At 64.2% G+C, this 57,671-nt stretch carries 37 protein-coding genes and 1 tRNA gene (2 of these 38 running past the window's edge); 11 read left to right on the forward strand and 27 right to left on the reverse strand.

Going from position 1 to position 57,671, the window contains the following annotated elements; all coding sequences use genetic code 11:
• The 5 genes from argE to Q4F19_RS06530 all read left to right on the forward strand — a co-directional run.
• Positions 1-772, forward strand: partial view of an acetylornithine deacetylase gene (gene argE, locus Q4F19_RS06510; RefSeq protein WP_303540855.1) — the 3' portion only. 413 nt of this gene lie to the left of the window's left edge; the window shows 772 of its 1,185 coding nt (coding positions 414-1,185); its start codon lies beyond the left edge, outside the window; the stop codon is at positions 770-772.
• A gap of 62 nt (positions 773-834) precedes the next feature.
• Positions 835-1,950 (forward strand): DUF47 family protein, encoded by a 1,116-nt coding sequence (locus Q4F19_RS06515; protein WP_303541039.1) that lies wholly within the window; start codon positions 835-837, stop codon positions 1,948-1,950.
• Between the two features lie 13 nt (positions 1,951-1,963).
• Positions 1,964-2,965 carry an inorganic phosphate transporter gene (locus tag Q4F19_RS06520; RefSeq protein WP_303540857.1) on the forward strand — a complete coding sequence of 334 codons (1,002 nt, stop codon included), beginning with the start codon at positions 1,964-1,966 and terminating at the stop codon, positions 2,963-2,965.
• 174 nt (positions 2,966-3,139) lie between these two features.
• The gene (recJ, locus tag Q4F19_RS06525; RefSeq protein ID WP_303540859.1) at positions 3,140-4,888 is read left to right on the forward strand and encodes a single-stranded-DNA-specific exonuclease RecJ; all 1,749 of its coding nucleotides are present in this window, start codon (positions 3,140-3,142) and stop codon (positions 4,886-4,888) included.
• Positions 4,889-4,927: 39 nt separating this feature from the next.
• A tRNA-Glu gene (locus tag Q4F19_RS06530) sits at positions 4,928-5,002 on the forward strand.
• Positions 5,003-5,013: 11 nt separating this feature from the next.
• Here the strand turns inward: Q4F19_RS06530 and Q4F19_RS06535 are convergent.
• The 8 genes from Q4F19_RS06535 to Q4F19_RS06570 all read right to left on the reverse strand — a co-directional run bounded on the left by Q4F19_RS06535 (position 5,014) and on the right by Q4F19_RS06570 (position 15,533).
• A complete protein-coding gene (locus Q4F19_RS06535; RefSeq protein ID WP_303540861.1) occupies positions 5,014-5,934 on the reverse strand; it encodes a tyrosine-type recombinase/integrase in 921 nt (306 codons plus the stop codon).
• 376 nt (positions 5,935-6,310) lie between these two features.
• Positions 6,311-6,934: a MerR family transcriptional regulator gene (locus tag Q4F19_RS06540; RefSeq protein ID WP_303540863.1), complete on the reverse strand. Its 624-nt coding sequence runs from the start codon at positions 6,932-6,934 to the stop codon at positions 6,311-6,313.
• Positions 6,935-7,013: 79 nt separating this feature from the next.
• Positions 7,014-7,349: a hypothetical protein gene (locus Q4F19_RS06545; protein WP_303540865.1), complete on the reverse strand. Its 336-nt coding sequence runs from the start codon at positions 7,347-7,349 to the stop codon at positions 7,014-7,016.
• 621 nt (positions 7,350-7,970) lie between these two features.
• Positions 7,971-12,062, reverse strand: a complete 4,092-nt coding sequence (locus tag Q4F19_RS06550) for a hypothetical protein (RefSeq protein WP_303540867.1) — start codon at positions 12,060-12,062, stop codon at positions 7,971-7,973.
• 173 nt (positions 12,063-12,235) lie between these two features.
• Positions 12,236-13,453, reverse strand: a complete 1,218-nt coding sequence (locus Q4F19_RS06555) for a phage major capsid protein (RefSeq protein ID WP_303540869.1) — start codon at positions 13,451-13,453, stop codon at positions 12,236-12,238.
• Positions 13,450-14,118: an HK97 family phage prohead protease gene (locus tag Q4F19_RS06560; RefSeq protein WP_303540870.1), complete on the reverse strand. Its 669-nt coding sequence runs from the start codon at positions 14,116-14,118 to the stop codon at positions 13,450-13,452. The genes Q4F19_RS06555 and Q4F19_RS06560 overlap by 4 nt, the downstream gene beginning before the upstream one ends.
• 147 nt (positions 14,119-14,265) lie before the next feature.
• The gene (locus tag Q4F19_RS06565) at positions 14,266-14,520 is read right to left on the reverse strand and encodes a hypothetical protein (RefSeq protein ID WP_303540872.1); all 255 of its coding nucleotides are present in this window, start codon (positions 14,518-14,520) and stop codon (positions 14,266-14,268) included.
• A gap of 635 nt (positions 14,521-15,155) precedes the next feature.
• Positions 15,156-15,533 carry a hypothetical protein gene (locus Q4F19_RS06570; protein WP_303540873.1) on the reverse strand — a complete coding sequence of 126 codons (378 nt, stop codon included), beginning with the start codon at positions 15,531-15,533 and terminating at the stop codon, positions 15,156-15,158.
• A 1,069-nt stretch (positions 15,534-16,602) separates the two neighbouring features.
• Here Q4F19_RS06570 and Q4F19_RS06575 point away from each other — a divergent pair.
• A complete protein-coding gene (locus tag Q4F19_RS06575) occupies positions 16,603-19,053 on the forward strand; it encodes a membrane-bound PQQ-dependent dehydrogenase, glucose/quinate/shikimate family (RefSeq protein WP_431312371.1) in 2,451 nt (816 codons plus the stop codon).
• Positions 19,054-19,092: 39 nt separating this feature from the next.
• Here Q4F19_RS06575 and Q4F19_RS06580 read toward each other — a convergent pair whose 3' ends face one another.
• From Q4F19_RS06580 to Q4F19_RS06620, 9 genes are all read right to left on the reverse strand, one after another.
• Positions 19,093-20,124 carry a LacI family DNA-binding transcriptional regulator gene (locus tag Q4F19_RS06580; RefSeq protein WP_303540876.1) on the reverse strand — a complete coding sequence of 344 codons (1,032 nt, stop codon included), beginning with the start codon at positions 20,122-20,124 and terminating at the stop codon, positions 19,093-19,095.
• A gap of 188 nt (positions 20,125-20,312) precedes the next feature.
• On the reverse strand, positions 20,313-22,502 hold the full coding sequence (locus tag Q4F19_RS06585) for a glycoside hydrolase family 3 C-terminal domain-containing protein (RefSeq protein ID WP_303540877.1): 2,190 nt from the start codon (positions 22,500-22,502) through the stop codon (positions 20,313-20,315).
• A 114-nt stretch (positions 22,503-22,616) separates the two neighbouring features.
• Positions 22,617-24,833 (reverse strand): TonB-dependent receptor, encoded by a 2,217-nt coding sequence (locus Q4F19_RS06590; RefSeq protein WP_303540879.1) that lies wholly within the window; start codon positions 24,831-24,833, stop codon positions 22,617-22,619.
• A gap of 345 nt (positions 24,834-25,178) precedes the next feature.
• Positions 25,179-26,510 (reverse strand): MFS transporter, encoded by a 1,332-nt coding sequence (locus Q4F19_RS06595; RefSeq protein WP_303540880.1) that lies wholly within the window; start codon positions 26,508-26,510, stop codon positions 25,179-25,181.
• Positions 26,511-26,742: 232 nt separating this feature from the next.
• Positions 26,743-27,762, reverse strand: a complete 1,020-nt coding sequence (locus Q4F19_RS06600) for an SMP-30/gluconolactonase/LRE family protein (RefSeq protein ID WP_303540882.1) — start codon at positions 27,760-27,762, stop codon at positions 26,743-26,745.
• Positions 27,763-27,786: 24 nt separating this feature from the next.
• The gene (locus Q4F19_RS06605; protein ID WP_303540884.1) at positions 27,787-29,631 is read right to left on the reverse strand and encodes an outer membrane protein assembly factor BamB family protein; all 1,845 of its coding nucleotides are present in this window, start codon (positions 29,629-29,631) and stop codon (positions 27,787-27,789) included.
• A gap of 173 nt (positions 29,632-29,804) precedes the next feature.
• Positions 29,805-31,361, reverse strand: coding sequence for a carboxylesterase/lipase family protein (locus Q4F19_RS06610; protein ID WP_303540886.1), 1,557 nt, complete (start codon positions 31,359-31,361; stop codon positions 29,805-29,807).
• 217 nt (positions 31,362-31,578) lie between these two features.
• On the reverse strand, positions 31,579-32,346 hold the full coding sequence (locus Q4F19_RS06615) for an IclR family transcriptional regulator domain-containing protein (protein WP_303540889.1): 768 nt from the start codon (positions 32,344-32,346) through the stop codon (positions 31,579-31,581).
• Between the two features lie 132 nt (positions 32,347-32,478).
• Positions 32,479-32,745, reverse strand: coding sequence for a hypothetical protein (locus tag Q4F19_RS06620; protein ID WP_303540891.1), 267 nt, complete (start codon positions 32,743-32,745; stop codon positions 32,479-32,481).
• A 57-nt stretch (positions 32,746-32,802) separates the two neighbouring features.
• Between Q4F19_RS06620 and paoC (Q4F19_RS06625) the strand changes: the two genes are divergently transcribed.
• From paoC (Q4F19_RS06625) to Q4F19_RS06640, 4 genes are all read left to right on the forward strand, one after another.
• On the forward strand, positions 32,803-35,001 hold the full coding sequence (paoC, locus tag Q4F19_RS06625; RefSeq protein WP_303540893.1) for an aldehyde oxidoreductase molybdenum-binding subunit PaoC: 2,199 nt from the start codon (positions 32,803-32,805) through the stop codon (positions 34,999-35,001).
• A gap of 227 nt (positions 35,002-35,228) precedes the next feature.
• Positions 35,229-35,876, forward strand: a complete 648-nt coding sequence (paoA, locus tag Q4F19_RS06630) for an aldehyde dehydrogenase iron-sulfur subunit PaoA (RefSeq protein WP_303540895.1) — start codon at positions 35,229-35,231, stop codon at positions 35,874-35,876.
• Complete coding sequence (locus Q4F19_RS06635) at positions 35,873-36,829, forward strand: FAD binding domain-containing protein (RefSeq protein WP_303540897.1); 957 nt, start codon at positions 35,873-35,875, stop codon at positions 36,827-36,829. The genes paoA and Q4F19_RS06635 overlap by 4 nt, the downstream gene beginning before the upstream one ends.
• A 103-nt stretch (positions 36,830-36,932) precedes the next feature.
• Entirely contained in the window at positions 36,933-38,669 is a 1,737-nt protein-coding gene (locus Q4F19_RS06640) for an acyl-CoA dehydrogenase (RefSeq protein ID WP_303541040.1), read from the forward strand.
• Between the two features lie 74 nt (positions 38,670-38,743).
• On the opposite strand, the gene Q4F19_RS06645 is transcribed toward Q4F19_RS06640, so the two are convergent.
• The 3 genes from Q4F19_RS06645 to Q4F19_RS06655 all read right to left on the reverse strand — a co-directional run bounded on the left by Q4F19_RS06645 (position 38,744) and on the right by Q4F19_RS06655 (position 43,419).
• Positions 38,744-39,121, reverse strand: a complete 378-nt coding sequence (locus tag Q4F19_RS06645) for a c-type cytochrome (protein ID WP_303540899.1) — start codon at positions 39,119-39,121, stop codon at positions 38,744-38,746.
• Between the two features lie 101 nt (positions 39,122-39,222).
• Positions 39,223-40,368, reverse strand: a complete 1,146-nt coding sequence (locus Q4F19_RS06650; protein ID WP_303540901.1) for an FAS1-like dehydratase domain-containing protein — start codon at positions 40,366-40,368, stop codon at positions 39,223-39,225.
• A 225-nt stretch (positions 40,369-40,593) separates the two neighbouring features.
• Positions 40,594-43,419, reverse strand: coding sequence for a TonB-dependent receptor plug domain-containing protein (locus Q4F19_RS06655; protein WP_303540902.1), 2,826 nt, complete (start codon positions 43,417-43,419; stop codon positions 40,594-40,596).
• 462 nt (positions 43,420-43,881) lie between these two features.
• Between Q4F19_RS06655 and paoC (Q4F19_RS06660) the strand changes: the two genes are divergently transcribed.
• Positions 43,882-46,092, forward strand: a complete 2,211-nt coding sequence (paoC, locus tag Q4F19_RS06660; protein ID WP_303540903.1) for an aldehyde oxidoreductase molybdenum-binding subunit PaoC — start codon at positions 43,882-43,884, stop codon at positions 46,090-46,092.
• A 43-nt stretch (positions 46,093-46,135) separates the two neighbouring features.
• Here paoC (Q4F19_RS06660) and Q4F19_RS06665 read toward each other — a convergent pair whose 3' ends face one another.
• From Q4F19_RS06665 to Q4F19_RS06695, 7 genes are all read right to left on the reverse strand, one after another.
• A complete protein-coding gene (locus Q4F19_RS06665) occupies positions 46,136-46,864 on the reverse strand; it encodes an NRDE family protein (protein WP_303540904.1) in 729 nt (242 codons plus the stop codon).
• A gap of 160 nt (positions 46,865-47,024) precedes the next feature.
• Positions 47,025-48,311, reverse strand: coding sequence for a CaiB/BaiF CoA transferase family protein (locus Q4F19_RS06670; protein ID WP_303540905.1), 1,287 nt, complete (start codon positions 48,309-48,311; stop codon positions 47,025-47,027).
• A gap of 311 nt (positions 48,312-48,622) precedes the next feature.
• Positions 48,623-50,173 (reverse strand): MmgE/PrpD family protein, encoded by a 1,551-nt coding sequence (locus Q4F19_RS06675; protein WP_303540906.1) that lies wholly within the window; start codon positions 50,171-50,173, stop codon positions 48,623-48,625.
• A 45-nt stretch (positions 50,174-50,218) separates the two neighbouring features.
• Positions 50,219-51,580 (reverse strand): serine hydrolase domain-containing protein, encoded by a 1,362-nt coding sequence (locus Q4F19_RS06680; protein ID WP_303540908.1) that lies wholly within the window; start codon positions 51,578-51,580, stop codon positions 50,219-50,221.
• A 170-nt stretch (positions 51,581-51,750) separates the two neighbouring features.
• On the reverse strand, positions 51,751-54,624 hold the full coding sequence (locus Q4F19_RS06685) for a TonB-dependent receptor domain-containing protein (protein ID WP_303540909.1): 2,874 nt from the start codon (positions 54,622-54,624) through the stop codon (positions 51,751-51,753).
• Between the two features lie 178 nt (positions 54,625-54,802).
• Complete coding sequence (gene bktB / locus Q4F19_RS06690; RefSeq protein WP_303540911.1) at positions 54,803-55,984, reverse strand: beta-ketothiolase BktB; 1,182 nt, start codon at positions 55,982-55,984, stop codon at positions 54,803-54,805.
• Between the two features lie 307 nt (positions 55,985-56,291).
• Positions 56,292-57,671, reverse strand: partial view of a 3-hydroxyacyl-CoA dehydrogenase NAD-binding domain-containing protein gene (locus Q4F19_RS06695; protein ID WP_303540913.1) — the 3' portion only. 657 nt of this gene lie beyond the right edge of the window; only the last 1,380 of its 2,037 coding nucleotides appear in the window; the start codon falls outside the window, past its right edge; it ends in the stop codon at positions 56,292-56,294.

Consider the following 57,671-nt stretch of genomic DNA (forward strand, 5'->3'; position numbering starts at 1 on the left):
CCTCGCTTTCTCCTATGACGAGGAGATTGGCTGCCTCGGCGCGCCCTCCATGATCGCCCGCATCGCCGAGACGCTGCCCGCGCCCGCCGCAGTCATCGTCGGCGAGCCGACCAACATGGAGGTGGTGAGCGGCCACAAGAGCATCTCGACCTGGACCGTCACCGTTACTGGCCACGAGGCGCATTCCAGCCTGACCCATCTCGGCCTTTCGGCGAACATGGTCGCGATCCGGCTGATGGGGCTGCTTTCGGACATCGCCGACGGGCTGCCCCACGCGGCCGATCCGGCCTCGCTCTTCCACCCCCCGCATGCGACGCTCACGATCGGCGAGATGCACGGCGGCACCGCGGTCAACATCCTCGCGCGCGAATGCCGCTTCGTCTTCGATCTGCGCTGCCCGCCCGGGGAGGATCCCGACGCGATCGTCGCTCCCTTCCTAGAGGCGGCAGCGCGGCTCGACGCCGAGATGAAAGCGCGCTTTCCCGAAACCGGGATCGCCGCCGTCCGTCGCTCCGCGACCCCGTCCTTCGCCCCCGTCGCCGACAGCCCGGCCGAGCGCATCGCCCGGCGGCTCGCGGGCGACAACGGCCCGGCGCGCGTCGTCTCCTATGCCGCCGAGGCCGGGCAATTCCAGGGCGCGGGGTTCGCCACCGTCATCTGCGGGCCGGGCTCGATCGAGCAGGCGCACCAGCCCGATGAATATGTCGAGATCGCGCAACTCGAGCGGGGCGCGGCATTCATGACACGCCTACTGGAAATGCTCGCCGAATGAACGGCTTGGGCTTTCACACCGGACCCGCGATGCGATAGGGTGAGACCCAAGAGGAGATCGCCATCCGCCAGGTCGCCGCACTGCCCTATCGCGTCGAGGAATCGGGGTCTCTTAGCGTCCTGCTGGTGACCTCGCGCGACACGCGGCGGTGGGTGGTTCCCAAGGGCAATCCGATCCGCGGCCTCTCCGCGCACGAGGCGGCCGCGCAGGAGGCGTTCGAGGAAGCCGGCGTGCTCGGCATCACCTGTCCCGCGGTTCTCGGCCATTTTCACTATGACAAGCGCAAGCGCGACGGATCGACGCGGCTGGCCACGGTCGCGCTCTATCCGGTCGCGGTGACCAAGCAGATGGCCGACTGGCCCGAGCGCGACGAACGCGAGACGCGCTGGTTCGATTTGGCCGGTGCGCAGGACGCTGTCACAGAACCGGAACTTAAACGTCTTATCGGCGGGTTCCGCGCGCCTATAAGGCGCGCTGGACGGACGGCGCGCATATTGTCATGGGCCCGGAATACGAGCGGGGAAAAATTCGCAATGTTGCGCTGGTTCCAGGCGTTGATGCCCAAGCAGGGGCGATTCTTCGATCAGTTCGAGGATCACGCAAAGACTTTGGTGGCGGGCGCCGATGCGCTCGCCCGGCTGTTCCAGGGCGGCGGCGACATTCCCGCACTCGTCCGCGAGATCCAGGATCGCGAGCATGATGCCGACGCGATCACGCGCGACGTTCTGCAGGACGTGCGCCGCATCCTGATCACGCCCTTCGATCGCACCGCCATTTCCGGGCTGATCGCGGTGATGGACGATTCGATCGACCAGATGAACAAGACGGGCAAAGCGATCACGCTCTACGATCTGAGCGAGTTCGAGCCCGCGATGCGCGACATGAGCGGCATCGTCGTCGAGGCTGCGCGGCTCACCGCCGAGGTCGTGCCTCTGCTCCGCTCGATCGCCAAGAACAGCACGCGCATCCTGGAGCTGACCGCCCGTCTCGTCGAGATCGAGGGCGTCGCCGACGACATCCACGATGCCGGCCTCAAGGCCCTGTACCAGCGGAGCAGCGGCCCGGAGATGAAGGAGTTCATCGTCGGCCGCGAAATCTATTCGCATCTGGAAAAGATCGTCGACCGGTTCGAGGATGTCGCCAACGAGATCCAGGGTCTCGTGATCGATCACGCCTGAGCAGGCGGCAGACATGACCATCCTCGCCATGCCGCTGCTGATCGGTCTGATCGGCCTCGCGCTGCTGTTCGATTTCCTAAACGGCCTGCACGACGCGGCCAACTCGATCGCCACCGTCGTCTCCACCCGCGTGCTGAGCCCGCAAGTGGCGGTGCTGTGGGCGGCCTTCTTCAACTTCGTCGCTTTCTTGGTCTTCAGCCACGCGGTCGCCTACACGATCGGCAAGGGCACGATCTCGCCCGACATCGTCGATGCGCGTGTGATCTTCGGCGCGCTGATGGGGGCGATCAGCTGGAATCTGATCACCTGGGCGCTGGGGCTCCCGTCCTCCTCCAGCCATGCGCTCGTCGGCGGGCTGATCGGTGCGGGCGTCAGCAAGGCCGGCGTCGCCGCGATCGTCTGGTCGGGCGTGCTCAAGACCGTGGCGGCGATCTTCCTGTCGCCGCTGATCGGGCTGCTGCTCGCTTTGTTCATGGTGCTCGTCATCTCCTGGCTGTTCCGCCGCTTCACGCCGGCGGGCTCGGATCGCGTCTTCCGCCGCCTGCAATTGGTCTCGGCCGCCGCTTATTCGCTCGGCCATGGCGGCAATGACGCGCAGAAGACGATGGGCATCATCACCGTCCTGCTGTTCTCGCAGGGCATCTATCAGGGTGAATTCCACATCCCGCTCTGGGTTGTGCTCTCCTGCCAGGGCGCGATGGGCCTCGGCACGCTCTTCGGCGGCTGGAAGATCGTCCATACGATGGGCTCGAAGATCACCCGCCTGACCCCGGCGCAGGGCTTCTGCGCCGAGACCGGCGGCGCGATCACCTTGTTCCTGGCGAACTTCGGCGGCATCCCGGTCTCCACCACGCACACGATCACGGGCGCGATCGTCGGCGTCGGCGCTGCCAAGCGCGTCTCGGCGGTGCGCTGGAGCGTCGCCTCCAGCATCGTCGTCGCCTGGTTCCTGACGCTGCCCGCCGCCGCGCTGATCGCCTCGGCCGCCTACTTCCTGGCTGGCTTCTTCGCCTAAGCAAATTCCTCCCCGGCACGGGGAGGGGGACCATCCGCAGGATGGTGGAGGGGGCTTTCCACGCGCGGCTGCGCTGGACGGATAGCCCCCTCCGTCATCGCTGCGCGATGCCACCTCCCCGTCCCGGAGAGGATCGGGGATTCCGCTGAGGCTGCTCCCGGGCTACAAGCCCCCATGGCCGCATTTTCCGTTACCCGATCCATCCTCGGCCAGCCCTGGCGCTGGCGCGGCCTGGCCGGCGAAGCCGACAGCACGCCGGACGATCTGATTGATCAGTTGCTGATGTCGCGCGGCGTCGCGCGCGACGGCCTCGCTGCGCATCGCGAGCCGACGATCCGCGGCTTCATGCCCGACCCTTCGATCTTCCGCGACATGGACGTCGCCGCCGAGCGCCTCGCCCTTGCGGTGGTCGAGGGGCACCCGGTCACGATTTTCGGCGATTATGACGTCGACGGCGCGACCTCGGCGGCGCTGCTGATCCGCCTGCTGCGCGGGCTCGGCCTCTCGCCTGGCTCCTACATCCCCGATCGCCTGCTCGAAGGCTATGGCCCGAGCGGCGACGCACTCGCGGCGATCGCGGCGGGCGGCGCGCAACTGATCGTCACCGTCGATTGCGGCGCGCAGGCGTTCGAGGCGCTCGCGCAGGCGCATGCGGTCGGCGTCGAGGTGATCGTCGTCGATCATCACAAATGCACCGCCGAGCTTCCCCGCGCGCTGGCGATGGTCAATCCCAACCGCCTCGACGAAGGCGAAGGCGCGGCGCACGGCCATCTCGCCGCGGTCGGCGTCGCCTTCCTGCTCGGCGCCGCCTTGCTGCGCACTTTGCGCGCGCGCGGCTGGTTCGCGACGCGCCCCGAGCCCGCGCTGATCGAACTGCTCGATCTCGTCGCCTTGGGCACCGTCGCCGACGTTGCCGCCCTGCGCGGCCTCAACCGCGCCTTCGTCTCGCAAGGCCTGAAGGTCATGCGCCAAGGGCGCAATATCGGGCTCGTCGCGCTCGCCAAGGCCGCCGGCCTCACCAAGTCGCCGACCTGCACCGATCTCGGCTTCGCGCTTGGGCCCCGCATCAATGCCGGCGGGCGCGTCGGCAAATCGGACCTCGGCGTCCGCCTGCTCGTCACCGACGACGCAGATGAAGCCGCCGAAATCGCCGCCGAACTGGATCGCCTCAATGGCGAGCGCCGCGCGATCGAGCAAATGGTGACCGAAGCCGCCGAACTCGTCGCCGCGACCCAGGCCAATCGCGCCGTCGCGGTCGTCTCGGGCGACGGCTGGCATCCGGGCGTGATCGGCATCGTCGCCGGCCGGCTCAAGGAAAAGCTTGGCCGCCCCGCGATCGTCATCGCGCTCGACGGCGCGACCGGCAAAGGATCGGGCCGCTCGATCTCCGGCGTCGATCTCGGCGCCGCGATCCTCGCCGCCAAGGAAAGCGGGCTGCTCGTCGCCGGCGGCGGCCATGCGATGGCGGCGGGCCTCACCGTCGAGGCGGCGGCGATCGACTCGCTCGCCGATTTCCTCGACGAACGCCTCGGTGCCGACGTCGCCCGCGCGCGCGACGATCGCGCACTCCTGTACGATGCGGTCGTCAGCGCACGTGGCGTGGCGGGCTCGCTCGTCGATGCGCTGGAGGCGGGCGGGCCTTATGGCGCGGGCTGGCCGGCGCCGCGCATCACCACCGGCCCGGTCCGGATCATCAAGGCCGACATCGTCGGCAACGGCCATGTCCGCGCGATCGTCGCCGGCGACGATGGCGGCTCGATCAAGACGATCGCCTTCCGCCAGGCGGACTCGCCGCTCGGCCTGGCCCTGCTCGGCGCGGGCCCGCACCGCCGCCTGTGGCTGGCGGGCCGCGCGCGCCGCGACGACTGGTCGGGCGGCGACAAAGCCGAGCTTCATCTCGACGATGCGGCCTGGGCGGATTGACCTTCCGCGCGCGCTTGCCTAAGCGCCGCCCACCCGGACGGCCCCTTCGTCTAAGGGTTAGGACGCGGCCCTTTCACGGCTGAAATACGGGTTCGAATCCCGTAGGGGTCACCAATCCCATCTGATTATCCTTTCTTTTCAGGTGGCTGCGGCTTCGTTTTGGCTAACTCGCCACCACGGTTAGCCAAAAAGCTATTTGAAAGGCGCGTCAAAGCACCTGTCGCCAGCCTTTTTTGATCGGCGCCGGCAGTGTACGTCGTCACTTCAGCATCGCCCTTCCAATCGCCAGCGGCTTTGATCGCCTGCTGGGATTCTCCTTCTTCGGCCAAACGTCGTGCCATCGCCTTCCGCAGCCCATGCGCCGTGCATTGGGGCAAACCAGCCTCGTCGCACCATTCGCGCATCTTGTTGCCAAAGCCGGCCCTGCTGAAAGGATTGCCCGCCTCAGTGACGAGGAACGTTTTGAATCCGACGCGCTGCATAGCGGCGATCGCTTCGGTCAGCTGCGGCGCGGCAGGCACCCACATCTCACGACCGGTCTTTCCAGGCCGGAAATTGATCAGACCCTCTTTCAGGTGTTGCGGGCCAAAGAGGCGGGTGTCACCGCGACGCTGCCCCGTCCAAAGCATGATTTCGAGCGCCAGCCTGGCGCGAGTGCCTAGGCCATGCCGAGCTTGATATTGCGCGATATCAGCCTCAGTCCACGAATAGAACCCGGCCGTCTTCGGGGCCGCAGTGTGCTCGGCCTCCTCGACCGGATTGGATGAGATCCACTCTAGGCGTTTGGCATAGGCAAAGAGGCGCCGTAGCTGTTTTCTCAAACTCTGGGCGGCAAAGGGCCCGCCGACCGTGCGGCCGCCTTTTTCGGTTTTTTGCGAACGCTTAGCGAGAATCGCCTCGATATGCTGCCATCCGAAATTGGCGACTAGGTCATTCGCGAACTCGACGCGGAAGCTTTCGATCAGCAGGCGGCGCCGGCGCTGGTCGTCGGCTCCACCGCGATTGAAATTCCCGCTTCCGTAATAGCGCGCCACGAGGTCGCCCACGGATCGCGGAACACAGCGCCCAGCCCCTGCCCGAATCTGCCGACCAGCCTCGCAAGCTCCCAGCTCCTCCCGGAAACCGGGTGTGTCAGGTGGATTCTTGAAGTAGTAGGTCGCGTGACCCGATTTCCTCCAACGCCAGTGGATCTTGCCGTGGCGATCAAAGAAGTGGCTAACGCCTGGGTACCGCCGCTTCGCCTTCACCTTGGCAGGATCCGGTCCAACGGGTTGCCTGGCAATGAAGCCTGCGCTTCTCCGAATATCACGCGAATGTCGCCCGACGACGCTTCAACCACACACGCGCAGGGCTTCAAACCTGCAGCGACTGCGGCCTTAAGCATGCGCGTGGCGTCCGCCTGATTAAACGACGAACGCCGGGTCACGTAATCACCGGAAAAGGACTAAAAATAACCGCTAGATTTATTGCCACAGTTACAGGCTGATGCCGAAGCGAAGCTGGCGGCTCATATCCACGAACTAAATCAGTCGTATCCGGCTCGGATTGGTCCAAAAACCAAAACCATTGCCCTTCATCCTTAGGTGATACACAAGAACACAAATCCGACCAAAGGTCTAACTTGTCTGCATCCCGGCTGCTTAAGGCTAAAATTAAGCTGAAATATCGCGTGGCTTCGCATTCCGTCAGCTCTCCACGTCGCATTGCGAAGCACAACTCGCTGTCTTCAAACTGCCCGCTACCTCGGGATAGTGAAAGGCGCCTGACGTGATCCACGGCTACAGGTATTGATCTTCCGAACTCGGCCGTTGACTGGATCTTATCAGCCAATCTCGTCATTACGGAAATGTTTGTTCCGACGTCTCGCATCGCCTTAAGAATAGCGGCGATTCGACCTTGGAGGGCGTCGAATTTGCGATGGTTCCCTCGCCCGTCGCCGCCTGAGATCGGGACCAACAAGCGGCGCTTAAGCCAAAAGCTCAGAACGTCATCCTCGACACCGACGGATGAAGAGACCTCGCGGCGAGTATAGGTTGGCGCGTCCATAGCAGTCCCATAGGACCAAAAGACCTTAGCGTAAAGGTCCATAGGACCTTTCCCCGCCGATCGCACCGGCGGGTGTAGCTCACCGGCGGACGATCGGCTGAAAATCAGTCTCCCGTATCAGGTCGATTTTCTGACGGACCACGTCGCATTGATCAAGACCACACCGTAGCAACGATGCCACGAGGTGCCATTCTGCAGATTGGGTGAGCGTCTTCAGCTCCCCGCCGCGACCGATCAGGTACTTTTCAAAAGTATCAAGAACGTAGCTAGCTGCCGCAAACTGCGACTGCGCATTTTCAGCGGCGCCGTCTGCCTCGGCAACATGGCCGTCGAACTCAAATTTAGCGTTCCAAGCGCTGGCCGCATCGCTCCCATCGCCCTGCTCGCGCCCTTCGAAATGGTGAGTCATGTTCATATTTTCGTCTCTCGATATGGCCTGTCACAGCCAGCCAGGTGACGGACCTTGGCGCCGGGAGAGTGACAGCCGGCCGAGAGACCGGTGGAGCGTTTTTACCCGAAGGCTATTGCATGGCGCCCCGCTCCCGACATAGAAAGTCGGTGAGCAATGGACGCCAATCCACGCTCTCAGTGTTCAGCGATCGTTCCGCGCCAACGGGACGGCCGCCTATCTCGGTCCGGGCTGTCACACCCATCGAATAGATTGCACGATCGACCGGCAGGCTTCAAGCCCAGCCGGCGCATCGTTGCGTCCATGGGACATGGACCTTCTAGGACGACCGCTCCGAACCCTGCGGCGGCCGAGCGCCACCCTTCCGAGCATTCGGGCTTATCCTCCCAACTGTTCGAGCTGTTCGGCTAACCAGTGGTGTCGTGCCCTGCGGAAGCATCGCGAGGGTCTTCGCAGCTGTTCCTATCATGGCGCTCGGCGCCTCTCCGTACACGCGAAAAGCTAACGCCGCAGCTGCGTAGAGCAGGGCATGCACGGCCGTTGCCGCGTCGGGCGCATTATCGAGCGCCGCTTGTCGAAGTCCACCGGCCAAGGCGGCCTGTTCGTCGTTCAGTCGCATGGTGTCTCCTATGCTGCCACACCGGCCACGGTGATCGCCTGACCGCCGCTGGCACTGGTGACGTTCTCCAGCTTCCTGTTGATGCCGCCGGTGTTGCTAGCGATCGTCGCATTCGCGTTGTCGTTGCTCTCGCGCATCCTCGCGACTTCCGCGCGGAGCGCCTTCACCTCCGCTATCAATTCGTCGCTCGTCGACGCCGGCGCCGACGCGCTCTGCGACGTCGCGAGCGCGGCAAACATGTCATCGGTCGAGGTTACGCCAGATCCGCCAATATGGCTGATGAGGCTGTATGTGTCCTCGAGACTGGCGGCAGTCTGCGCTTGGATGCGATCCAGCTCCTGCCGGCTGGTTGCCGCATCGGCCGCCGCATCGAGGAGCGAGCGAGAGAGGCCGGTGAGCGTGCCAGCTGCCGCCTGATCACCGCCACGCGCCAGCGAGGTCGCCGCGTTGAACTGGCCAAGGATGGCGGCGAAGCTGCCCCCGGAGGTGGCGGCCTCGATACCCCGGATGCGGTCGATTTCATCACGAATGCCATCGCCGACAGATGTCCATGCATCCTTCAGCTGTTCTGCCGCCTTGGCCGCGTCCTGGGCGTCGCTGATCGCGTAGATCTGCTCTTGCAGGGCACGGTTTGAAGGATCGAGCTTTGCCAGCTCCGCCGCCCGGATCGCGGCGGTATCCCCCGTCAGTTGCAGCAGCTTCGATTGCAGATCCTGCTGCTCGGAAAGGATGTCTGCCGCCGATTTAGCTCCTTCCAGCGACGTCTTCAAATCGGCGAATGCGGGAGCCATTTGCAACAAGGTGGCATAGGTAGCCCGCCCAGCCTCGGTCGTGAGATCCTGGGCTTCCACCAATTTACGGAAGCCCGCGAGGGTGTCAGGCATCGCAACGTCAAGTGCGGCAAACGTCTTGCCCAGCTGCGCGGCCGTCGCCGCAGCCCGTTCCTGATCGGTGTAGAAGGTTTTGAAATAGGCATCGGCCGCCCCGGTGAGCGAACTAAGGCTATCGAACTGATCTGCCAGCCCCATCTTTGCGTCGAGGCCGAGTGCTCGTGCGCTACTTCCCAAGAGGTCGAGCGTGTTCGAGACCGTCTCTACGGTCGATGCGACGCGTACCAGCGTTTCATAGGCTCCCTCGCCGACTTTCTGAAAACGGCCCAATCCGGGGAAGGCGGCCTCCGCCATGCCATCCGCCGCCGCACCGAAAATCGCGGACAGTTTGTCCTCTATCTCCGAGCCGGTAAGCCCCTGAAGGTCGACCCGGCCAAGGTTCAGAACGAAGCCGTCCACCTTGCTCGCAATGTCAGCAGTAGCAGCCCCGAGGGGGCCAGCCGCAGCGACGATCGAATCGTCGAAGCTCTTCAGGATAAGCGCAAATTGCGCGGATATATCGTCATCGATCGCGCCGCCATATGCGGTAGAGTACTTAGTGCTCGTCGTGACGCCGAGGATCTTCTTCTTTTTCTCAATATCAGAATAAGTCTGAGCATCGAAACCAGAACCGAGAATTTCTTCGATCGACTGCGCGCCCGCATAGATCCCACTGCCGACAATGGTGGTCTTGCTACCAAAGAGCTTATCGATCACGCCGCCAAGCAGGCCGCCGATAACCGGCACTACCGCTTTGACCACGCTCGAAAGAGCCGTGGCATGAACGCCAACGTCGACGTCGGCCGAGGCGTTAAGATTGCCCGACCGGACTAGAACGGTTGCGAGCCCACCGATCTGAGAATCAATGCTCTTTAGCGACGCCGCCATCTCGCGCGAGTAATTCGCGGTTATCGAATCCACCTGATGAAGCAGATCCAGCGAATGCTTGATTGATGCGGACTGCGCCGATGAGTCGCCTAGGACCGTACCCGCGCCAAGGTTCGATTTTGGCGCGGTCGAACTGCCATGCCCACCGCTGAAGCCGAGAGAAGCCATCACGGTCAGCATCGCGGCGACCGCAGCAAAGCCTGCCGGCCCGAGCGTGTCGAACATATGGGCTGCACCGGCCGCAACCGATCTGGCGGTTCGAACGAGCTGAGCCGCCGCCAGGGCACGTTCCGCCACCTCGGCGGCAGCAGCTCCCTTCGTTCCTTCATCGAACATGCTGCGCGTGGCGCTCGCGAGCCCAGCCGTCGTTTCGAGTTGGAGGGTCAGCATATCATGTCGCTTCATCGCGTCTGTGCTGGCTTGATTTTCGATTGCGTGCGCCCGCTCGCCATATTGGGCAAGGATCCCGATGGTGTCGCCGATCGCCCCGCCAACCATTCCGAAGGCGTCCGACATGATATTGGCCGCACGGCTCGCTTGGTCGGCGAGGCTCGCGAGCGCATCTTGTTCGGCGCGGATAATCTCCAGCAGACGGTCGTGAGCTTTCGCCTCGTCCGCCAGCCCCTTCAGATCTTGGCCTAAGCCGGTTATCTTCACGGGCGCGTCGAAGGCGGCAAGCATCTTCGCCGTCTCCATGTGATCCTGTCCGCGCATGAACGATGCGGCATCGAGAAGCGCCCCGGCTGCCCTCGTTGCAGCCGCCTGTTCGCGTTGCAGCTTGGTCGCCTCGCGCAATTCCTTGTTGTGCTCGCGGGTCGCGGCGGCGGCCGTTTTGTCGGAATCCTGAATGGTCTTGAGGGCAACGTCCGCTTCGCGAACATGGGCCTTGTACTCGGCGAGGGTCTGATTCCCCTCGACGTATTCGTGCGTGAGGCTTCGGAGCGCGGCCGTGTGAGCGATCGTGGCCGCCTTGCCCTTGTCGAGCGACGCTGCCACCTCCTCACGGGCCATATAGGCGGACGCGGCACGCAATCCATCTTCGGCCGACAAGAGCGCCTTGCTCGAAGCTGCCAGCTTGTCCTGAAGTCCGCCGATCTGCGCGAGCTGCATCGGGAGGCCGAGCGCGGCGATGTCGCCTCGATCGCCGCCGATTACCATGCGAGTCTTGGTCGCCTCGTAGTCAGCGACCGCGCTTTCAAGCCGCGCTTTTGTCAGCCGACGGGTCGCTATCTCCTGCTGCGTCAACGCCATGACGCTGCGCGCCGCCATTTGAACGCGAGACGCTTCCGTCTGGATATCGGCGCCGGCGGCTGTGTTTAGCTCGCCGAGTGCATCGGCTAGGCTCAGGGCCTCCTTCTTGTGCCTTTTCTCCGCCTCGGTGGCCTTGTCCTCGCTGTTTGCCAGTGACATCGCCAGCGACGCCGCTGCCACCATCGCAATGCCCCAGGGCCCAGCTAGGACACCGATCAGGCCCTTACTTTCCCCGGCTATAAGGCTGAGCGCCTGCACGACCTGCCCGCCTTGCTGGGCAAATATGGTGCTGGCCTTCGCCCCGGAGCCATAGCTGGCCGCCACATCGCCGAGGTTCATGGACAGCTGTGAGAAACCGGCGCGCTGCGCACCGGCACTGGCGATGACCTGTACGCCGCGCTGAGTGATCAGCGCTTCGGCCCGCGCCATCTCCTCCGCGCCGAGGCCGGCCGCCAGCATCACGCGACGCGCCTCTGTGATCTCTTGGTTCAAGCGCTCTTGAGCGGCGGAGGCGGGATCAAGCATGGCGCGAAGGCGCTGTAGAGCTACAGCGTCGTTCTGAGCGGCAGCTTCCTCCGCGCGCATGGCCGCCACTCCTTGGCTTACCTTCGTCTCGAACATTTGATGAGCGATAGCAGCATCCCGGACCGCCACCGTTTCCATGCGAGACGCTTCCGCCGCGGCGCGCTTGGCCGCGGCGAGGGTGAATTCCTGATCGCGGAGACGGCCGGCCAGCTCGGTCAACCCAGCGGTTTCGGCAGCGGTGGCCTGCGTCTCCACCTTCATCGTGCGCATTTCATCCCGCGTCTTTCCAAACGACGCGGTTTGCCGTTCGAGCTGGGCGACTAAACTTTCACCGGCCTTCTCGATTTTAGCGGTTTCTCGCGACACCGACATTCCGAAGGTCGCAAATTCAGCGGTGGCGGGGCCGACGTTCACCATTCCGGCGGTCGCCTTGGTGATCTTGTCGGCCTCGCGCACCGCACTGGCAGCCGTTGTGCCGATCAGATCGTCAAGCGTCCTCAGGCCGCTGAAGCTATCGCCCATGTTAATGGCGAAGCCGACTTCAAGCGTCGGCGATCCGTCGTCCATCTTGGCCTCCAAAACTGTGCGGCGCCGCTCGATTGAACCTCTTGCTTACCGGCACCGCCGGCCCGCCCCAGGCATCGAGCTTTTCGCTATTGGCCGCGCCGCGTCAGCCTCAATGAAAGGGGCGGTCGCACCTGCCGGAGCGCGCAACGCTCCTGCCGGCACTATCCGATCCGTTAAGCGGCGACGGTGATCTTCATCACCTTGATGGCCTCGCTATTCAAAATCGAGCCATGCACTCGCTTGCGGAAATACCACTTGATGATCCCCTTCGTGGTGTAAGGATCGCGAAGAATATTCAGCTGCGTTCGATCGCCGATCACGTACCCACGCTGCCAGTTGCCGAAGGCAAGAGGGAAGTTACCAGCCGCCGTCGTTGGCTGCATATGTTCGCATTCAATTACCGGGTACCCAAGAAGCATGCCGGGGACATCTTCACGAAACGACGGAACCCAGATTGGTTTACCGTCGCCGTCTTTCAGCTTGGCGAGAGACGAGAGGAAATCCGACGACGCGAGCCATGCGACGCCTGGAGCCTGACGATAGCCGGCCTTCACCGCGAAGATCATCCGCACAAGCAATTGAAGGATCAGATAACCGCTAAGCCCGCCGTAACCTGCGTTGGCGCCCCCCGGCATTTGGTCGGCAGGGGTATCGCTGGGAATATACTGGATCACGCCAGCACGGCGAGAAGCATCCGGGTCCAGCGCCGGCGGGAGATCCGGAGCTAGAAAGCCTGACGGCTTGCGCTTGCCGTCGCCGAAAATGAAGGCTTGGGTCTCCTTCTCGGCGATCGCATCGACGACGTTCTCTTGGATGAAGGCTTCCATGTTGATGATCGCGTCATCAACAAGCTCTTCGCTCGCGCTGGGCAGAGCATAGACCGTCCCGCCCGGCGGGGTGACGGCGGCCAGCTGCGGGCCATCGGTATCGGCACGCTCCTCCAACTCGCCGACCCACCCGGCCGTCGCTCCACGACGATTGACCGGAATTACCGTGCTGCCGCTTGTGAAATTGACCACCCGTGCAACGCGACGGATCGGGGACTGCCGGAGAACGAGCGACTCGATCTCGGCACGCAACACCTCCGGCACGAGGAAGCCGCCATCGGGATCGCTCATTTCGCGCATGGCGGAGGTATTACCGCGCAGAATAGCGGCGACCTGCGTGCGATCAGCCTCGGAAATGCTGAGCCGCCGCCCAATCATGGACTGATCGACAACGGCAGTGTCAGACGGGAGCCCGGCAAGGCCCGATCGGGCGACCGAACCTCGGCTCTGCGAGCTGAGCGCGGTTACCGCGTCCTGCAACGTCGAGATTTGGCCCTCAAAGCCGGAAAGCGCCTGGTCGATGCTCTCGACATGGCCTCGCAACAGATCTTCAATCTCGCTCATTTCGTGCTCCTGTGGAAACGGGAAAGGGAATTCTTCGCGGCGGTGAGGATGGACCGCACCGCGTCATCATCAGCGTCGGGCTTGGATTGGATCGCACGCCATGCGGCAGCGGCGGCGGCTTTCGCCTTGCGGCTGGAGAGGCCAGCGCTGTGCAGGATCTCTTCGATATCGCGCGCGCCGCTCATGCTGCTGACGCGGAGGATCGGCGTGTTGCGATTGCCCGGAACGGAGACCAGACTGATTTCCAGCAGATCGGCTTCAGTGATCACTGTGCCGCGCATCTCGCCGGGCTTGTGCGCGGCGGCCGGTTCGGTTTTCTCGTGCAAAGCACCGGTCGAAAGGAAGCGGATCGCGCTCGCCTTCACCAGCGAATAGGCTTCCGCGCCATCGGCCGTGTCCCGGACGATCTGCCCGCGCACCTTCAAGCCACTGCCTTCGGGTTTGATATCGAGCCAGGAGCCGACCGGCCGCCTGAAATCGTGATGGAGGAGCATCGCCGGCATCGTGCCCGCCTGCTTGTGGGCAGCGAGGGACTTGCCGAACGCTCCCGCGACATAACGGCGGCCGTTGCGGTCAAGCTCGCCATCGTCAAAGGCGGCAATGCCCGTGAGGATGCCAGCGTCATCGAGGCCGGTGATCGATACAGTGGGGGCGTTGGTTTCCATGCGCTCAGTCCGACAGCTCGCCACAAAGGGCGTTTGGTAAGCCGTCGCCGGGCGCGCATCTCACGCGGTAGGCGGAGGTGTCGTCGCGCATCACACGCGTTGACCGTGACGTCAGTAGCACCCCCAGAAGAAGAAAGGAAGAGGGTGTCATCGAGTGAGATGCGCCGCCGCAGTGTCGAGAGCGTGCTGACGGTCGAGCCGGTCGGCTTCTGCTCGCAACAGGCCGGCGACGGTCGAACTTTGCCCGTAGTGAGCAAACATCGCAACGAACGTCGCAGCGGCCGCGCCCAAAACGATATGCCGGGGCTGAGCATCAAGCTCAGTCTGCAGGGCCAAGCGGATACGGCAGGCGATCGCTTGCGCGATGGCGGCCTGCTCGGGCGTGTGGTCGGTGGTAGTCATCGTTGGTCAATCCTTTTTGTTCGGGAAATAATTGATCGTCCGAAGCGGCAGCTCGTCGCGGGGCGAAGTTGGTTTGCGAGCGCCGCCAGGACAGCCGGAGAAGCCCGATGAGCATTGTCGGAGATCAGATCTGAGTTTGGCCGGCCCAGCCGCGCCTGAGCGCGCCCTGAGCTGGCGGACCTGAGGATTGAGGGCGAGGGCGCATCGGAAAACACGATGCGAGGGAAAAAAATCTGCGGATGCGAACCATGCGGGTGTTGGGCCGGCAGACCTCCTCGACTTTTGCCCCCACCCCGCCGCTCGACGTCTCGGGCGTTGGCACCTGCGCTGCTGCCGGCCAGCTGCAATACCCAGGGAAGGCCATTCCCTTTCTCTCTTTGATGAATAGATGAATAGTACACACATCATCGCACATGCCTGCACACACATATGGGACAGTCTTCGCAAAACTGTGTCGACTGTTCAGACTGTTCTTCAACGCTGTGAAATCAACGAGTTAGGCGATGACCAGTTGACGAACAGACGAACAGTTTGCGCCCTTGTTTGCGTTCAATCTACGCCTTGACAATCGTCTCGAATTATCCATCAGCCGGGCTAATTACCTTAAATGACGAATGGTTGGCTGGAACTGTTCATCAACTGTTCGGCGGCTCAGATTCGACATCACCGAGCGCGAGTTGGAGCTGTTGTACGCCGACGATGATCTGATCGAGCTGTCGCTTCAGCGCAGCCCGGCTCGGTGCTGATCGGGCTGCCTTACCGAACGCTACATCCATGTACTCCATGCGGCTCGACTTCATCAGGCGATGGCCAAAGCCGCCCATGAAGCGGCTTAGCTCGCGGTACCCGATCGATCCGCGATCATTTGCGCCTGCCCATTCCATGTAAGCGGCGAGCAGATCAGCGGACGCTATTCGGCCACCCAGCCGGCGACAAAGGCGAATATTGTAGAACTCAGTGAACCACGTACGTGCAGAGATCCGCCCTGCATGGCTGGAATGCTGTTCAAACAAGGGAAACCTCCCTTAACTTCCCATATGGGAGGGATAATGGGAGGGTTAAGTCATTGAGATACTTAATGACGGGAGGGTGGGAACGTAATTGGGGGTCGTCTCGCACGCATGCCCGCCTCTGCGCCCACGCTACATTAAGACCACCGCACAGCCTCCCAAGCTCCCAATCTGCCATCTTGTAGCTGTTATCGTTGGATATTTCCCTCCCGGGATATCCTCCCATAGGCGGGAGCGTGGGAGCTTGCCGTTCATATTGGCATGCAGGAGAAATAGGGGCGCGGGGCCGCAACGACCACAGGCCCAAAAGGTTAGCCAACGCTTTGCAGAACCTTCGCGAGCGGAAGGGGTCGGCCGGCAGCGTTAGCCAAGTTAAACCTTTGAAGTTGTTTGTTTCACGCAGCCCCGTAGGGGTCACCATCCAGGCGTCAGCGCCCGACTCGCCGTCCATCAAGCGAACGGCATACCGCTCCGCGACGCCGTCCAGCATCGTCCTCTGCGAGTTTTTTTCTGGACGTCGTCCGCCGCATTGATGAGCCACGAGAGGTGCGCCCAATAATCCGCGACGGGGTCCTCGCAGTGCAGCCGCTTCTGCTGCACCTCTGCCGATCGTGATTCCCGCTTACACGGCACCGGCTTGGCGCTCCGCATCGTGCGCGCGAAATCGCCACGAGCGAGATGCCGGTCATGCCGATGGGCCGGGCAAGGAGCGGTTGCGCTTCGACCCGCTTACCCGTGATGCCCGCCGCTCGGCGAACTGGTGCATCCTGGCAGGCCCTGCAGCGTGGTAGCTCGTCCGTCCCTGCGGTCGACGCAGAGGGCGAAGACCCGCTTTTCGCCAGCGTGCGCGGAAATGGCAGGCAATCTGGTTGCTCACAGACTATGGTCACCCGTTCGCCATGGTCGCGGGCCATCGCCGGGCCCTGCGCGACGGGACGCGCCCGGCGTAGCCACCAATTGTCAGAGCATCACATCTACCCACAAAGCCATTGACAGCCGCCAGCGCGGAGGTATCGGATATACGGGGCAATGTTCGTATATCCGATAAGATGGACGAAGGGCGATGGTTGCAATGGGGGCTTCTCGTTCCGCCGGCTTGATCAACGGGGATCATGTGAACGCTGACCGCGGCGCGATCTTACCGAGGGCGCCGTCATATATCCTCGCTTTCATACTGTTCCTGACTGGCGTTTTCCTACTGTCGGGCGGGATCTATCTAGCTTGGCTCGGCGGATCACTTTTCTTCGCGGCCGCGGGATTTGGCCTCGTTGTCTCGGCCATCCTGATCGGGCTCAGACAACCGCTCGGCGTCTTGATATTTTTCTTCGTGTTCGCAGTCACGATACTATGGTCGCTGTTTGACGTCGGGCTGGACTTCTGGCCGCTTTTTTCGCGGCTTTTTGCGCCTGCCGTGCTCGCGGTCCCGATATCGCTTTTATTACCGGCGGGTTGGCCTCGGGGATCTACCGCCGTCCATCGCACGTCACGCGTCGTAGCCGGTGGCACCGCGCTCGCTCTCGTTGCGACACTTGCCGCGACCTTTGCCACGCATGGCGACGTCTCGGGCACGGCCGCGTCTGCGCCGGTAGCGGGCAAGGGGGTCTATTTGGCGCGGGGAGGAGATTGGGAGGCGTGGGGGCGCACCGCTGCCGGCACGCGCTACGCGCCGCTCAATCAGATCACGCCTGCGAATGTCGACAAGCTGACGGTAGCCTGGACGTATCGGACCGGGGAAATTCCGTCCAAGGGCGAGGCGCATGTCGTAACGCCGCTCGCCATAAACGGCACCCTCTATGGTTGCACCCACAGCAGCCGCCTTTTCGCACTCGACGCTGAAAGCGGGAAAGAGTTGTGGAGCTATGATCCAAAAGCGATCGGCCACACATTCCCGCGCTGCCGCGGCGTCGGCTATTTCGATGCGACCGCGCCGCTGCCAGGTGCCAGCAAGGCAGCGGCCCCGGATACCATTCCGGTATCGTCGACATCCCCCTGCGCAAGCCGGATAATCGCCTCGACCGTCGATGCGCGACTTATCGCGGTCGATGCCAAAACCGGCAAGCTCTGTAGCGAGTTCGGCACGGAAGGCATCGTCGATCTGACGACCGGGATCGGGGACATCAAGACGGGATTCTACTTCCAGACCTCTGCAGCGACCGTTGCGCGGGGGGTGGTGGTCGTCGGCGCAAGGATCACCGACAATCAGGACGTGAGCGAGCCATCGGGCGTGATCCGCGGCTTCAGCGCGCGCACGGGCGCGCTGATTTGGGCATGGGATATCGGCAGTCCGGCCACAACAGGTTTGCCTTCCCCGGGCCAGACCTACACGCGCGGCACGCCCAATATGTGGGCCCCGCCGGCCTATGACGACGCGCTCGGGCTGATCTATCTGCCGACCGGTAACGCGACACCAGATTTCTGGGGCGGCAAGCGCAGCAAGGAATCCGACCGCTACTCCTCGGCGGTCGTGGCGCTCGATATCGCGACGGGCAAGGAGCGCTGGACCTTCCAGACCGTGCATCATGACGTGTGGGATTATGACGTCCCGGCGCAGCCTTCGCTGTACGACGTGCCGGATGGCCATGGCGGCACCCTCCCCGGCCTGATCCAGATCACCAAGCGCGGGGAGATCTTCCTGCTCGATCGCCGCACGGGCAAGCCGATCGCGCCGGTGGTGGAGCGCGCGGTGCCGCAGGGGGCCGCACCCGGCGATCGCCTGTCGCCCACGCAGCCCTTTTCCATCGGAATGCCGGCGATCGGCACCGAGCCACTGACGGAATCGCGGATGTGGGGCGCGACCCTGCTGGATCAGCTCGTCTGTCGCATCCAGTTCAAGAGCGCGATCTATCAAGGCGCGTTCACGCCCCAATCGACGACGCCGTCCGTCCAATATCCCGGCTGGGCCGGCGGGATGAACTGGGGATCGGCGTCGGTTGCCGAAAATCTGGGATATCTGATCGTCAACGACGTGCGCCTGCCGATGATCAACCGGCTGATACCGCGGGCGGAATACGAAGCAGGCGTGAAGCGGAAATCGCTCCAGCCGATCATCGCGGCGCAGACCGGAACACCGTTCGGGCTCCAGCAACAACGCTTCCTGTCGCCGCTGGGCGTCCCGTGTCAGGCACCGCCGTTCGGCACGATCACGGCGATCGATCTTGCCACGCGCAAGATCGTCTGGTCGCACCCGCTCGGCACGGTCCGCGATACCGGCCCGCTCGGCATCCCCGTCGGGCTGAACATTCCCATCGGCATGCCCACGCTCGGCGGCCCGATCACCACCGCGTCCGGCCTGATCTTCATGGCGGGGACGCAGGATTACTACATCCGTGCGCTCGACGTGCGGACCGGCAAGGAATTGTGGAAAGGCCGGCTGCCGGTCGGCGGCGAAACCACCCCGATGACCTATGTGGCACCCCGTAGCGGGCGGCAGTTCGTCGTGATCAGCGCCGGCGGAAACCGATCGACCGAAATTCGCGGCGATTACATCATCGCCTTCGCGCTTCCGTCGAGCGGGCGGCATTAAGCGCGGCGGGCGCGGGCGGCGAACGGCCGCAGCGTCGGGTCAGCGGAGCCCTGGCGTCCGTCGGCCACGATACACCGGCCCCGTGCTGCCGCGGACGATGAGTTCGTAGTTCAGCAGCATCCGCCGATCGCTGGGATTTTCGGCGAGCATCAGGCCCACCGCGGCATAGGCAAGATCGTGGACCGGCTGATCTATCGTCGTCAGCGGTGGCCAGACCGCGCGTGCCAGATCGGTATTGTCGAATCCCGCGATCGACAATCGGCCGGGCACCGATATCTCCAATTGATGCGCCACGGCGAGCGCTCCGGCCGCCATGTCGTCATTGCTCGCGAAGATGGCGGTCGGACGCGCCGGCCGGGTCAGCAGGATCTGGGCCGCTGCCGCCCCCGATTCAAAGCTGTAGCGTCCACCGATCACCAGCGAAGGATCGAAGGCGATCCCGTGGGCTTCGAGCTCGGCGCGATAGCCGGCGAGCCGATCCGCCGAGGAGGAGTGATTTTCGGGGCCCTTGATGAGCGCGATCGAGCGATGGCCGAGTTCGATGAGATGCCGAACGATTTCTCGCACCGCGCCGACGTCGTCGATCGCCGCGACGAGACCGCGCGTCCTACGCGCGCCGGGTGCTACGCGCACATACGGAAGGCCGCGCCGCTCGAGCTCCTCGACCAATGCCAGGGATTCGGTCACCGGCGGTGTCAGGATGACGCCATCAAGGCGAGTTTCATCGATCAGCGCCAGAACATCGGCAACCAACGTCGCCGACTCGCTGTCGACCGGCTGGACGAGCAGGCGATGGCGAAGCTCGTCGCAGCGTTGCCGGGCGCCGGTCTGGAGATGATAGCTGTAATAGGGGCTCGGATTGTCGAACAGCAGGCCGACCTGGAAGGACTTGCGCCCCGCCAGCGCCCGCGCGGCGTGATTCAGCCGGAAATTGAGGCTGGCGGCGGCCTCTTCGACGCGCCGTCTGGTCTCGTCGCTGACATGCTTTTCATTGTTCAGGACGCGGCTGACCGTCTTGAAAGAGACTCCGGCGATCTTCGATACTTCCTTGATCGTCGGACGGCCCGCCACGTGATCTCCTCGCCCGACGGTTCGCCGGGCCACAAAAGTCTATCGGCCGAGCGAACGGCCGCAGGGCGACCGCCATTCGGCTTTGGCTGCCAGCCCGGTGGCGCAGGAGCACGCGCGGGACTGGGCCCTATGTGCCATCCGTTCGGCTCCTGTCGATACGGGATCGACGCGGCCCGCCGCTCGTGCGCTCATCGCCGGCTCTCCGAAACGTTCGTCCCCTTGAACCGACGCGTCGCAACACGGACGGATTGGACGGGCCCAAGCGCCATCGCGGACGTGCCGAGGGCGAAACCATATTGTCCCCCGGGCAGCGTCCATGCCGCGTTCGACCAATCGGCCAGCAGCCGCGGATCGATCTTCGTGGTGAGCGTCCGCGTCTCGCCCGCCGCGAGGAAGACCTTGTCGAAGGCGACGAGCCGTCGCGCCGGCTTGCCGTCGCGACTGACGAGATAGAGCTGCGGCACATCGGCACCGCTCCGCTCGCCGACATTGCTGACCGTGAACGTCGCGGAATAGTCTTTCCCGGCGTGCAGCTTGAGCGCTCCATAGGCAAAGCGCGTGTAGCTCAGGCCGTGCCCGAAGGCGAAGAGCGGGGTCTGCGATCGGCTCGCATACCAGCGATAGCCCACATCCGCGCCTTCCGTGTAGCTGACCGCGAGCTGCTGCGTGCCGTCGTCCAACAGCCCGAGCCCCGGCGGGCTCGCGCGCGGCGCCTGGCCGGGATCCATCGGAAAGGTTATCGGCAGGCGCCCGGACGGATTGACCCGGCCGGTCAGCACGTCCGCGATCGCTGCGCCCCCCATCTGCCCCGAATACCAGGCTTCGAGCACCGCCCGCGCCTTGCCGAGCCACGGCATCGCCACGGGATTGCCGGTCTCCAGGACCACGACCATGTTGGGGTTCGCGGCCGCCAGGATGTCGATCAGCCGATCCTGGCCTTCGGGCAACACCAGCGACGGATGATCGATGCTCTCGGACTGCCATTGGTTCGCGAAGACGAGCACCAGATCTGCACTGCGGGCCCGCACGGCAGCGACTTCGGGCGCGTAGCCCGTATCGAAGTCGATCTGTGCCCCGGGCAGCTGCGCTTTCAATTCTTCCCAGGGCGACGACGGCATCACGACCTGGAAGCCGGCGACCTGAAGGTACGGACTGCCCCCGTACGGAGCTCGTATCACCACGCCGCCCACCGGCGTCACCTGCGACGAACCGCTCCCCGACCAGACGCCGCGATCCGCATACCGACCGACGACGAGGATCCGCTTCGCGGACGCGGCGAGCGGCAATATTCCGTCATTCTTGAGCAGCACCATGCCTTCGGCCGCGATCTTGCGGGCGATGGCGGCGTGCGCGGGAAAATCGATCGGAGTCTCCACGATCGCCTCGTCTGCTCCCACGGCGTTCAGCGATCGCAGGATCCGCTTCACCGAGGTCGACAGAGCCTGCCTCGCGATCGTACGCCCCAACGTCGCGCGCAGCGGCTTATCGAACCAGACCTGCGTATCGAGCTGCGCGCCGGATTCCTGATCCAGCCCGTGCAGCATGTCTTCGGGGCCGTGCACTGCCCCCCAGTCGGACATGACCCAGCCCTTGAAGCCCCACTCGCGCCGGAGCACCCCGTTCAACAGCCAGTCGTTCGAGCAGCTATGGACGGCGTTGATCTTGTTGTAAGCGCACATCAGGGCTCCGGGCTGGCCCCGCTCGATCGCGATCTGGAAGGCCAGCAGATCGGATTCGCGCAGCGCGGCCTCCGATATCTTCGCATCGATCGAATGGCGAAGCGTCTCCTGCGAATTGAGCGCGAAATGTTTGACGGTCGAGACGACGCGCTGGGACTGGACCCCCGCGATGGACTCTCCTGCCAGGACGCCGGCGAGCAGGGGGTCTTCACCGAGATATTCGAAATTGCGGCCACCATACCAGTCGCGCGTCAGGTTGACCCCGCCCGCCAGCAGGATGTTGAAGCCTTTCGAGCGGGCTTCAGAGCCGATCATCGCGCCGGACTGCCGCGCGAGCGCGACATCGAACGTCGATGCCAGCGCAAGGCCGGATGGCAGAGCGGTCGCGAAGCCATCCGGGCGCAGCCCCTTTGGATTGGTGATGCCGAGCCCGGCATCGGTTTCGAAGATGGGCGGCAATCCCAGCCGTTCGATGGGCGGAAAGTAGCCCGCGGTCGGTTTGATATTGGGCGGTGTCGGCGCCGGGCCCTTGCGCGACGGAACCGGCATGTAGCCCCACACCACCGACAACCGCTCGTCATCGGTCATCTGCGCTTCCATCCGTGCCGCTTTGGCATCGGGATCGGGATCGGGCACCCGGGCCATGATCGGGCCGGCGAACGACGCCGACAGGACAGCCCGGAGAATAACGTATCTCACATTCGACCCCTGTTCTGCTCCCTGGCAATGTTGCCAAGGAAAATAGGCCGGCGCCCCCAAGAGAACGCCGGCCGAGTTCCGGTGCGGGCTACGCCACCGCCGGGGGAGGAACCGTTAGAACGTGACGCCGGCGCGCAGGCCGTAGGTCCGGGGCTCGGCTACCTGAACGCTGGAGCGCGTGCCCACAGCGATGGTCGCGATCGAGATGGTGTTCTCGATATTCTTGACGAAGCCCTGGATGTACCAACGCTTTCCGGGCGCGTTGTAGGTCAGCGTAGCGTCGGTCTTGGTGAAGCTGGGCTGCGTGTAGAAGTTGCGCGTGCCGATGCTCAGCAGGACGTAATTGTCGCTCAGCCGGGTCCGTATGCCGCCAACGATTTCACCCGCCGATCCGAGCGGGATGGTGTGCTGATAGCCAGCCATCACCGTCCAGCGCGGCGCGCGATCCAGAGATCTGCCCGCGAAATTGAACGGCGGCAGGGCGAACTGGCTGTAATGCGCGTCTAGATAATTGACCCCGAAATCAACCTTGTCGTTTCGGCTCGGCTTCAGCACGCCTTCGATCTCGACGCCGCTGATCTTGGCCTTGCCGCCGTTCAGCGTGACCTGGCACGTCAGGCCGCCTCCGCAATCGTTCCTGATCTGCGTGAGCTGGATGTTGCTATAATCGTAGTGGAAGGCCGAGACGTTGAGGCGGACCGCATTATCGAGAAGGCCGGCCTTGATACCTGCTTCATAGGCCATCAGCGTTTCGGGATTATAGTACAGAGTGTCTGCGTCGAAGACGCAACCGGTCGCGGTGCCGATCTGGCACCCGTCATTGAAGCCGCCGGCCTTGTATCCCGTCGACACGGTTCCGTAGACCAAGGTCGATGCATTGACATCGAAATCGAGGCCCGCGCGCCAGGTCGTCTTCGAAAACGTGCGTTCCGCGTTGTTGTTGGGCACGGCGCCCGGTGGAACCGCGCAGGTGAAGAAGGACGCGCAGTTCACCGTATAGCCAACGCGCGATTTGTCGTCATGCGAGTAACGGGCGCCGCCGGTGGCTCGCAGCGTACTGGTGATCGAATAGGTCGCCTGGCCGAAGAAGGCGTAGGATTCCGCCTTGGTCGGCACCTGGCTGAACGCCAGCGTCGGCCCGTCGCCATTGGCACCCGGATTCGGACGGCCGCTCAGCAGCTTCAGAATGATGTCCGAATCTTCCTTGAAGTAATATCCGCCGGCCTGAAACTTGAGCGGGCCCGTGCCATTGGTCGCCGCGCGCAGTTCGTGCGAATATTGTTTGTACGTTCCGTCGAAGGAGTTCCGAAAGGAGTTCAGCGAGTCCGCCGAGATACGTGCGTCCCCCTCGTTGCGCTTCAGTTCGCGATAGGAGCCGACATAGGTCAGGCTCACCGGGCCGACTTCCTGCGTCAGTTCGCCGCCGATCCCGGCGGTGTGGTTGCGGCGGAAGAGATCCCAGGCGACCGATGAATTCTGGGTGAGATATTCCCTGGCCGTCCGGTTCCGATAGACCGGATCGACGCCCGTCGCCGTTGGCGCGAAGAAATTGTAGAGCGGCAACAGATCGTAGACGTTGCCTTTGATGTCCGAGTAGTCCGCGCGAATTAGAACTTCACCCGTATCCCAAGTGAAGAGGCCCTGAATCCGCCCCGAGAGATTCTTGCGGAACGGATCCGCATCGCTTGTGAAGTTCGGGCCGAACCGCAGGTAATTGTCGCGCTGATCGAAATTGACCGAGGCGCGGAAGGCCAGGCGGTCGGACGCCGGAATATTGAGGACGGCACTGCCCTGATAGGCGTCATAATTGCCGACGGAGATATCGGCCGATCCGCCGAGATCGAAAGCCGGTCGATTGGTGATCACGTTGACGAGACCCGCCGTCGTGTTGCGCCCGTAGAGGGTACCCTGCGGGCCGCGGAGCACCTCGACACGCCCGACATCGAAGAAGCTGACTTCCTGCGCTTGGGCGCGCGCGATGTAGACGCCGTCGAGCAGAAACGCTGCCGAAGGATCGCCCTTTTCGCTGAGATCGGTACTGGTCACGCCGCGAATGGTGATCTGAAGACCGCCATTGTTACGGTCGATCGAGATATTGGGAACCTGATCGGCCAGAGCTGTCGGATTGGTGATGCCGGCGGCGCGAAGACCCTCGCCCGTGATCGCCGAAATGGCGACCGGCGTTTTCGACAGAAGCGATTGTGTCCGATTCGCGGTGACGACGATGTCGGCTGTGTAATTGGGATCGCTCACCGGCGCCTGTTGGGCGGCCGCTGGAACAGCGCTCAATGCCAGGATCGACGCTGTTCCAAGATAAGTGATGACTTTCATATTCCCCCTCCGAGAGCTCGTTGAGCTGTCCGCGGCTTCGTCCGTGTATGCGAACTTCTAGCCGGATTTAGGAATATGGCCGGATCGGTCGTCTGTCAACGTTGACAGTGAGACTTGGTTTGTCGCCGTGAACGAATGCGTCGTCTGCAATATCGCAGGAGGTGAAGAGCTAGGCGGGCGGCCCGGCTGCGGGGCGCTGCTGCTCTCGAGAGATGCCACCCACGGCCGCCGCAATCGCCGCGATATGATCGCGGCGGCGGTGTTTGGAACCGCAGCAAAAAGTCCGCAGGCGCAGACCTCGGCTAGGCCGCGCGCAGGGCCAGCCGGAATGGGTCCCGCCCGACGTTAGTGAACCGCGCGGGAACCGCCTGCGACACGCACGACGCGCGCCTGTCCGGCGCAGATCGCGAATGCGCACAGAATCGCATAGCAAAGCGCGGGGACGATCAGCGCGAAACCATAGCCGTGCGTGTCCGACAGCAGGCCGACGAGCAGGGGCATCAACGCACCGCCGACGATGGCGGTGCACAGCAGCCCCGATGTCGATTCCGTGCTCGCGCTCGTGCGCTCCAGGGTGAGCGAGAAGATCACCGGGAACATGATCGAATTGAGGAACCCGATCGCTAGCGCGACGAACCCGCCGCCGACGCCCCCGAAGGTGACGACGTAGAGACACATCCCGGCCGCAAGCAGCGTGTTGCAGGCCAACAGCAGATGTGCGCGTATCTTCGTCAACAGCAGCGAACCCAACGCCCGACCGACCATCGCTCCGCCCCAGTAAAAGGCGACCGCCTTGCCCGCCTCCTGCAGGGACACGCCGGGCACTCCGTCGCTGCCCATCAACCAACCCAGGAGCGGCACGTGGAACGGCGCATCGGATCTGCCCCACACGGCGTCGCTATTCAGGAACAGCGCCATCTGCGTGCCGATCGAGACTTCGGCGCCGACATAGAGGAATATCGCAATCGCGCCGGCAATGGCCCAGCGCGACCGAAGCGCGGAGAACAACCCGACTGTCGATCTCGACAGAGGCGCGGCCTCCGCGACAACCCGCCGGCTGAGCCAGAAAAACAAGGCAAGCGCGGCGATCAGGGCGCAGATCCAGACATATGCGGTCGTGATTCCCGCCAGTGCCTGCGCGCGGGTCTCCATCGTGATGCTCGAATCCCGCTTCACCTCCACGCCCGCCAGAAACAGATGCGCGCCGAGCAACGGCGCGAGGAACGTCCCCAGCGAATTGAAGGTCTGGCTCACGACCAGCCGGAAATGGGACTTGGCCGGATCCCCGAGAGCGGCTGCAAGCGGGTTCGCCGCCACCTGCAGCACCGTAATCCCGCTCGCCAGCGCGAACAGGCCAAGCAGCACCAGCCAATATATCGCAAGGTTCGCGGCCGTGAGCATGATCAGGCAGCCAAGGATCATCATGACGAGCGCCGCGAGGATCGAGTGCACCGCCTTCAATCGTGAAACCACCGCCGCGGCTGGGAACGACACTACGAAATAGGCGAAGAAGAAGGCGAAGGCGCTCGCCTGTGCTTGCAGGTCGCTCAGCGTGAAGATGCCCTTCACCGCGGCGACCAAGGGATCCACAAGCGCCGTGATGAATCCCCACGAGAAGAAGAGGGTGGTGACCGTCGCAAAAGCAGAGGACGCGTGCCTCGAGCGGCCAATTACCAAGCTCTGTCTCCGTCAATGCTCTCGCATCGGTTTGCGATCCGTCAGTATCAAACTGGTCTGACAACGCTGACAGTGTCAAGCCCGAGATGTCGCTACTGGCCGGGCTTTTGCCTGCGCAATAGATACCTTCCCTGATCCCGACCGATAATACGCCATAGTGCGCGGCCGCTGCCGAAGCCTGTTTGTCGTGGTACGAACGTGTTCGCTCGGATCGACGGCCCAGGATCAGATCCTATCGGTGGGAATATAGCGTCACCCCCGGCGCCAGACCCTGCGCACGGAAGATCATCGTCCCGCCGTCGCCGCGCTCGTCCCAGGCGAGGATCCGCAACTCGCGCGTCCCCGGCACGAAGGCGAGGCTGGACACGCGCAGGAAATGCCCTGCCTCGCGGCCCGGAATCAGGATCTGGCCGATCGGAACGCCATTCTGATTGAACACGAGGACCCGCCCCTGCTGCGTCATGGTCACATAGACATTGCCGTCGACGTCCGTCCGCATCGAATCCGGGCCGCGCCCCGTAAAGTAATACGTGGCATGGACCCGGCTTATCGTTCCAGGTCCGGAAAGCTCCGCCCGAAGCAGGCGCTCGGTCGCATATTCGGTCGCCCAGAGCACTTTCCCGTCCGGACTGAGCGCGACACCGTTGCCCATGCCGATATTGGGAATGACCGTCTTCACGGAATGATCGGCCGGCGAGATATAATAGACGCCGCCGCTCCCGACGGTCGCGCTCCCGCGAAAATCGGTGAAGTAGATCCCGCCGTCCGCGTCCAGCACCATATCGTTCGGCGCATAGCCGCCGCTCGCGGGCAGGATGGTCTCCGCGCGGCCGTCCTTGGGGTTCACGCGGAGGACGCGACCGCTCGGCGGCCGGCCAATGCCCGCTATGTAGATCATGCCGTCGATATTGATGGCCGTGCCGGACGGGAATAAGGTCGCATCGGTGAAGACCGTGCTGAGTTGTCGCTCCGGCGTCAGGCACATCAGATGGCCGCCGGCGATGTCGTGGAAATAGAGGTTGCCGCCCCGATCGAACGCAGGCCCCTCCACGGGCATCGCCTTATCGGATACCTTGAAATACGGCTCCGCCACGGCCTGCGGCAGACCGCGCTCCGACATCGGGATCGGCGCCAGGCCGCGCGTATCGTCCGTATAGGACAAAGACGCGCTTGGACGCGAGGCTGCCTCTGCCGAACCGAACCCGGCCGCCAGTACGATGGTCGCCGCCCCACCGAGAATCAGACGGATCACACTGCACGTCATCGGCTCGCCCCCTTATTTGCCGTCGATACTGAAGGCGAGTAGCGCATTGCCCGGCTGCCCGTAGCGACCGCCGGAATTGACGAATATCATTCCCCCGGCAATTGTCTGGGCGCCATGGTCGATCGTACCGCCGCTGGATTTCGTTCCGTTTACGCCATCGAAGCTTCGGCCCGTGTCGAAATCCCACACGAGCGCGCCATCGTTCGTCGCATAGGCGCGGATGTGGCCATCCCATGACCCCGCAAAGACCGCGCCTGGCATCGCCGCCACAGCCGCGCTGTAGGCATTGGCGCAGGCGCCGATCCAGCTGCACGCCGGCTTCGGCGCCGGGCTATGCCAGAGCAGCTTGCCGTCTGCCGCCGCGATCGCATTGATGCCGGGCCTGGCCGCCATATCGTCGCCGGGCCTGACGGGAGACGCTATGCCCGTATCAGCGATCGGGACATAGATGGCCTTGCCATCGGTCGCGCCGCCCCATTCGATACCACCCAGCTTCCCGCCGCGCCCCAGGCGAGCCTGCCAGACGATCGCGCCACGGCGATCCGGATCCATCCCATAGACAACGCCATTCTTGTTGAGCGCTACGACGATATCCTTGCCGTTCGCGGCGCGCACCAGCAGCGGCGAGGCGCCGAAATCATGATCCGGCCCCACTTCGCCTGCGGGGCAGTTTCCGTGTCGCGTGCCGGCATCGCAGCCGCTGACGTAGATGTCGTTCTTGATGACCTGCGAGACCCAGCGCTTCTTGCCCGTCGCGAGATCGAACGCGACAACGGCGTCGGACGCGTCCGAGCCGGGATCGCTATAATCGTCGCCCGTGGTGACATAGAGAAGCTGACGCTTCTCATCGATCGTCGGGGCATGCCAGACCGCCGCACCGGACGGCCCCTGCCGCCGCGTGCCGGCGATCGGCGCGACGGGCTGATCGATTGCGCCGGTTTTCCAGATCGTCCGCCCGGTGGCGGCATCGACCGCCGCCACACTGCCCTGGAACGTGCAGCAGACATATTTCGGGTCCGCAGCGAGGACTTCCTCTCCGGAAGAGAAGCCCATGTAGAGCGTCCCCTTATAATAAGTTGGCGATCCGGTCAGACGCACCGCCCGGTGGTCTTCGGGACGGACATGCCACAGCACCTGGCCCGTCTCGGCATCCAGCGCGTGCATGTCGCCATACCAGCCGGTGGTGAAGGCGGCGATCTTCCCCGACGGAAGTTTGGCGAGCACGATCATCGTGCGCATTGGTGCAGCGAGATCCCTGGCCCAGATCGTGCAACCGGTGCGCGCATCGAGCGAGAAGGTTATACCGGCCATATTCGAGACGAACACGCGGCCCCCGACAACCGTCGGCTCATTCGAGACGCCGACCGGATAGGCGAACGCCCATTTCAGCTTAAGCCGCGGGATCTGCGCCGCGGTGAAACCGGGATCCGCCTGATAGCGCGCGTTGGTCACGCCGGCGGCACCCCAACCGTTCCAGCCGCTTCCCGCCAATGTCAGCGGAGCGGGCGCCGCCTTGCACCTGTTTGCCATGGAGTCGAGATCGGTTGCCGTGCTGGGCGCGCGGCCGATCAGATAGGTGGCGACGGCCTTCTTGTCCTCGAGGCTCACGTCTGCCGTAATCTCCCGCATCGCGCCCACCGTCAGCGCGCGGAGGATATATTCCGGGGAGCGGGTCTGGGTGAGGAAGGCTTTGCTGGGTGCACGGCTTTCCGGCTGATCGTGACATGCCGCACACGCCCGCTGATAGACGTCCTGACCGCGTTTGTTCTGCACGGCGAGGCCGGCTGGCGGATCGGCGACCGCGGCGCCGCCGGCCAAGCCGACCAGGACCGCAAGCCAGATCAACAAGCTACGCATGTCATGCCTCCGTGGCGCGCCGAGATCTTGCCATTCGACGATTACGTTTCAGGCGGGGTGAATGGCCGGCCCGACGCGAACCGGGAATATCGGTCGGCCGCAGATCGGCTGCCGGCAATTTCACCGCGGAATGCTCGAACAGTGCGTACGGCGAGCGATCGGCGAATGATGGCTCATTTCGATGCCATCGCGACGCTTTCCGCAAAATCGAGCCGGTCCTTCCGAAAATCGCTTACGGCCTTCGGTCCCGATGTGGAGAAGGTAAGCGTCATGTTCGTCTGGGCTTCGTAACGCGGCCACCGAACATTTCCCGCGGTGCCGGGGGCCGACGTCTTCGCGAAGTTGGTCCAGAACGTCATCAATTCTTCGGAAACGCGCCTGTCGTCGACATTGGCCTCACGGGGCGGATCCTGCCCATCCGCAAACGTCCCGAACACAAACGGCACCTCTGCGCCGTGCGGAACGCCCACGAACCTGCCCGTCATCGCTGATGGGAGATAGCCGAAATTATAGTGCCAGCTCGGCAACCCGTTGCGCGCGTGCAACCGGGCCAGTTCGCGCGACGGCTCCACGTGATCGGCGTCGCTTGCAAAGTCGATTGCTGCGACCTTCGGATCCGTGCCGTAGATCGCGATGAGCCGCGCCCGCAGCGGCCCTGCGCGGGCGATCGTCGCGTCCGGATCATCGAGGATCGCCTGCACGCCGCATCGCTCGCAGCTGTTCGCGCCGACGATGTAGGGCACCTTGGCTTCGTGACCCGCGGCAAACGCTTTCGCGATCGGCTCCGGCAGTAGGATCCCGTCAAGGATCGCGCCGGGCTCGCTCGTCAGGGGCGCGACGAACTGATCGGCGGGTAGCGCGCGTAAGGCCTTGAGCGCCGCTGCGTCCGTTCCCGGGACGCCCAGCTTGGCGGCAAGCGCGAGCCCGGCTTTCTCCCCCGTGACGGCCGCATCACCGCGGACCGGATAGACGGCATTGCGCGTAAGGTTGCGGCCTAGACCGGATTCGGAGATCGCCTTGGCGAACAACCCTCTGGAAAGAGGCGACACCATCAACGTGTTGACCGATTGGCCGCCGGAGCTTTCGCCGAAGAGGGTGATGTTGTCGGGATCGCCGCCAAACGCGGCGATGTTGGCCCTGACCCATTTAAGCGCGGCGATCTGGTCCATCGTTCCATAATTGGCCGTTAGCCCGGTCCCCGCTTCGGCACTCAGTGCCGGATGCGCGAAAAACCCGAGGCGGCCGAGGCGGTAATTGAACGAGACGAGGATCACGCCCTTCTGCGCGAGGTGCGTTCCGTTGAACATCGGGGAGGTCGAGACGCCGGCGACGAAGCCGCCGCCGTGGATCCACAACATGACCGGCAGCTTGCCCCCCGCCTCGGCACCGGCCGGCCGCCAGACGTTTACGAACAGGCAGTCTTCGGACTGGATCTTCGGCGATCGGTTGCCCGAGCCCTGGACGCAGGCCGCCCCGGGCGCGGTGGCATCGCGCACGCCGGACCAGCCCGCCGCCGGCCCGGGCGGGCGCCAGCGATAGTCCCCGACCGGGGGCTGCGCGAAGGGAATGCCTTGAAAGGCCTCGACTCCGTCAGCGCTAGTTCCGCGCAGCGCGCCTTGCGAGACGCGCACGACCAACTCGCCGGACGCGGCGGCCGGCAATCCCCCGCAGATCAGCGTTAGTGCCGCGCCGAGACTCGAGCCGGCGGACCACCGGATGTTTGACGCCATTACCCTCCCCTTTACGCGGCTAGCGATGATCTACCGTCACGCGTTGCAGGCCAGCATCCAAGCAGCCTATTCGACAAATGCACGTAAATGCGTTCAATTGTTGGCTATTACGAACTTACCGGGATTTGCGTGGCGGTCAATCGGCGCTCGTCAATGCGACGCGCCCCGCAGATGGCAGGGCGGACGACTGAAAGACTGAGGAGCGCCAGAGGGCGCCTCAGACGGCTTCCCGCGCCGCGTCCGGATTTTGTGCCCACTCGCCGACGCGCCGGAGCAGCAACGCGCTCATCGCCTCGAGCCGCGGCTTCAAGCTGGGCGTCGCTCCGACGAGCGCAACCGCCGCCAATCCCTTGCGCGAAGTCCCCGGTACGACCGTGGCGAGCGCGCAGCGCGTCCCGGACAGCCGCACATTTTTCGCCACGCCGCTTCTCTTGATATCCTCATATTCGCTGAGGAAGGCCTCCACCAACGGCGCTTCGATCCGGGTCCGGCGACGCAGGAAATCCTGAAGTTCGCTCTGGGGGCGCGCCGCGAGCAGCGCCTTGCCCGTCGCCGTTGCTAACAAGGTCCGCCGTATTTCGCGACGCGCCTCGATATCGCTGATCGCGTCCCTACCGGCCTCGGCGATGTAGATCAGGTGATCGCCGGCCCCGACGCCGAGGAAGACGGCGAGACCGGTTTCCTCGTGCAGCGCAGTCAGCCGGCTCAGGCTTATAAGGCCCGCGCGAACCTGCCCACTCGCCAACGTCAGGCCATGCATCGCTGGACCGAGGAAGATGTGATGATCCTGTTCGAGCAGCCAACCGGTAGCGAGCAGCCCCTTCATGAAGCCGTAAACCGAGCTTTTCGGCGCGCCGATCGTCCGTGCCAGATCCGCAAAAGTGAGGCCGGGGTTGTAGACGACCTCCTCCAGTATCTGCGTGATCCGATCCACGGTGCGGTGGTGCTGGGGAGTTCGACCGATATCCCCTGCTATATCCGTCACCGCCACCTCCCCGCTCATCGCATTCGGACCTGCTTCTTCCCATGCGGGCCGTCTTTTTGACGGCACGGTCATCTACAGGAAATGCCCCGCCGCCCGACCGTCGGCCCGACATCGTCAAACCGCGTGCCATTCTTACGGAAAAATCTCGTCGTGGCGTTCGTATTCTTGAACTAATGGTCGCATATCGATATTGCCATGCTTTTGAAAGCGATGGACATCGCGACCGATGGGAAGGAGGAAGGCGATGCGAAAGGTGCGCGAAACGTACCGGCGGCGCCCCTCCCGGCCATCGGCGCTGTCGCCTATTCGTTCGGCTGCGATCCGCTGCAGCAGCACCCGCCCGGCAGTGAGCGTCAACGTCTCCAGTCGAGACGGCGACGCGCTCTCGAAGGAGCTCATGGCTGAACGGAGACGTCCCGCCCTCCACGACGCAGATCTCGCCTTCCAGGACCCAGCATGAAATTTCAGACGCCTGCCGGCAAGAATCCCATCGATCGAATGAAGGTGGTGGGCAAGCCTCACGACCGCGTGGAGGGACCGCTGAAGGTCACCGGCGCGGCACCTTATGCCTATGAGAGGCATAGCGTCATAGCGAACCAAGCTTATGGGGAAGTGGTCGGCGCAGCGATCGCGAAGGGCCGGATCATATCTATCGATCTCGCCGAAGCTCGCCGGGCCGCGGGCGTTATCGCGATTCTGACGGCGGAGAATGCGGGCGGGATCGGTCGGGGAGATTTCATCTTCGCCTCGCCTCTCGCCGGGCCTTTGGTCGAACATTATCATCAGGCCGTCGCGGTCGTCGTTGCCGAATCGCTGGAGCAGGCCCGTGCAGCGGCGGCGTTGGTGCGGGTCGATTACGATCGCGCGGACGGCGTGTATGATCTGTCGTCCGCAAAGGCCGGTGCCACAAAAAGGGCCAGTGTGCCGGATGCCGCAATCGGCGATTTCGCGACTGCTTTCGCCACCGCGCCGGTCAAGCTCGACGCGGTCTATACCACGCCCGACCAGAGCCACATGGCGATGGAGCCCCACGCGACGATCGCGGCGTGGGATGGCGATCGGCTCAACCTGTGGACCTCGGTTCAGGCACTCGATTGGGCCATGCGCGATCTGCCGAAGATACTGAAGATGCCGCGGGACAAGGTCCACATGAGTTCGCCCTATATCGGCGGCGGCTTCGGCGGAAAGATATCGTCGATGTCCGATGCCGCCCTCGCGGCGCTCGCCGCGCGGGTCGCGGGTTGCCCCGTCAAGCTGGCGCTGACCCGGACCTTGCTGGTCAACAATACGGTGCACCGGCCGGCCACGATCCAGCGTGTCCGCATCGGCGCCGCGCGCGACGGCAAGATCCTGGCGATCGGGCACGAAAATTGGACGGGCAACCTGCCGGATGCCTTCGTCGAGCAATCGACCGTGCCAACCCCCTCCCTATATGCCGGCGCGAACCGGCTGGCGACCACGCGCGTGGCCGTGCTCGACCTGCCCGAAGGCAGCTCGATGCGCGCGCCCGGCGAGGCACCGGGCATGATGGCGATCGAGATCGCGATGGACGAACTGGCCGAGCTGCTGGGAATGGATCCGATCCAGGTGCGGCTCGTGAACGATACGCAGGTCGATCCCAGCGATCCGAACCATCCCTTCTCCACCCGCCAGCTGGCCGAATGCCTGCATGTCGGTTCCGAGCGCTTCGGCTGGAGCAAGCGCGCGGCCAAGCCGGGCGCCAGGCGCGAGGGCCAGTGGCTGATCGGCATGGGCGTCGCCTCGGCAATCCGCGGCGCGCGGACGCGGACATCGGCGGCGCGCGCCCGGCTCGACGCGAAGGGCATTGTGACAATCGAGACCGACATGACCGACATCGGCACGGGCGCCTACACGATCCTGGCGCAGACGGCCGCGGAGATGATGGGCATCGGGCTGGACGACGTGGTGGTGAAGCTGGGCGAGTCGGACTATCCGGTGTCGGTCGGCTCGATCGGGCAGCGCGGCGCGGCGAGCGCCTCGGGGGCCGTCTTCGCCGCCTGCACGAAGCTGCGGCAGACGATCGCCCAGCAGCTTTCGCTTCCCGAAGGCGACGTGGATTTCGTGGATGGCCATATCGTCTCCGGAGGCCGGCGCATTCCACTGGGGAAGGCCGCTGCCGCGGGTGAGATCGTCGTGGAAGATGTCCTCGAATTCGGTCCGGAGATGCCGAAGAAATATGCACAGCAGGCATTCGGCGCGCATTTCGTCGAGGTCGCGGTGCACGCATCCACGGGCGAAATCCGGGTACGTCGGATGCTGGCGGTCTGCGCTGCGGGCCGCATCCTCAACCCGAAGACTGCGCGCAGCCAGGTGATCGGGGCGATGACGATGGGCGTCGGCGCGGCGCTGTCCGAAGAACTCGCGATCGACACGCGCTTCGGCTATTTCGTCAATCACGATCTCGCCGGATATGAGGTCGCGGTACATGCCGACATCCCGCATCAGGAAGTGATCTTCATCGACGAGGTCGATCCGACGATCACGCCGACGAAGGCGAAGGGCGTCGGCGAGCTGGGGCTCGTCGGTGTTGCCGCGGCGGTCGCCAATGCGATCTACAACGCCACCGGGGTCCGCGTGCGCGATTATCCGATCAGGCTCGACAAGTTCATGGACCGGCTTCCGGCGGTCGCGTGAGCGACTCGCTCGCGCTTCGGTTGCTGCGCACGGAGCGATGCCGACCGCTGCCGCTTGGACGATATCGGTTGTCGGGCGGTTCGGAAGCCGTATATGTTGCGTATATCGGTTTTAGTTGCCGCATATACGGAACGATTGGACCGAGTTTGATACGGGCGCGCTTGCGGAACAGGCGAAGGCGGTCAGCGCGATGCACGTGACAGCGATCGAACGATAGGACTGGAGTTATGGATATCTTCCGCGAACCGAAGGTCAGCCGACGAGCCGTCATCGTGGGCGGCGCGTCGTCCGCCGCCGTTACCGCCCTCGTGCCAGCCTCCGCGCAGGATGCGAAGCCCTCGACGCTGGCCGCTTCGGTGCCCGAGATGCTCAAGGTATCGTTCACGGTGAACGGCAAGGTCCGCGAACTGGAGCTGGATACGCGCACCACCCTGCTGGACGCGCTGCGCGAACATATCCAGCTGACCGGCACGAAGAAGGGCTGCGATCAGGGTCAGTGCGGCGCCTGCACGGTGATCGTCGACGGGCGGCGGATCAATTCCTGCCTGACGCTGGCGGTGATGCACGAGGGTGACAAGATCACGACCATCGAGGGGCTCGGCGCGGTCGGCGATCTGCACCCGATGCAGGCGGCTTTCCTGAAGCATGACGGCTATCAGTGCGGCTATTGCACGCCAGGCCAGATCTGCTCGGCGGTAGGGATGCTGGCCGAACTCAAGGCCGGCGTTCCGAGCCACGTGACGGCGGATCCGGCGGTCGGGCCGAAATTCTCCAACGCCGAAACGCGCGAGCGAATGAGCGGCAACATCTGCCGCTGCGGCGCTTATTCTAACATTCAGGAGGCGATCGCAGAGGTCGCTGGAGTGCGGTCGTGAAGCCTTTCAGCTATGAGCGTGCCACCTCCCCCGCCGATGCGGTGACGCGCGCCGCCGCCAAGCCCGGAGCCCGGTTCATCGCCGGCGGCACCAATTTGCTCGATCTCATGAAGCTCGAAATCTCGACGCCTGCGCATCTGGTGGACGTCAACGGGATCGGCTTGGACACAATCGAGAAGACGGCCGATGGCGGGCTGCGCGTTGGTGCGCTCGTCCGCAACACCGATCTCGCCAGCCACGCCGCGGTGACGAAGGGCTATCCTCTGCTCTCGAAGGCGATCGTCGCGGGCGCCTCGGGCCAGCTGCGCAACAAGGCGACGACCGCTGGCAATCTGATGCAGCGGACGCGGTGCCCATATTTTTACGACAAGAATCTGCCGTGCAACAAGCGCGATCCGGGCACAGGCTGTGCGGCGGCCGGCGGCTATAGCCGCGGCCATTCGGTGATCGGCGTCAGCGGCAATTGCGTGTGCGCCTATCCCAGCGACATGACGGTCGCGCTGCATGCGCTGGACGCGACGGTGGAGATCATGCAGCTCGATCGCACGACCCGGACGTTGCCGGTGCGCGACTTCCATCTTCTGCCGGGCGACGACCTACCGGTAGGGGAATTCGCATTGAAGCCCGGCGAGCTGATCACGGCGGTGGTCTTGCCGAAGCCGGTAGGGGGCAAGCAACTCTATCACAAAGTCCGCGATCGCGCCTCCTACGCGTTCGCGCTCGTCTCCGTCGCGGCGATCATCCAACCGGACGGTACGGGTCACGTGGCGTTCGGCGGCGTCGCTCCGAAGCCGTGGCGCAGTGATGCGGCGGACGCCGCGCTGCCGCGGGGGGCCAAGGCCGTCACCGACACGCTCTTCGCAGACGCAACCCCGACAGACCAGAACCAGTTTAAGCTGACGCTTGCCACCCGTACGCTCGGCGCTGTGCTGATCGACGCCAAAGCGAGCTGAGGCACGCGGCCGAGCCAGCGAAGGCCATCGCTCGGGGCCGTCGCCTGACACCCCATATCTCCCCGGCGCGGCAGCTCTTCGCGCGCATAACATGGTGATATCGATGGATTATGTTGCCCCGTCGGCGGAGCAGATTCTGGCTCTGCATGTCAGCGCCGGTATCGAGGAGCTCGCCGCGCACCAACGCTTCGCCGCCGCGGATGCGGAACTGGTCGGGGCGATCGTCGAGGGAATAGGTGCCTTCGCCGCGGGCGAGTGGGCGCCACTCAACCGCGTCGGCGATACCGAGGGCGCCGTCGCCCGCGGGGGCGAGGTCTCGCTTCCGGCAGGGTTCCGCGAGGCCTATGCCGCTTATGTCGAGCAGGGCTGGAACGCGATCGCCGGGCCGACCGCCTTCGGCGGCCAGGGCCTGCCCTTTGCGCTGGCCTGCTGCGTGCTCGAAAATTTGGGTGCCGCCAACATGGCATTCACCCTCCTCCCGATGCTCACCGTCGGCGCGATCGAGGCGCTCGACCACCACGGCAGCGACGCGCAGAAGGCACTCTATCTGGAGAAGCTCGTCAGCGGCGCGTGGTCGGGTACGATGAACCTGACCGAGCCGCAGGCCGGCAGCGATGTCGGCGCGCTACGCGCCACGGCGACCCCGATCACCGAAGGGCCGCACGCTGGAAAGCACCGGATCAAGGCCACCAAGATCTTCATCACCTGGGGCGAGCACGATCTGGCCGAGAACATCATCCATCTCGTGCTGGCGCGCACGCCGGGCGCTCCTGCGGGATCACGCGGTGTCAGCCTGTTTGTCGTACCGAAATATCATGTCGAGGCCGATGGGAGCCTGGGCGCGCGCAACGATGTCCGCGTGGTCAGCATCGAGCACAAGCTGGGCATCCACGCCTCGCCCACTTGCGTGATGAGTTTCGGCGACGACGATGATTGCATCGGCGAGCTGGTCGGGCCCGAGCATGGCGGCCTGCGGGCGATGTTCACGATGATGAATTCGGCGCGGATCAACATTGGTTCGCAGGGCGTGCAGATCGCGCAGGCGGCTCTGCAGCAGGCGATGGCTTATGCCCGCGATCGCGTCCAATCGGTACGCGCGGGCGCCGCCGATCGCACGCCCGTGGCCATCATCGAGCATCCGGACGTGCGGCGGATGCTGCTTCGGATGCGCGGGCTGACCGAGGGCGCACGAGCGCTGCTTTATTATACGGCTGGCCAAGTCGATCGCGGCAGTCTGGGCCAGGCCGGCGCCGCGGCGCGCGCCGATCTGCTCGTCCCGATCCTGAAGGCGTGGGCGACGGACATCGGCTGCGAAGTCGCCAGCCTCGGCATCCAGATCCACGGCGGGATCGGCTATGTCGAGGAAACCGGCGCCGCCCAATATTATCGCGATGCCCGGATCGCCCCGATCTACGAAGGCACCAACGGCATTCAGGCGGCCGATCTCGTCACCCGCAAGCTGGCGATGGAGGGCGGTGCGGTGCTCGCGGCGCTGATGGCGCAAATCGGCGCCGATTGCGCCGAAGAAGCCAATCTTGCCGCATTGGCCAGCGAATGTGCTGCCATCGGCGTCTGGATGCGCACCGAGGGCAGCCTCGACGATCGCTTGGCCGGCAGCGTGCCGTTCCTGACGATGTGCGCCGTGGCGGTGGCGGGGTGGCAGCTGCTGCTTCAGTCGCGTGCCGTGCGCGGAGCGCAGGGATCGATCGCGCAGACCAAGCCGATCGTCGCGCGCTGGTTCCTCGATCATCTGGTGCCGGAGGCGATGGGGCACGCCGCGGCCGCGCGGGGCGGCTATGCGCTCCTGGCGGGGCTCAACGCCGAGCTGCTGGCATCCTGACCGAGATAGCCGCGATACGAGGGTGGAGGCGCCGGAATGATCCGCCGCCGCCCCGAGGTGCTTTGTTCCGACTATCAGGAATGCGCGGCAAGGAAGGCGATGATCGCCTGCCGCTGCGCGGCATCTGGCACGCTCATCGGCATGCGGACGCCCGGGATCATCTTGGATGGACCGGCCAGATACTGATCCAGTTTCTGCTTGTCCCACGTGATCCCGGAGCCCTTCAACGCGGGCGAATAGGCATAAGCCGACGAACCGGCCTTGGCGCCGACGATGCCTGCGAGGTTCGGGCCCATCATACCCTTCGCCCCCGGCGCGATCGTGTGACAGGCCTGACAGCGTTGCTTGAACAATTGCTCACCCGTCGGGGCGGTCTGTGCCGAAGCGATCGATGCGGCCATGCAGGAAAGGCCAAGAACAACGACGGTCTTCGTGACGTGCAGACGGATCATGAAAGGCTCCTTTCGAGCGTCGGAGAACGCGCGACGGTGGGCAGAGAGAGATAGAGCGGGGATGGCGGCGATCCACGATCGATCGCCGCCATTTAACGCGGTCAGCGCTTGGGCAGCCTAACGATCGCCGTGCCAGGCATGCAATTGTCGCCGCGCTGATTCATCGCCCATGTCTTGATCTTGACGACGTGATTGCCTTCATCGTCAATCTCCTTCGCCTCGATCCGGCCGCCCAGACGGACGACGTCGGAAAGATAGACGTGCGCGCGATACTGGGACGTGGCCTGCTTGATCTCGCCGTCGTCGCCCATCCAGTTGGTCAGCGAGTGAAGCTGCCAGCAGGTGCGCTGGATACCCACGTCATAGGCGGCCTGCGCGCCCTGCAGGCTGGCGGCATAATCATTGTAGTGCACAGAATAGACCGGCTCCAGGGCATGCGTCTTCGGATCGCGGAATGCCCATTTCGGATGCTTGCGGTAGCGCTGCAGCGAGATGCGGTGCGCGGCGATGCGCGGGATCGGCGCGGCCCCCGCCGAGACGAACGCTATCTCGTCGGTCAGGCCGATCGGCCCCTTGGTGACGAGATCGAGTTCGTCGCCGACATTCACGTCATCCCAATAACGTGGCGTCGCGCCGCGCGGCACTTCGGCGAGCATATCGTTCTCGATCTGCTCGATCTGCTCATCGGTCCAGGGATGCGGCAGCTCGATCTTGCGCGATTCACGGCGCGCCTGCATCTCGGTCCGCTCGAAGCGCATCCGCGAGCAGATGAACCGGGCGATCAGTTCGCCGTCCTGGTTCCAATATTCCTGCCGGATATAGTCCTTGATCCGGCGGCCGGCGAAGTTGCTCTCGCTGGGACCGTCGAAGCCGTCGAAATAGACGCGCGGCGTGATCTTGTCGCCTTCGCGGATCGGGCGGAAGAAATCAATGATCGTCTCGGCGTGGAAGCCGCCGAGGCCGGGCCAGCCGAACTGGACCGAGGCCATGCAGGCGAAGATGAAGCTCGGCGGCGCGATCAGGCCGCCATGCACGGTTGTCGCGCCATAGGCTGGATCGGTCCAGAGCGGGTTATCATCGCCGATACCCTCGCACATGCGCAGGATCGCGATCCGCGTCGCATATTCGTTGTTGATGCAGGAATCGGTCCGCAACTCGGTTCCGATCAGACCGCGCATCCTGTCGAGGAGCTCATCCGTGAACTGGCCGGTCGCGAGCTCTTTCGTAATCACCGCATTCTCAGCCACATCACACTCCGTGTTTCTATATACGAATAGCTACTCGTATATACGCATGCGTTATAGTGTGGTCGCGTTTTGTCAAGGTGATGCGGCCGGTGCCGCCGTGCGTCGGTCCAATTCGAAGCGGATCGATACGCGATCGGATCGGAGATATATTTCCGCTGGCGCGCTGACCGGGCGCGGGCGGGCGTACCCACCAGCGCCCGTCTGGCACGCTCACGCAGGACCCGGTCAGAGGCGGAAGCGCAGTCCGGCGCGAAACGTGCGGCCCTCCACATCGTAGAGTAACGCGTTTGCACCGCTGAGCAGCGCATTGCTGCTGACGCGCGGGCTGCCCGGCGGCGTATTCAGGATGTTGCGCACGTTGACGAACGTCGTCGCACGGACGCGGCCGACATTGATGTCGTAGCTCAACGACGCATCCGCATACACACGGCCGGGCAGCCGGTTCTGGCTATAGGTCGGGTGCGCGGTCGTGCTCGTCGGACAGCCGGATGTGCAGGTGATCGCCGTGTCGTTGATGGTCCCGCTCGGGAAGGCGCGCAACGTGATCGAGCCCATGATCGGATCGGTACGGTAGGACGCGGTGGCGGTCGCCCGCCAGTGCGGCGGATTACCCGCGCCATTCTCGCCGACATTGTCCGTCGGGACCGAGAGGCGTGTGTTAACATATTGCTTCAGATAGATGGTGGCGTTGCCGTGGAAGGACAGCGTACCGGGAGCGCCCGAGAAGGGGGCGGCCAACGGTATGCTGTAACTCGCCTCGAAATCGATGCCGCGCGACTGCTGGACGGCGAAGTTGATGCTTTGCGAGATGACCTGGGTGAGGATCCCATTTTCGCGCACGATATTGCTGCACAGCTGCGGGGCCGTGCCATCGAAGCACAGCAACAAGGTCTGTGCGACCGTGATCGAGGAGATCGCATCGCGAATCTTGATGTCCCAGATATCGGCCGAGAAGCTGAAGCCGCGCAGGAATGACGGTTGCAGGACGATGCCGGCAGCGGTGTTGGTCGCGATCTCCGGCTTCAGGTCGGGATTGCCGATCGACGTCTGATTGAATGCAAGCGAGGTATTCGTGAAGGGATCGAAGGCCGTCCCACGCGTACTGACCGGCGGCGAGAAGGTTTCGATCAGGTTCGGGGCTCGAATGTCGCGCGATCGCGTCGCGCGCAGCTTGATGTCGGAAATGGGCGAATAGACCACGCCCAGTTTCCACGTCGCGACAGTGCCCGCGCGACTATATTTCGTGTAGCGCACCGCACCGTTCAGATCGAGGCTGTCGGCCCAGGGCTGGTTCTTGAAGATCGGGATCACCGTCTCGAGCGCGGCCTCCGAAACCTTGGTCTGGCCCTGGATTCGACCGTAATTGGAGATGATGTGATCGTTGATCAGCGATCCCGCATCCACCGTCGAATTGGCGCTGTTGCGGCGATGCTCGGCGCTGATCGCGATCGAGACCGGGCCAGCCGGAAGCGAGAAAGGCTCGCCCGAGATCGAGGCCGAATAGACGTCCTGTTCGACGGTGAGATCCTGCCGGCTGGGTGTGCCGATGTAATCATAGGCTGCACCGCCGATCTGGTTCACGCCTGTGCCCATCGCATTCCAGGGCGCGCACCCGTTGGTTGGGTTGGTCAAAGTCGATCGGCAGACGATCGCGCCGCTGACGGGATCGCGCACGGCATCCACCGCGAGCGTATAATTAGCGCGGGAGATGTTGCGCGGATTGACCAGCAGTGCCTTGGTCTGGCCGTCCTGCGCATAGACATCCCACGACCAGCTGGTGCCGAGCAGGTTGACCTCGCCGGTCGTTCCGATCTCCAGGATACGTCCGGTGCGCTTGGTGCGCTGCTGGATCCTTCCCGAATCGCCGTTGAGCGTGCCGACGCGGATCGTCGTGAGGCCGTTCGCCAGCATCTGCGCGCGCACGTTGGCGGGCAGGAACGGATTGTCGATGCGGATCAGTGGCCCGTTGGTATTGAGCAGGAAGCCAGGGACGAGATCGGCGAAGGTGGTCGTCCGGTTCCACGAAGCCTGGGCATAGACGTTGACGTGATCGGCGATGTCGAACGCGGCACGGCCGAACAGAGAATTGCGGGTCTCTTCCGGCGCGATCGAGCCGCCCCGCCGGGCATCGTTGCGCGCCCAATCGCCGCCGCGCATGTAGGCGTCACCGACGATGTCGCCATAGGCCTGCTGATAGGTGGCGCCGCCCTCTCCGAAGGCGGTGCCGCGAAGTGGGCCCGAGACGATCACGCCGCCGGGGCTGGCATTGGTATAACCGACACTTTTCAGGATCAGGAATTGCGGCTGGCCGTTGGTCGGCGTGTAAGCCGGGTTGACGAAATTCTGGCCGCCGTCCTTGGTCCACTTGCGCTTGCTGTTGCCCTGGATCCCGCGATCGTCCGCGCGTTCGCCGGAGAGCAGGATATGACCACGGCCATCGGCAAAGCCCGTGCCGCCGGTCAGCGAGACGCGATAATTCTCGCCGTCGCCATAGGTGGTCACACCACCGGACACCTCGCCTTTCAGCCCGGAATATTTCTTGTCCATGATGAAATTGACGACGCCCGCAACCGCATCGGACCCGTACACCGCCGACGCGCCGCCCGTGACGATATCGACGGTAGTGATCAGCTGTTGCGGGATCAGGTTCACGTCGATGTCGCCCGCCGGATGAGCGGGCGTCACGCGGTGGCCGTCGAACAAGACGAGCGTGCGATTCGCGCCGAGACCGCGCAAATTCACCGAATTGATGCCGGTCGTCGCGACCGCCCCCGCCGCCAGCGAGGAGCGGCTGTTACTGCTGCCGACGAAGGCCGGCAGCGTCGTCACGAACTGGGCGATGTTCGAATTGGCGCTGGTCGCAAGCCGCTCCGCGCCGATCACCGTAGTTGGGCTGGGCGCCTGATAGCCTTCGCGGGCAATCCGCGTGCCGGTGACGACGATATCGGATACCGCCTCATGCTCTGACGGCGCGACCTCCGCAGCCGGGGCCGCCGTTCGCGGAGGAGCCGGCGTTGCCGAGATTGGCACCTGTGCCGCTGCCGGCGCCATGATGAGGGGCAGCGCTACACACGCCACGGTCGCACATAATCCTGCCTTTAGGGTCCGCTTGCCGGTCCCGCCGAAAGCAGTCGCGCGGAATTCCTCCGTCATATCCATCCCCCTCGCTGTTCGACTTTTATTCCGTATATACGGATCATCGATTTCTATTGTGAACTTATGAGCTATTCTGCTTATGTCAATCGGCGGGTTCGCCAACCGAGCTGGACGGCGGAAAGACGGTGCGATCGGCGGCGCTATGGCGGAATATGGTTCCGGAGCCGCTGACTGCGCGGCCGCACAGGGAGGGCGTGATGCCGCAGACAGCCGGACGGCCGGATAAGCGAGGCGGGCGGGGTTTGGCGCATCCTGTGCCGTTTTCCGCTGATCGCGATACTCTGCGTGGCAAGGCTGCCGATCCGGCCATGAAGACGACCGCCCGCCTTGCCGATATTCTCCACGGAGGTTCGACCCATGAAGTTTGAGACGCCCGCCGGGACCAACCCCATCGATCGGTTGAAGATTGTCGGCAAGGCGATCAACCGCGTCGATGGCCCGATGAAGATAACGGGCACGGCGCCCTATGCGTATGAACGCCACGACGTCGCGGCCAATCAGGCTTATGGCTACATCCTCGGCAGCGCGATCGCCAAGGGACGGATCGCGCGCATCGATTCTGCCGATGCGAAGGCCGCGCACGGCGTCCTCGCGATCGTCACCACGCTGGACATGCCTCGGCTGACGCTAGGTCGGATGAACACCGCCTCTTTGTTCGGCGGACCGGACGTCCAGCATTATCATCAGGCGATCGCCGTCGTCGTCGCCGAGACGTTCGAACAGGCGCGCGCCGCCGCGCAGCTGCTCCGCGTCGATTATGATCGTGCGGACGGCAAGTTCGATCTCGCGGCAGAGGCGGGATCCGCGCCCCTGGTCGGCGGCGGCGGCCCCACTGCGCCCAAGGAGAACAAGGTCGGCGATTTCGCCGGCGCCTTCGCGGCCGCGCCCGTCCAGCTCGACGCGACCTACCGGACGCCGGACGAAAGCCACGCGATGATGGAGCCCTTCGCCACCATCGCCGCCTGGAAAGGCGAAATGCTCACGCTGTGGACATCCAATCAGATGATCGCCTGGAACAAGGCGGACGTCGCCCGCACCTTGGGGCTGAAGCCGGAGAATGTCCGAGTGGATTCACCGTTCATCGGCGGCGGCTTCGGCGGAAAACTCTACACGCGCGCGGACGCCATCCTGGCGGCATTGGCGGCGAAAGCCGCTGGCCGGCCGGTCCGCCTAGCGATGCAACGGCCGCTCATGATGAACAATGCCACGCATCGGCCGGGGACGATCCAGCGTATCCGCATGGGCGCGACGAAAGACGGCAAGATCATCGCGATCGCGCACGAAAGCACGTCCGGCAATCTGCCCGGGGGCAAGCCCGAAAACGCGATCCAGCAGACGCAGATCCTGTATGCCGGCGCGAACCGGCTGACCTCGATGCGTCTCGCGCCGCTCGATCTGCCGGAAGGCAATGCGATGCGGGCTCCCGGCGAAGCCTCGGGGCTCATGGCGCTCGAGATCGCGATGGACGAAATGGCGGAAAAGCTTGGGCTGGATCCGGTCGAATTCCGAATCCAGAACGACACCCAGGTCGATCCCGCCAATCCGCAGCGTCCCTTTTCGAAGCGGCAGCTGGTGGAATGCCTGCGCCGGGGTTCCGATCTGTTCGGCTGGCGGCGGCGCGATGCGAGACCGGGGGCGATGCGCGAAGGGCGCTGGCTCATCGGCATGGGCATGGCAGCGGGCATTCGCAACAATCTCGTCGCGAAGTCCGCCGCGCGGGTGCGCCTCAGCGATCGAGGGATCGTGACGGTCGAAACCGACATGACCGACATCGGGACAGGCAGCTACACGATCATCGCGCAGACGGCGGCGGAAACGATGGGCGTGAGCATCGACAAGGTCGTGGTGAAGCTCGGCGACTCCGACTTCCCCATCTCGGCGGGTTCGGGCGGACAGTGGGGCGCGAACAGCTCCACCGCCGGCGTCTATGCGGCCTGCCTGAACCTGCGCGAGGCCGTCGCACAGAAACTGGGCCTCGATGCCACCGCAGCGAATTTCGAAGACGGCAAGGTGCACGACGGCCATCGCAGCATCCGGCTCGGCGACGCGGCGAAGGGCGGCGAACTCGTCGTCGAAGGCGTCATGGAATATGGCGATCTCGCCCGCCAGTTCCAGCAATCCACCTTCGCCGGTCATTTCGTCGAGGTCGCAGTGGACGGCCTCACGGGCGAGACGCGCATCCGGCGAATGCTGGCGGTGTGTGCGGCGGGCCGGATCCTCAATCCCAAGACGGCGCGCAGCCAGGTGATCGGCGCGATGACCATGGGGGTCGGCGGCGCGCTGACGGAGCACCTGGCCGTCGATCCGCGCTTCGGCCTGTTTGTCAATCATGATCTGGCCAATTACGAGGTGCCCGTCCATGCCGACATTCCGCACCAGGAGGTCGTCTTCCTCGATGAGGTCGACGACAAATCCTCGCCGATGAAGGCCAAGGGTGTCGGCGAGTTGGGGCTGTGCGGTGTCGCCGCGGCGATCGCCAATGCGGTCTATAACGCAACCGGAGTTCGCGTGCGCGACTATCCCATGACGCTGGACAAGCATCTGGATCGCTTGCCGGCGATCGTCTGATAAGCAGGCGCTACGGTGTCGGTTACGAGCGGCGTGCGGCGCTTCAGGGCCATCGAAACGCGATCGTTTCGGTCCCTTCGACATTACCCGCGCGGTCGTAACGCACTTCGACGATAACACCGTCGCCTGATTGGTCGACGGTCACCACGGTGCTGCATCGCGTTCCATAGACCGGATCGCTGACGAAGATTTCGCCGGGATCATCGGCATCGGCCGCAGGAGAGGCCGGGTCTCTCAGGTCCGCGAGAAGACTCGCCCGATCGAACGTCGCGTCGTTCAGCCATCGCTCGACCATTGATCCCAGCCGCCGCGATTTGCGCCAAGGGCGATCGAACGGACCATTCGAAATGCCCAAGATGCCGGGCGCCAGTCTTCGACATGCGGGCGTTGGCCGATTTGACAGCAGATCGGCCTCCGCCCCGCTGACCGAAATCGCCTGAAACGGGCCGAACCCCGCCAACCGATCGATCGCCGCACCTTCGTATTGCTGCTGACCAAGGGCCAGTCCGGTGACCAGCAGGCCACGCGACGTCCATTCCGGATCCGCAGGCTGCTGCCGCTGCTGGCGCAGGTTGGTGACGGCCGCGAAGCGGCCCTGTTCGGAGACGGCGAGCCAAGTCCCGCGCCCGATTAGGTCGCGGCCGGCGATCAGATCGGAATCCGGCCAGCGGTGGAGCTTCTCGGCCGGCCTGTCATGATATTCGTCACGATTGGCGGCGACGACCAGCCGCCACCGGGGATGCGCCTGCCAAGCAATTGCGATCACACACATTAGCCGAGCCTCGAATCCCGCGGCGGAAGCGCCAGACCTTGGCCGGCGAGGCGAAGGGATACTAGCCGGCCGACAAGCGACAGAGCGATGATACGGCTCGATCAGAACAGACCGAAGCCTGCTTTAACGGACGAGGCGCCCGGTCGGCCGACGTTCGCGATTACAAGATGGCGGCCGACGCGCGCCAGTCGGCCAATTCTTCCGCGCTGTGGCCGAGCCAGGTGCCGAAGACCTCGTCGTTGCAGGCCCCCAGGGGAAGGCTCGGCTCGAGTTCGCGGCGCCCGGTTCCTTCGAAGACGAAGGGCGAGTGCGGCAGGACAACGCGCCCCAGTTCCGGGTGGTCCACCCACTGAAGGCTGCCGCGGGCATGCATGTTCTCGTCAAGGATGACTTCGGACAGATGCCGCACCGCCGAGCAGGGCACCTTCCTCGCGAGGAGCCAATCGGCAATCTCTTGGCGGGTATGCTGCCGGGTCCAGGCGCCGACCAGATCATCGACGGCGTCGATGTTGCGCACTCGATCCGTCCGCGTGGCGAAGCGCGGATCGTCGGCGAGGTCCAGGCGCTCCATCACGTCCAGGATCGACCGGAAATGCACGTCGCCCGGCGAATTGATCACGACATAGCCGTCCGTTGTCGGGTAAACGTTGTAAGGCGACACGCCGAGCCCGCCATGACGGTTTCCGGTCCGCGGCGGCGCTGCATCCCCCCGCGCGTGAAGCATGCCCAGATTGGAGGCGAGCGAACAATAAGCCGCGTCCTGCATCGACACTTCGAGAACCCGGGCGGTACCCGTATGCTCACGCTCGTACAGCGCGGTCATGACGGCGCCATATAGGTGGATGCCCGCCAGAAAATCGCACAGCGCAGCGCCGGACTTGACCGGCGGCTGGTCGGGAAAGCCCGTGGAATCGATGATTCCGGACATGGCCTGCATCACGAGATCCATCGCCGGATAGCTCTTGTACGGGCCGGTCTTGCCATAACCGGAGCTCGACGCAAAAATCAGTCGCGGGTTGACCGCTTGCAGCACGTCCGGTCCGATGCCGAGCCGGTCGAGCACCCCCGGCGCAAAGTTCTCGACCAGAATATCCGCACGCGACACAAGCTCCTTCAGCAGCTTGATGCCTTGTTCCGATTTGAGGTTCAGCGTGACCGGCTTCTTGTTCGAATTGAGCATGGCATAAGAAAAATCGGCGCCGCCCATGTCGCCCCGGCTGCGCAGCGTCTCGCCATGTAGCGGCTCGACCTTGATGACCGTCGCGCCACCCAGCGCCATCAGGAAGGTGGCGTAAGGCCCGTTATAGACATGGGAGAGATCGATGACGGTGATGCCCGACAGCGGATACCGCTTGTCGCCAGCCGAAGCCTGGCCCTCTGGATTCCCAAGGCCGGTATCGACGACATCATTGCTCGACATTTCGATCATCACTTCCTCACGTTTCATTACGCTTCCGCACCTCGCACCCTGGAGAGCCAAATCGCGCTTGGTCTCCCCGGAACTGGGCCGCTGCTCAGCAGGGATGTGCGGCGTAGCGGCGCCGTCCGCGGGCAACCGAGCCGTGAGATCGCTGCCCGCAGCGATCTCGTGCCGGATCGTCTATCCACGCTCCATGCTCCGCTCCATACGATAATTCCGCATATGCGGAGCAGATATCGTATATCCAACACTATTGGATCGATCGGGCATGTCAAGCAGGCTGCGCGGCTGGCATGGGTTCATCGACGGAGCCCAGGCGGCACGAAGGACACGCGGTCTCATCGCATGACCCCAGCGAAGGCATCGAACAGCCCCCGGCAATCCGCCAGTCCATCCATCCGGACCGCGACCATCAAGGCGCGTTCGACGTCGGCACCGGGCAGAGATCCGGTCCATTTCTCCGCGAGATCGTCCCATGTGATTTCGCCCCGGGTGCTGTATCCGCGCGGGCTATCGATACGCAGCGAGAAGCGCTTGCCGGCCCGGGTCGCAATCGTCACGCGTGCGCCGCGCCCGTTCGGGAATTCGCGGTCCAGATCCGGATCGACCTTCGCCGAGACCAAGGGTCGCAACCGTGTGTAGATCGGATTGTCGAGCATGCTCGGAAACGGCTCGTCGATGATCTTGAAACCGCCACCGGCCATGTAGGCGGCGACCATGTCCTGCACCGAAATGTTGTGCATGTCGCGATTATCGACGGTCTTCAGCGGCCTGGCGGGCATGCCAATTTCGACCGACTGAATCGTCTCGATCGCGATCTCATGCTGCTTCAGCAGCGTCAGCGCCGCCTCGATCGGCGTGTGGATGGGCTGCCCGGCATTATAGAATTTGAAATTGCCGCTCATGATCTTGAAATCGGTGCCGAGCCCGCGCGTGACCATCGCGCGCTCCTCCGGAACGCCCCACGCGGCCAGGACCCCGCCCTCGGTGCCGATAATGTCGTCGTGCCCCTCCAGCCCGATCTCCGCCATCCACGCCGAACTGATCCCGGCGAAGGCATATTGGCCGTTGCAGAAGGATTTGCTGATGTGCCGCCTTTCGGCGAACAAGGCGACCAGACCGTTGGCCTGGAAGGTCGCCAGCGCCATTGCGTGACGATGATTGTCCGCGCTCAATCGCAACAGTCTGCAGGCGGAGGCCGAACAGCCCAGCGCGTATAGAAAGTCGCTGTGAACCTGATCGCGGTCCCTGACGGCAAACGTACCGCCACACGCCTCGACGAGCCGCACGCCGACATCGTATCCGAGCACGACCGCGTTGATCAGTTCGGCCCCGGACACGCGCTGGCGTTCGGCCATGGCGGACGCGGCGTGCACGATCGAGGCCCCCGGGTGTCCGCCGACGACGTGGGTGCCGTCCACCTCCTCGCCATGTCCGGCCGTGCCGTTGGCCAAGGCGACATAATGGGCCGGTCCGACCTGATCGGTGCCGTAGATGCGCGCCTCCGGCGGGCCTGCGCCGAAACGCTGCGCATATTGCGCCGAGAGCCGTCCGGCATCGGTGCGCCTGCCGAAATAGGCGCACGCAATCTCATCGAAGATCACCTTCTTCGCGCGCTCGCGGACCGCCTTGGGTAGCACGTCGAACGAGGTTGCCGCGGCGTAACGTGCCACAGTCTCGGTCAGAGTCGTCCCCCCCGCCCCGGCGACGACCGCCTCCGGCTTCGCCTTGGATGGCGATTGCGCGAAGGCCCCGAACGATGCCGCGCCGCCAAACGGAGCGGCCGCGAATGCGAGAACTCCCGCGCCTTTCAAAGCGGCGCGACGATCGAGTCGGGGCCCATCGTCTCGCCGACCCGGGCCGGGGCCATCCTCGCGCTCTTCAATCATGTCGTCTTCCCCGCGATCCCGACCCGCGCCGTGGCTGGGGCATCCTCACTTCTGCAAGGCCCTGATGACGTCCGCGGCGAACGTCTGGATCTTGAAAGCGGAAGCTCCGTCAAAGCCCCGCCGGACGACCACCAGATCCTGCGAAGGGACGATCACCGCATATTGCCCGCGAGCGCCGAACGCCGCGTAGGCCACGGGCGGCAGCCCCTCCATGCCGCCGTGCAGCCAGAATTGGGCGCCGTATCCCGCGTCGCCGCCGATGCTTCCCTTGGGCGGCTGGGCAGGCGCCGGCGTCGACACATAGGCGCTCCAGCCGGCGGGGAGGATCCGCTCGCCGCGCCACACGCCATCAGCCAGATAAAGCAGGCCGAGCCGGCCGAAATCGCGGGCCGTGCTCCAGCACTGGCCCGACACGATGAAATCGTTGTTCCAGTCCGTTTCCAACGTCGTGCGGGTCATGCCGATCTTCCACAGCAATTCCCGATACGGAAAGGCCGGATAGGCGGCATCGTCGTTGATGGCCTCGCGCAGTGCGCGGACGGCGAGGTTCACGTCGGTGCCCGCATAAACGAAGCGGGAACCCGGCTTCCAGTTCATCTGATTGAGTGCCGCGATCTCCGCAATCGCCGCGCCCGACCGATAGATTTCCCGCGACGGATCTTGCGCCCCGTCCGAATAGAGCCCGCTTCCCATGTGGAGGAGATCATCGATTGTGATCGCGCCGCGCGGATCTCCGGGGCGCCGCCATTCCGTCAACGGCGCCTTGCGATGCAGATCGAGCAGCCCTTTTTCGACACCCACGCCGATGAGCGTGCCGCCCAGGCTCTTGCACATCGAATTGGTGCGCGCGGCGATGTGGGGCGCGAACCCGTGCTGATATCGCTCAGCGGCGATCCTGCCGTCCTTGACGATGACGACGCCCCAGGTGATCCCGCCATACGCGCCCGGTTCGTCCTTGAACGCTTCGTCGATCACGCGTTCCACCGCCTGCCTGCGCCGGACGGGCAGTCTCGCAAGCGCGTCGACATCGCCCATGGGCCACCGGCGATCGTCGAGATCGGGCGCGCTCAGGGCTGGCCGCAGCAGACTATGCGCAAAATCCTTGGTCGCGCCGATCGGCAGCATCGCACAGCCCAGCGTCGGCCGGGCCACGGCGATACGCGGCGGCATGTCGCTCGCGAACCTGACGGAGACCGTCTTCTCCTGCCCGTCGACGGTCACGTTCGCATCCAGCGGCGCTGCGGGATTGCCGTTGGTGGCCAGCGTGCCGTCGATCAGTGCGCGCGGCGCCTCCGTCGCGAAATAGCCCGTGCATAGATGGAGCGCAGTTATCCCGGCGGCCTGCGCGCCGGCATGGCGAAGATCGCTCGGGCCCGTCTCCGCGATCGCAGCGGAGCCAGCCGCCATGGAGAGGCATATCGCGCCGCTCATCACCCGGAATCGCCAGGTACGGCGCGAGAGCCCGGCCGTGACGGCGTTCGCGCGCCGATCGCACGCCCTGCCGGCGGATGTGCCAGATCCGCCGGGGGCAATGCTGCACGAGGAAAGCCCTCCATCGTGCAGGCGACACCTTTTCGTCACAGCTTGAAGCGCACGCCGCCCCGGAACGCGATGCCATCGACATCGTACAGAATGGCGTTCGCGCCATTGGAGAAAGCGTTTCCGGTGACCGACAGCCCCGGATCCCGATTGGTGAGATTGCGGATGTTCAGGAACGTCGTGACCGTCTTGGAACCGCCGACGTTGATGTCGTAGCTGAACGCAAGATCGAGATAGAATCTGCCCGGCATATGATTGTCGTTGATCGTCGGATGATCGGTGGTGCTGGCGGGGCAGTTGGACGTGCACTCGATATAGTTGGCGAACTGCTTGCCCGCGCTCAGGCCGCGGCCGGTGACCGTCATCCTGAACGCGTCGAGATGATAGCCGAGGGATACGGTCGTGCGCCACAACGGGGGATTGGTGCCGCTATTCTCACCGAGAGCCTTGCGCGGAGCACTGATGCCGTTGTCGATCGTATCCTCCAGATACCGCGTGAAGTTCGCGTGCAGATCGACATTTCCGGGCAAGCCGATGAAATCGAGATCCTTCCGGTAGGTGGCCTCGAAGTCCAGCCCCCGCACCTTCTGGCTCGCGATGTTGATATTCTGGCTGACCACCTGGGTGACGACGCCGTTCACGCGCGTGACGTTGTTGCACAGGGCAGGGTTCGAGCCATCGAAGCAAAGCAGCAGCACGTCGCCTGCCGAGATGATCGAGATCGCATCCTTGATGTTGATCGACCAATAATCAACCGATGCGCTGAACCCTTCGATGAAGGATGGACGGAAGACCGCGCCGACGCCCAGCGTATCCGCCTTTTCCGGCTTCAGGTTGCGATTGCCGGTCGTCGTCTGATCGAAGGCCGGCGTCGTGTTGGTGAACGGATCGAAGATCGATTGCCGCGCAGTGTTCGCCGGCAGGAAGGTTTCCTGCAGATTGGGCGCCCGGATATCGCGCGAGCGCGTGGCACGGAAGGTGATGTCCGGAATGGGCGAATAGGTGACGCCGGCCTTCCACGTCGTCACGCTGCCTGCCAAGCTGTACTTCGTATACCGCGCGGCGCCGTTCAGTTCGAGCGAATCCGCCCAGGACTTGTCCTTGGCCAACGGAACGACCGTCTCGAAAGCGGCCTCCTTCACGTTCGTCGAACCGTCGATCGGCGCATAGTTCGCGTAGATGTGGTTCGTGGCCAGCGAATCTGCGTCGACCGTTCCGAACGCCTTGTCCTTGCGATACTCGGCCGAAAACGCGACCGAAACCGGCCCCGCCCAGGTCGAGAAAGGCTCGCCCGACAGCGAGGCCGCGACCACCGTCTGCTCGACCTTCAGATCCGAAATGCTCGGCGATCGGATATAGGCGACCGCAGCGCCGTTCGGATCGTTCACCTCGGTCCCGAGCGCGTTATACGGGACGCAGCCGTTCGCGGGATTGGTCAGCGTAGAGCGGCAGACGATGGCGCCCGACGCCGTCCGCACCGCATCGGTCGCAAGCGTATAATGGCTGCGCGAAATGTTGGTCGGGAAGCTGACATGGTTCTTGCTCTGGCCATATTGGCCGTAGGCATCCCAGTCCCAGCTGCCGCCCAGCATATCGAACTTGCCGTCCGCACCCGCCGTGTACGACGTCGCGATCCGCTGCGTCGTCTGGTTGTTCAGACCCAGATCGTAATTGAGCGTTCCCACCCGGATCGACGTGACGCCCGCCGCGACCATCCGCGCCCGGACGCTAGCCGGGAGATAGGCGTTGTCGAGCTGGATCAGCGGCCCGCTGCTCCCGATCATGTAGGACGTCGTCGACACTGCGTCGGTCTGCGATTTGACGTACGAACCCTGCGCGTAGAAATTCAGGGCGCGGCTGACTTCGAAGCTTGCACGCCCGAACGCCATGCTGCGCTTTTCCTCAGGCGCGATCGCGTTGGTCGGGCGCAGATCATTCGCCTGCCAGCCGCCGCCGCGCATGAACGGATCGGCCTGGATATCGCCGAAGTTCAGCGCATAAACCTGTCCGCCCGGCCCGAACCCCGTCCCGCGCAGCGGTCCGGAGCTGACGACACCGCCCGGAGCGGAGGTCATGTAGCCGATATTGTCGTAGACCAGGCGCTGCGGCTGGCCGTTCGTCGCCGTATAAGCAGGATTGGCGAGCAGCTGGCGACCGCGGCGCGTCCAGCTGCGCGCGCCGGGATCGATCCCGGCCTCGTAGGCACGCTCGACGGCTGCAAGGATATGGCCGCGGCCGTCGGCGAAGGCGACGCCTCCGGCCAGATTGGCCTTGTAGCTTTCATTGTCGCCGTAATTGGTGATGCCGCTCGAGACCTCGCCCGTCAGCCCCGTCATCGAACGGTTCAAGACGAAGTTGACGACGCCGGCGACCGCATCCGATCCATAGGCCGCCGACGCACCTCCGGTGACGACGTCCACGCGCGAGATCAGCGCCTGCGGCAAAGCGTTGACATCGACATAGCCGAGCGCGACCGCCGGCGTGACGCGATGGCCATCAAGCAGCACGAGCGTACGGTTGGGCCCAAGCGAGCGAAGATTGAGCGAGTTGATGCCGGACGTGCCGTTCGCGCCGGTCGTCGTGCTCGAACGGCCGCTGCTGGAACCGGCGAAGACCGGCAGATTGGTGACATATTGCGCAATGTTGGGGCTGGTACTGGTCGCGAGCTGCTCGGCGCCGATCACGGACAGAGGTGTCGGCGATTGGTAGCCGTCGCGGACGATGCGCGAGCCCGTAACGACGATATCCTGCGCCTGCTGGGCGTTCGCCTGTGGTGGGGTAGCCTCGGCCGCCTCCGGTGTCTCCCCGATCGTCGAAGACGCCTGCGGAGCGGGGGCGCTGGCCGCCGCGGCGGGATTAGCCTGCGCGCAAGCCGCCGAGGCATTCAGCCCGAACACAGCTGTTGTGGACAACAATACCGCTAAAGCTTTGCCACGCACGAATGACAGCGCACGAATGTCGGACGACGTGTAATTCATGGTCATTCAGACCTCCCCTAGAATTTGCCAAAGAAATCGCGATTTTCGCGACAGGCGTTATTTTGTTATTATTGTCTGTATTATGCGCCTTAGCGCCGAATAGTCTTAGATATTATCCTAAATTCTCGATTACCATTGCAATTCCCTGACCGCCGCCGATGCACATCGTCACGAGCCCATATCGGCCGTTGGTGCGCTGGAGTTCGTACATCGCCTTGATGGTCAGGATCGCGCCCGTCGCGCCGACCGGATGGCCCAAAGCGATGCCGGAACCATTGGGATTGGTTTTCGCCGGATCGAACCCGAGCTGCTGCGCAACCGCCGCCGCCTGAGCCGCGAAAGCCTCGTTGGATTCGATGACATCGATCTGGTCCAGATTCAGGCCGGCACGCTCGAGCGCGATAGGGACGGCCTTGACCGGTCCTATGCCCATGACGCTCGGCTCGACGCCGGCATGGCCCCAGCCCAGAATGCGAGCCATCGGCTTCAGTCCGTGCTGCGTCACCGCGCTTTCGGATGCGAGCACGACGGCGGCGGCACCGTCATTGATGCCCGACGCGTTGCCCGCCGTCACGGTGCCGTCCTTCGAGAAAGCCGGCCTCAGCGCCGCCAACGCCTCGATACTTGCATCGCCGCGCACATGCTCGTCGGTGTCGAAAAGCCGCATACCCTTGCGGTCCTTGATCTCCACGGCGACAATCTGCTCTTGAAATCGACCCTCGGAGACCGCGCGTGACGCGCGCTGCTGGCTCTCCAGCGCGACGCAATCCTGTGCCTGGCGGGTGATCTGATAATCCCGGGCGACATTCTCCGCGGTGATGCCCATGTGAAAGTCTTCGAAGGGATCGCTCAACCCTTCCAGCAAGGCGTCGGACATGGTGATGGAGCCCATCTTGCGGCCGAAGCGGGCATCGCTGACGACATGCGCCGCACGGCTCATCGTCTCGGTCCCGCCGGCAACCGCAACGCCGCACTCGCCCAGCGCGACCATCTGCGCTGCGGACACGATCGCCTGGAGGCCGGAACCACATTGCCGGTTCAGCGCGAGTGCGGGCGCCTGGACAGGTATGCCGGCCTTCACGGCGGCGACGCGTGCGACATAGCCGTCGCGCGTGCTCGTGGTGATGCCCTGTCCCAACACGACGTGCTGGACGTTCTCGGGCTCCAGCGCCGCACGCCGCACGGCTTCCCTGATGACGATCGCGCCGAGCTCGGCCGGCGAGAAATCCTTGAGGCTTCCGCCGAAGCTGCCGATTGGCGTCCGTGCGCCGGCGACCAGATAAACTGGTGACATAGGGTCTTCCTGGCTCACGCCGAGCGTCGCAGCGTCAGGGCGACGCCACGTTCACTAGGCTCAGTAAAAGCTGGACGAAACGAGGAGAGGATGATCAGCCACCAGTCGTCGGCAGAAGCATTTGTCATCGATCAGATCCGACACGTTCCGAGCGTTTTGCGAAATCCGCCGTACGTCCGGCACCTTGCGAGCGTCCATTTCGAATTGCGGGATGCCGCCATCACCAGAAACGATTTGGGAGCGAGTACCTGCGCAGGCGCGCTTCGTTGGCGGGAGATCGAGAGATGGCGCTTCGCTCGAGGCGATGTCAGGTCGCGCGATCGAGCCGCGTGCCGGCGGTTGCGCAATCGACCAGCAGCGACGAAAGGCGAAAATCCGAGCCCAGCCGATCGGCATAGTGATCCAGCTTCGCGACGATGACCGACAGTCCGACCTTGTCGGCCCAGAACACCGGACCGCCCGTACGACGCGGCCAGCCATAGCCATAGACCCACACGACATCGATATCGGATGCCCGCTGCGCGATGCCCTCTTCCAGGATCAGCGCCGCTTCGTTGACCATCGTATACAGCGTGCGGACGACGATCTCGTCATCCTCGATGGCCCGCGGCTCGATGCCGGCCTTCGTGCGGAACGCGGAGACGATCTCGTCGGTGATGGCCGACGGCGTGGGACGGCGGCGATCGTCATAATCGTAATAGCCAGCCTTGGTCTTCTGGCCCCATCGCCCCTGGGCGCAGAGCGCATCGGATATGCTGTCGATCCGTTCCGGATCCCGATGCCAGCCGATATCGACCCCGGCGAGATCCGCCATTTGGAACGGCCCCATCGGCATGCCGAAAGCGGTGTGAACGCGGTCCACCTGCTCGGGCGTGGCGCCTTCCAGCAAAAGCGCCTCGGCATTGTCCTGCCGCGGGATCAGCATCCTGTTGCCGATGAAACCGTAGCAGACGCCGGCCACGACCGGAATCTTGCCGATGCTGCGCGCCAGCTGCATTGCCGTCGCGATCACGTCGGGTGCGGTTGCGGCGCCGCGCACGACTTCCACCAGTTTCATGATGTTCGCCGGGGAAAAGAAATGAAGGCCGACGACATCGTGCGGACGCGCGGTGGCGGCGGCGATCTCATCCAGATCGAGGTAGGAGGTGTTCGAGGCCAAGATCGCCCCCGGCCGCGCGATGGCGTCGAGGCGGGCGAAGATCTCCTTCTTCACCTCCATATTCTCGTAGACGGCCTCGATCACGAGATCGCAGTCGCGTAGCGCCTCGAAATCGAGCGTCGGCGACAGCAGCTTGACCGCGGCATCGCCCGCTTCCGCGGTGATGCGGCCTTTGGCGACCGAACCTTCATAATTGGTGCGGATGGCGGCCGCGCCGCGATCGAGCCCTTCCTGTGCCATATCGAGCAACGTCACCGCGAAGCCCGCCGACAGGAAATTCATCGAGATGCCGGCCCCCATCGTGCCCGCGCCGATGATGCCGACCCGTGCGATCCGGCGTCGCTCCACGTTGCGCGGCAGGCCCTCGATCTTCATCGCGGTGCGCTCGGCGAAGAAGATATGGCGCAACGCCTGCGATTCCGCGCTGACCATCAGGCGATCGAACAGCGCCCGTTCCAGCGCCATGCCCTCGGCAAGCGGAAGCTGCACCGCGCCCTTGATGGCCTCGATGCAGGCGGCTGGCGCCTC

It is taken from the genome of Sphingomonas natans (assembly GCF_030546695.1).
Classification (GTDB): Bacteria; Pseudomonadota; Alphaproteobacteria; order Sphingomonadales; family Sphingomonadaceae; genus Sphingomonas_I; species Sphingomonas_I natans.

What these genes read in the sequence shown, in the direction of transcription:
- Q4F19_RS06640 (WP_303541040.1), top strand. Translation starts at nt 36,933, where the DNA reads ATGGATTATGTTGCCCCGTCGGCGGAGCAGATTCTGGCTCTGCATGTC.
- Q4F19_RS06540 (WP_303540863.1), bottom strand. Translation starts at nt 6,934, where the DNA reads ATGGACGCGCCAACCTATACTCGCCGCGAGGTCTCTTCATCCGTCGGT.
- Q4F19_RS06645 (WP_303540899.1), bottom strand. Translation starts at nt 39,121, where the DNA reads ATGATCCGTCTGCACGTCACGAAGACCGTCGTTGTTCTTGGCCTTTCC.
- bktB (WP_303540911.1), bottom strand. Translation starts at nt 55,984, where the DNA reads ATGTCACCAGTTTATCTGGTCGCCGGCGCACGGACGCCAATCGGCAGC.
- paoC (WP_303540903.1), top strand. Translation starts at nt 43,882, where the DNA reads ATGAAGTTTGAGACGCCCGCCGGGACCAACCCCATCGATCGGTTGAAG.
- Q4F19_RS06550 (WP_303540867.1), bottom strand. Translation starts at nt 12,062, where the DNA reads ATGGACGACGGATCGCCGACGCTTGAAGTCGGCTTCGCCATTAACATG.
- Q4F19_RS06590 (WP_303540879.1), bottom strand. Translation starts at nt 24,833, where the DNA reads ATGAAAGTCATCACTTATCTTGGAACAGCGTCGATCCTGGCATTGAGC.
- Q4F19_RS06655 (WP_303540902.1), bottom strand. Translation starts at nt 43,419, where the DNA reads ATGGCGCCGGCAGCGGCACAGGTGCCAATCTCGGCAACGCCGGCTCCT.
- Q4F19_RS06575 (WP_431312371.1), top strand. Translation starts at nt 16,603, where the DNA reads ATGGGGGCTTCTCGTTCCGCCGGCTTGATCAACGGGGATCATGTGAAC.
- Q4F19_RS06555 (WP_303540869.1), bottom strand. Translation starts at nt 13,453, where the DNA reads ATGAGCGAGATTGAAGATCTGTTGCGAGGCCATGTCGAGAGCATCGAC.
- Q4F19_RS06560 (WP_303540870.1), bottom strand. Translation starts at nt 14,118, where the DNA reads ATGGAAACCAACGCCCCCACTGTATCGATCACCGGCCTCGATGACGCT.
- paoA (WP_303540895.1), top strand. Translation starts at nt 35,229, where the DNA reads ATGGATATCTTCCGCGAACCGAAGGTCAGCCGACGAGCCGTCATCGTG.
- Q4F19_RS06605 (WP_303540884.1), bottom strand. Translation starts at nt 29,631, where the DNA reads ATGCGTAGCTTGTTGATCTGGCTTGCGGTCCTGGTCGGCTTGGCCGGC.
- Q4F19_RS06680 (WP_303540908.1), bottom strand. Translation starts at nt 51,580, where the DNA reads ATGGCGGCTGGCTCCGCTGCGATCGCGGAGACGGGCCCGAGCGATCTT.
- Q4F19_RS06670 (WP_303540905.1), bottom strand. Translation starts at nt 48,311, where the DNA reads ATGAAACGTGAGGAAGTGATGATCGAAATGTCGAGCAATGATGTCGTC.
- Q4F19_RS06610 (WP_303540886.1), bottom strand. Translation starts at nt 31,361, where the DNA reads ATGGCGTCAAACATCCGGTGGTCCGCCGGCTCGAGTCTCGGCGCGGCA.
- Q4F19_RS06665 (WP_303540904.1), bottom strand. Translation starts at nt 46,864, where the DNA reads ATGTGTGTGATCGCAATTGCTTGGCAGGCGCATCCCCGGTGGCGGCTG.
- Q4F19_RS06545 (WP_303540865.1), bottom strand. Translation starts at nt 7,349, where the DNA reads ATGAACATGACTCACCATTTCGAAGGGCGCGAGCAGGGCGATGGGAGC.
- Q4F19_RS06675 (WP_303540906.1), bottom strand. Translation starts at nt 50,173, where the DNA reads ATGATTGAAGAGCGCGAGGATGGCCCCGGCCCGGGTCGGCGAGACGAT.
- Q4F19_RS06520 (WP_303540857.1), top strand. Translation starts at nt 1,964, where the DNA reads ATGACCATCCTCGCCATGCCGCTGCTGATCGGTCTGATCGGCCTCGCG.
- recJ (WP_303540859.1), top strand. Translation starts at nt 3,140, where the DNA reads ATGGCCGCATTTTCCGTTACCCGATCCATCCTCGGCCAGCCCTGGCGC.
- Q4F19_RS06565 (WP_303540872.1), bottom strand. Translation starts at nt 14,520, where the DNA reads ATGACTACCACCGACCACACGCCCGAGCAGGCCGCCATCGCGCAAGCG.
- Q4F19_RS06620 (WP_303540891.1), bottom strand. Translation starts at nt 32,745, where the DNA reads ATGAGCTCCTTCGAGAGCGCGTCGCCGTCTCGACTGGAGACGTTGACG.
- paoC (WP_303540893.1), top strand. Translation starts at nt 32,803, where the DNA reads ATGAAATTTCAGACGCCTGCCGGCAAGAATCCCATCGATCGAATGAAG.